Source organism: Frankia sp. CeD (assembly GCF_000732115.1).
GTDB classification, from domain to species: domain Bacteria; phylum Actinomycetota; class Actinomycetes; order Frankiales; family Frankiaceae; genus Frankia; species Frankia casuarinae.
Map to the genome: position 1 here is coordinate 1 of NZ_JPGU01000018.1, position 57,671 is coordinate 57,671.

Annotated in this window: 43 protein-coding genes, 2 tRNA genes, 2 rRNA genes and 2 pseudogenes (1 of these 49 running past the window's edge); 36 read left to right on the forward strand and 13 right to left on the reverse strand. The window is 70.0% G+C overall.

Features of this window, described 5'->3' with window-relative positions; translation table 11 throughout:
* The 8 genes from CED_RS11770 to ligA all read left to right on the forward strand — a co-directional run.
* Positions 1-287, forward strand: a 23S ribosomal RNA gene (locus tag CED_RS11770); the annotation flags it as partial.
* Positions 288-357: 70 nt separating this feature from the next.
* Positions 358-474, forward strand: a 5S ribosomal RNA gene (rrf, locus tag CED_RS11775).
* 193 nt (positions 475-667) lie between these two features.
* Positions 668-3,985 carry a fused isobutyryl-CoA mutase/GTPase IcmF gene (gene icmF, locus CED_RS11780; protein WP_035910513.1) on the forward strand — a complete coding sequence of 1,106 codons (3,318 nt, stop codon included), beginning with the start codon at positions 668-670 and terminating at the stop codon, positions 3,983-3,985.
* 202 nt (positions 3,986-4,187) lie between these two features.
* Positions 4,188-4,694, forward strand: a complete 507-nt coding sequence (locus CED_RS11785; protein WP_035910515.1) for a MarR family winged helix-turn-helix transcriptional regulator — start codon at positions 4,188-4,190, stop codon at positions 4,692-4,694.
* Positions 4,695-4,735: 41 nt separating this feature from the next.
* Positions 4,736-5,986, forward strand: a complete 1,251-nt coding sequence (locus CED_RS11790) for a cysteine desulfurase family protein (RefSeq protein WP_035910518.1) — start codon at positions 4,736-4,738, stop codon at positions 5,984-5,986.
* Between the two features lie 79 nt (positions 5,987-6,065).
* Positions 6,066-7,124 carry a tRNA 2-thiouridine(34) synthase MnmA gene (mnmA, locus tag CED_RS11795; protein WP_011438025.1) on the forward strand — a complete coding sequence of 353 codons (1,059 nt, stop codon included), beginning with the start codon at positions 6,066-6,068 and terminating at the stop codon, positions 7,122-7,124.
* Positions 7,125-7,214: 90 nt separating this feature from the next.
* On the forward strand, positions 7,215-8,381 hold the full coding sequence (locus CED_RS11800) for a methionine synthase (protein WP_035910521.1): 1,167 nt from the start codon (positions 7,215-7,217) through the stop codon (positions 8,379-8,381).
* Positions 8,378-10,498, forward strand: coding sequence for an NAD-dependent DNA ligase LigA (ligA, locus tag CED_RS11805; RefSeq protein WP_035910523.1), 2,121 nt, complete (start codon positions 8,378-8,380; stop codon positions 10,496-10,498). The genes CED_RS11800 and ligA overlap by 4 nt, the downstream gene beginning before the upstream one ends.
* Positions 10,499-10,518: 20 nt before the next feature.
* On the opposite strand, the gene CED_RS11810 is transcribed toward ligA, so the two are convergent.
* A complete protein-coding gene (locus tag CED_RS11810) occupies positions 10,519-11,229 on the reverse strand; it encodes an ACT domain-containing protein (RefSeq protein ID WP_011438022.1) in 711 nt (236 codons plus the stop codon).
* Between the two features lie 353 nt (positions 11,230-11,582).
* Here CED_RS11810 and gatC point away from each other — a divergent pair, with 353 nt between their 5' ends.
* The 11 genes and pseudogenes from gatC to leuA all read left to right on the forward strand — a co-directional run bounded on the left by gatC (position 11,583) and on the right by leuA (position 25,963).
* A complete protein-coding gene (gatC, locus tag CED_RS11815; protein WP_011438021.1) occupies positions 11,583-11,879 on the forward strand; it encodes an Asp-tRNA(Asn)/Glu-tRNA(Gln) amidotransferase subunit GatC in 297 nt (98 codons plus the stop codon).
* 13 nt (positions 11,880-11,892) lie between these two features.
* Positions 11,893-13,419, forward strand: coding sequence for an Asp-tRNA(Asn)/Glu-tRNA(Gln) amidotransferase subunit GatA (gene gatA, locus CED_RS11820; RefSeq protein WP_011438020.1), 1,527 nt, complete (start codon positions 11,893-11,895; stop codon positions 13,417-13,419).
* A gap of 94 nt (positions 13,420-13,513) precedes the next feature.
* Positions 13,514-13,708 carry a hypothetical protein gene (locus tag CED_RS11825; protein WP_011438019.1) on the forward strand — a complete coding sequence of 65 codons (195 nt, stop codon included), beginning with the start codon at positions 13,514-13,516 and terminating at the stop codon, positions 13,706-13,708.
* A gap of 12 nt (positions 13,709-13,720) precedes the next feature.
* Positions 13,721-15,238 carry an Asp-tRNA(Asn)/Glu-tRNA(Gln) amidotransferase subunit GatB gene (gene gatB, locus CED_RS11830; RefSeq protein WP_035910527.1) on the forward strand — a complete coding sequence of 506 codons (1,518 nt, stop codon included), beginning with the start codon at positions 13,721-13,723 and terminating at the stop codon, positions 15,236-15,238.
* Positions 15,239-15,544: 306 nt separating this feature from the next.
* Positions 15,545-17,236 (forward strand): penicillin-binding transpeptidase domain-containing protein, encoded by a 1,692-nt coding sequence (locus CED_RS11835; RefSeq protein ID WP_035910529.1) that lies wholly within the window; start codon positions 15,545-15,547, stop codon positions 17,234-17,236.
* Positions 17,237-17,561: 325 nt separating this feature from the next.
* Complete coding sequence (locus tag CED_RS11840; protein WP_011438016.1) at positions 17,562-19,388, forward strand: acetolactate synthase large subunit; 1,827 nt, start codon at positions 17,562-17,564, stop codon at positions 19,386-19,388.
* A complete protein-coding gene (ilvN, locus tag CED_RS11845) occupies positions 19,388-19,912 on the forward strand; it encodes an acetolactate synthase small subunit (protein WP_035910532.1) in 525 nt (174 codons plus the stop codon). The genes CED_RS11840 and ilvN overlap by 1 nt, the downstream gene beginning before the upstream one ends.
* Before the next feature lie 53 nt (positions 19,913-19,965).
* Positions 19,966-20,955, forward strand: a pseudogene (gene ilvC, locus CED_RS11850) (ketol-acid reductoisomerase).
* 300 nt (positions 20,956-21,255) lie between these two features.
* Positions 21,256-22,845 (forward strand): phosphoglycerate dehydrogenase, encoded by a 1,590-nt coding sequence (gene serA / locus CED_RS11855; RefSeq protein WP_011438013.1) that lies wholly within the window; start codon positions 21,256-21,258, stop codon positions 22,843-22,845.
* A 517-nt stretch (positions 22,846-23,362) separates the two neighbouring features.
* Positions 23,363-23,980, forward strand: a complete 618-nt coding sequence (locus CED_RS11860) for a septum formation family protein (RefSeq protein WP_235187038.1) — start codon at positions 23,363-23,365, stop codon at positions 23,978-23,980.
* 249 nt (positions 23,981-24,229) lie between these two features.
* On the forward strand, positions 24,230-25,963 hold the full coding sequence (gene leuA, locus CED_RS11865; protein WP_011438011.1) for a 2-isopropylmalate synthase: 1,734 nt from the start codon (positions 24,230-24,232) through the stop codon (positions 25,961-25,963).
* Here the strand turns inward: leuA and CED_RS11870 are convergent.
* Positions 25,960-26,154 (reverse strand): DUF1059 domain-containing protein, encoded by a 195-nt coding sequence (locus CED_RS11870; RefSeq protein ID WP_035731278.1) that lies wholly within the window; start codon positions 26,152-26,154, stop codon positions 25,960-25,962. The two genes, leuA and CED_RS11870, sit on opposite strands and share 4 nt — an antisense overlap.
* A 98-nt stretch (positions 26,155-26,252) precedes the next feature.
* Complete coding sequence (locus CED_RS11875; protein ID WP_011438009.1) at positions 26,253-27,614, reverse strand: EAL domain-containing protein; 1,362 nt, start codon at positions 27,612-27,614, stop codon at positions 26,253-26,255.
* Positions 27,615-28,235: 621 nt separating this feature from the next.
* Between CED_RS11875 and CED_RS11880 the strand changes: the two genes are divergently transcribed.
* The 5 genes from CED_RS11880 (at position 28,236) to cimA (ending at position 33,639) form a co-directional block, all read left to right on the forward strand.
* Complete coding sequence (locus CED_RS11880) at positions 28,236-29,264, forward strand: 3-isopropylmalate dehydrogenase (RefSeq protein WP_035910581.1); 1,029 nt, start codon at positions 28,236-28,238, stop codon at positions 29,262-29,264.
* A 242-nt stretch (positions 29,265-29,506) separates the two neighbouring features.
* A complete protein-coding gene (ilvE, locus tag CED_RS11885; protein ID WP_011438007.1) occupies positions 29,507-30,433 on the forward strand; it encodes a branched-chain-amino-acid transaminase in 927 nt (308 codons plus the stop codon).
* Positions 30,434-30,624: 191 nt separating this feature from the next.
* Positions 30,625-31,011, forward strand: coding sequence for a cyclic nucleotide-binding/CBS domain-containing protein (locus CED_RS11890; protein ID WP_035910583.1), 387 nt, complete (start codon positions 30,625-30,627; stop codon positions 31,009-31,011).
* Positions 31,012-31,121: 110 nt separating this feature from the next.
* Complete coding sequence (locus tag CED_RS11895; RefSeq protein ID WP_035731281.1) at positions 31,122-31,799, forward strand: Crp/Fnr family transcriptional regulator; 678 nt, start codon at positions 31,122-31,124, stop codon at positions 31,797-31,799.
* 235 nt (positions 31,800-32,034) lie between these two features.
* Positions 32,035-33,639, forward strand: coding sequence for a citramalate synthase (cimA, locus tag CED_RS11900; protein ID WP_035910540.1), 1,605 nt, complete (start codon positions 32,035-32,037; stop codon positions 33,637-33,639).
* Positions 33,640-33,741: 102 nt separating this feature from the next.
* Here the strand turns inward: cimA and CED_RS11905 are convergent, their stop codons facing one another.
* Positions 33,742-34,005 (reverse strand): hypothetical protein, encoded by a 264-nt coding sequence (locus tag CED_RS11905; RefSeq protein ID WP_011438003.1) that lies wholly within the window; start codon positions 34,003-34,005, stop codon positions 33,742-33,744.
* Positions 34,006-34,313: 308 nt separating this feature from the next.
* Between CED_RS11905 and CED_RS11910 the strand changes: the two genes are divergently transcribed.
* The 3 genes from CED_RS11910 to CED_RS11920 all read left to right on the forward strand — a co-directional run bounded on the left by CED_RS11910 (position 34,314) and on the right by CED_RS11920 (position 35,519).
* Positions 34,314-35,099 carry a fumarylacetoacetate hydrolase family protein gene (locus CED_RS11910; protein WP_051868773.1) on the forward strand — a complete coding sequence of 262 codons (786 nt, stop codon included), beginning with the start codon at positions 34,314-34,316 and terminating at the stop codon, positions 35,097-35,099.
* 168 nt (positions 35,100-35,267) lie between these two features.
* Positions 35,268-35,339 (forward strand) — tRNA-Gln (locus CED_RS11915).
* 107 nt (positions 35,340-35,446) lie between these two features.
* Positions 35,447-35,519, forward strand: a tRNA-Glu gene (locus CED_RS11920).
* 119 nt (positions 35,520-35,638) lie between these two features.
* On the opposite strand, the gene CED_RS11925 is transcribed toward CED_RS11920, so the two are convergent.
* Positions 35,639-35,914: a hypothetical protein gene (locus tag CED_RS11925; protein WP_023840241.1), complete on the reverse strand. Its 276-nt coding sequence runs from the start codon at positions 35,912-35,914 to the stop codon at positions 35,639-35,641.
* Between the two features lie 201 nt (positions 35,915-36,115).
* On the opposite strand from CED_RS11925, the gene CED_RS11930 reads away from it, so the two are divergent.
* Positions 36,116-37,690: an ATP-binding protein gene (locus tag CED_RS11930; RefSeq protein ID WP_035910541.1), complete on the forward strand. Its 1,575-nt coding sequence runs from the start codon at positions 36,116-36,118 to the stop codon at positions 37,688-37,690.
* 109 nt (positions 37,691-37,799) lie between these two features.
* On the opposite strand, the gene CED_RS11935 is transcribed toward CED_RS11930, so the two are convergent.
* Entirely contained in the window at positions 37,800-39,947 is a 2,148-nt protein-coding gene (locus tag CED_RS11935; protein WP_035910544.1) for a serine/threonine-protein kinase, read from the reverse strand.
* Between the two features lie 489 nt (positions 39,948-40,436).
* The gene (locus CED_RS11940; protein ID WP_011437998.1) at positions 40,437-41,144 is read right to left on the reverse strand and encodes an IclR family transcriptional regulator; all 708 of its coding nucleotides are present in this window, start codon (positions 41,142-41,144) and stop codon (positions 40,437-40,439) included.
* 91 nt (positions 41,145-41,235) lie between these two features.
* Between CED_RS11940 and leuC the strand changes: the two genes are divergently transcribed.
* From leuC to CED_RS11955, 3 genes are all read left to right on the forward strand, one after another.
* Complete coding sequence (gene leuC / locus CED_RS11945; protein ID WP_035910547.1) at positions 41,236-42,633, forward strand: 3-isopropylmalate dehydratase large subunit; 1,398 nt, start codon at positions 41,236-41,238, stop codon at positions 42,631-42,633.
* 83 nt (positions 42,634-42,716) lie between these two features.
* The gene (gene leuD, locus CED_RS11950) at positions 42,717-43,304 is read left to right on the forward strand and encodes a 3-isopropylmalate dehydratase small subunit (RefSeq protein ID WP_011437996.1); all 588 of its coding nucleotides are present in this window, start codon (positions 42,717-42,719) and stop codon (positions 43,302-43,304) included.
* 517 nt (positions 43,305-43,821) lie between these two features.
* A complete protein-coding gene (locus CED_RS11955) occupies positions 43,822-44,106 on the forward strand; it encodes an HU family DNA-binding protein (protein ID WP_011437995.1) in 285 nt (94 codons plus the stop codon).
* 21 nt (positions 44,107-44,127) lie between these two features.
* Here CED_RS11955 and CED_RS11960 read toward each other — a convergent pair whose 3' ends face one another.
* A complete protein-coding gene (locus CED_RS11960) occupies positions 44,128-46,329 on the reverse strand; it encodes an RNA degradosome polyphosphate kinase (RefSeq protein ID WP_035910550.1) in 2,202 nt (733 codons plus the stop codon).
* 1,046 nt (positions 46,330-47,375) lie between these two features.
* Here CED_RS11960 and CED_RS26175 point away from each other — a divergent pair.
* A pseudogene (locus CED_RS26175) lies at positions 47,376-48,920 on the forward strand (putative bifunctional diguanylate cyclase/phosphodiesterase); the annotation flags it as partial.
* Between the two features lie 35 nt (positions 48,921-48,955).
* Here CED_RS26175 and cofC read toward each other — a convergent pair.
* Positions 48,956-49,834: a 2-phospho-L-lactate guanylyltransferase gene (cofC, locus tag CED_RS22545; RefSeq protein ID WP_011437992.1), complete on the reverse strand. Its 879-nt coding sequence runs from the start codon at positions 49,832-49,834 to the stop codon at positions 48,956-48,958.
* A gap of 329 nt (positions 49,835-50,163) precedes the next feature.
* Between cofC and CED_RS11975 the strand changes: the two genes are divergently transcribed.
* Positions 50,164-51,174 (forward strand): NAD(P)H-dependent glycerol-3-phosphate dehydrogenase, encoded by a 1,011-nt coding sequence (locus tag CED_RS11975; RefSeq protein WP_200875401.1) that lies wholly within the window; start codon positions 50,164-50,166, stop codon positions 51,172-51,174.
* Between the two features lie 57 nt (positions 51,175-51,231).
* Here the strand turns inward: CED_RS11975 and murA are convergent, their stop codons facing one another.
* Complete coding sequence (murA, locus tag CED_RS11980; RefSeq protein WP_011437989.1) at positions 51,232-52,653, reverse strand: UDP-N-acetylglucosamine 1-carboxyvinyltransferase; 1,422 nt, start codon at positions 52,651-52,653, stop codon at positions 51,232-51,234.
* 109 nt (positions 52,654-52,762) lie between these two features.
* Positions 52,763-53,596 carry a bifunctional hydroxymethylpyrimidine kinase/phosphomethylpyrimidine kinase gene (gene thiD / locus CED_RS11985; RefSeq protein WP_051868774.1) on the reverse strand — a complete coding sequence of 278 codons (834 nt, stop codon included), beginning with the start codon at positions 53,594-53,596 and terminating at the stop codon, positions 52,763-52,765.
* Positions 53,597-53,843: 247 nt separating this feature from the next.
* Here thiD and CED_RS11990 point away from each other — a divergent pair, with 247 nt between their 5' ends.
* Both CED_RS11990 and CED_RS11995 read left to right on the forward strand, forming a co-directional pair.
* On the forward strand, positions 53,844-54,077 hold the full coding sequence (locus CED_RS11990) for an Lrp/AsnC family transcriptional regulator (RefSeq protein WP_011437987.1): 234 nt from the start codon (positions 53,844-53,846) through the stop codon (positions 54,075-54,077).
* Positions 54,078-54,143: 66 nt separating this feature from the next.
* Positions 54,144-54,758 (forward strand): DUF3515 family protein, encoded by a 615-nt coding sequence (locus CED_RS11995; protein ID WP_235187040.1) that lies wholly within the window; start codon positions 54,144-54,146, stop codon positions 54,756-54,758.
* A 77-nt stretch (positions 54,759-54,835) separates the two neighbouring features.
* On the opposite strand, the gene CED_RS12000 is transcribed toward CED_RS11995, so the two are convergent.
* Positions 54,836-55,987 (reverse strand): D-alanine--D-alanine ligase family protein, encoded by a 1,152-nt coding sequence (locus CED_RS12000; protein WP_035910558.1) that lies wholly within the window; start codon positions 55,985-55,987, stop codon positions 54,836-54,838.
* 138 nt (positions 55,988-56,125) lie between these two features.
* Positions 56,126-56,314, reverse strand: coding sequence for a 50S ribosomal protein L28 (rpmB, locus tag CED_RS22550; RefSeq protein ID WP_011437984.1), 189 nt, complete (start codon positions 56,312-56,314; stop codon positions 56,126-56,128).
* 252 nt (positions 56,315-56,566) lie between these two features.
* Between rpmB and recG the strand changes: the two genes are divergently transcribed.
* Positions 56,567-57,671, forward strand: partial view of an ATP-dependent DNA helicase RecG gene (gene recG / locus CED_RS12005; RefSeq protein ID WP_035910561.1) — the 5' portion only. It continues 1,091 nt past the right edge of the window; only the first 1,105 of its 2,196 coding nucleotides appear in the window; the start codon lies at positions 56,567-56,569; its stop codon lies off the right edge, out of view.

The following is a 57,671-nucleotide window of genomic DNA, read 5'->3' on the forward strand; positions in this document are numbered from 1 at the left end:
ATCCGCCGCGCGCGCAGGAGACTTGAGAAGGGCTGTCCCTAGTACGAGAGGACCGGGACGGACGAACCTCTGGTGTGCCAGTTGTTCTGCCAAGGGCATGGCTGGTTGGCTACGTTCGGAAGGGATAACCGCTGAAAGCATCTAAGCGGGAAGCCTGCTTCGAGATGAGGTCTCCCACAGGGTAGCCTGGTAAGGCCCCCGACTAGATGATCGGGTTGATAGGCCGGAGGTGGAAGTGCGGTGACGCATGGAGCTGACCGGTACTAATAGGCNGAGGGCTTGTCTTCGAAGGTGCTACGCGTCCACTGTGCGGTTCTCGGGTGTACGGCCGGTTCGGCTGGTATATCTGGATAGTGTTTCGGTGGTTTTGGCGAAGGGGAAACGCCCGGTCTCATTCCGAACCCGGAAGCTAAGCTCTTCAGCGCCGATGGTACTGCATGGGGGACTGTGTGGGAGAGTAGGACGCCGCCGGACGTATACGAGTGTGGGGCTGTCTCCCTAGGGAGACAGCCCCACACTCGTATACGCGTATTTTCCGACTACTGGCTGGCAGCACCCGCTTCAGCACCTTGGCCGTGGTGGCATCTATTACATGGATGTCCTACTATCGGGAAGCCAAGTGTTCTAGGTATCTCCGCCCGCCACATCGTCCCCGGGAGCCGCTTCGATGTCCTCCGACGCGATGTCCTCCGACAACCGGCACGAGCCGGCCGCCACGCTGCACACACCAGCTCATCCGGTCCGGATCGTGACGGCGGCCTCACTCTTCGATGGGCATGACGCGGCGATCAACATCATGCGTCGCCTGTTGCAGGCGCAGGGCGCCGAAGTGATCCATCTCGGGCATGACCGCAGCGTCGAGGAGGTCGTCACCGCCGCGATCCAGGAGGACGCCCAGGGGATCGCCCTGTCGTCCTATCAGGGCGGGCATGTCGAGTACTTCAGCTACCTCATCGAGCGCCTCCGTGCGCGCGGAGCCGGCAACGTCCGGGTCTACGGCGGCGGCGGCGGGGTGATCCTGCCGGCGGAGATCGACCTGCTGCACGCGCGCGGGGTCGCGCGCATCTTCTCCCCGCAGGACGGGCAGCGGCTCGGTCTCGCAAAGATGATCAATATGATCATCGAGGCCTGTGACGTCGATCTGACGGAGGACGGGCCGAAGCTCGATGCGGTGGCGGCTGGTGAGCACGGCGCGCTCGCCCGGGCGATCACCGTGCTCGAGGCGGGCCGGGACCCGCGGCTCGCGGCGGCGCTGCAGGACGAGGCCGCCCGCCACCCGCGGGTTCCGGTCCTCGGTATCACCGGCACGGGTGGTTCGGGAAAGTCCTCGCTCACCGACGAGCTGATCCGGCGCTTCCGCCTCGACCAGGGCGACAGCCTGCGGATCGCGGTGCTCGCCATCGACCCCAGCCGTCGGCGGGGCGGCGGTGCACTGCTCGGTGACCGCATCCGGATGAACTCCCTGGGTGATGGCACGGCAGGGAACGTGTTCTTCCGGTCCCTGGCGACGCGCACGGGGGGCAGTGAGGTTCCGGCTCCCCTGGCGGATGTGATCAAAGCCTGCCAGGCGGCCGGTTTCGATCTGGTGATCGTCGAGACGCCGGGCATCGGGCAGGGTGACGCGGCGATCGTTCCGTTCTGCGATGTTTCGCTGTACGTGATGACACCCGAGTACGGTGCGGCCTCACAGCTTGAGAAGATCGACATGCTGGACTTCGCCGACGTGGTGGCGGTGAACAAGTTCGAGCGGCGCGGCGCCGAGGATGCCCGGCGTGACGTCGCCCGGCAACTGGTGCGCAACCGGCAGGCGTTCGACCAGTCCTGGGAGGATATGCCCGTCTTCGGCACCTCGGCCGCCCGGTTCCACGACGACGGGGTGACCGCCCTGTATCAGCACCTCGTCGGGCTGCTACGCAAACACGATCTGCACACCGTGTCCGGCTCGTTGCACCTGGTGCGCGGGCGGACCTCTACCGGTCTGACCACGGTCATTCCGTCCGCCCGGATACGCTATCTGGCCGAGATCACCGAGACGGTGCGGGGCTATCACGCCGAGACCGAGCGTCAGGCGCTGCTGGCCCGCCGTCGTGAGCATCTGACGACGGCCCTTGCGGCACTGGCCGGCGCCAACCCCAGCGCGGGCCCGGCGCCGGCGGAACCCACCACCCTCGCCGTGCTGCGCGACGAGGCCGAAGCCGCCCTGGCCCCCTGGACGAGGGAGCTCCTGGCGCAATGGCCGGCGATCGTCGAGGAACGTCAGGGCGAGAAGATGACCTATCTCGTCCGGGGAACCGAGATCCACACCCCGCTGGTGCGCACCACACTCAGCGGGACTCTGATCCGGCGGGTGGCGGTACCCGCCATCGACGACGACGCTCGCCTGATCCGCTTCCTGCGGCGTGAGAACCTGCCAGGGTACTTCCCCTTCACCGCCGGCGTCTTTCCGTTCAAACGCGCCGGGGAGGCCCCGGCGCGAATGTTCGCCGGTGAAGGTGACCCCTTCCGGACCAACCGCCGGTTCCACTTCCTCTCCGCCGGCTCGCCTGCGACCCGGCTGTCCACCGCCTTCGACTCGGTGACCCTCTACGGCCGCGATCCCGCGTCTCAGCCTGACATCTATGGCAAGATCGGCACGTCGGGCGNGTCGATAGCGACGTTGGACGACATGAAGGTCCTGTTCGCCGGGTTCGATCTGTGTGATCCGTCGACCAGCGTCTCGATGACCATCAACGGCCCGGCGCCGACGATCCTGGCGATGTTCCTGAACGCCGCGATCGACCAGCGCTTGGACGCTTTCCGCGCCGAGCACGGCCGGGAGCCGAGCACGGACGAGGCCGCCGAGGTCCGGGCCCGCACGCTGGCCACGGTCCGTGGCACCGTGCAGGCGGACATCCTCAAGGAGGACCAGGGGCAGAACACCTGCATCTTCTCCACCGAGTTCGCGTTGCGGGCGATGGCGGACGTGCAGGAGTGGTTCATCGAACACGCGGTCCGGAACTTCTACTCGGTATCGATCTCCGGCTATCACATCGCCGAGGCCGGCGCCAATCCCATCAGTCAGCTCGCGTTCACCCTGGCCAACGGCTTCACCTACGTCGAGGCCTATCTGGCCAGAGGGATGCGCATCGACGATTTCGCCCCGAACCTGTCGTTCTTCTTCTCCAACGGGATGGATGCGGAGTACACCGTCATCGGGCGGGTGGCCCGCCGGATCTGGGCGGTGGCCATGCGGGAGCGCTACGGTGCCGCCCCCCGGTCGCAGATGCTGAAGTATCACGTACAGACCTCGGGTCGGTCGCTGCACGCACAGGAGATGGCCTACAACGACATCCGGACCACGTTGCAGGCGCTGTGCGCGATCTACGACAACTGCAACAGCCTGCACACCAATGCGTACGACGAGGCTGTGACGACTCCTACGGAGAACTCCGTCCGCCGCGCGTTGGCCATTCAGATGATCATAGATCAGGAATGGGGACTCGCCGCCAACGAGAATCCCCTGCAGGGATCGTTCATCGTCGATGAACTGACCGACCTGGTCGAGGAGGCGGTGCTCGCCGAGTTCGAGCGGATCAGCGACCGCGGCGGTGTACTCGGCGCGATGGAGACCGGCTATCAGCGGGGACGCATCCAGGACGAGTCGATGCTGTACGAGCGGCGCAAGCACGACGGCACCCTGCCGATCATCGGGGTGAACACGTTCCTGCGGCCGGAGTCGGCCGGCACCGATCCCGACGCCGAGGGAGGCCCGATGGAGCTCGCGCGGGCCACGGAGGAGGAGAAGCAATCTCAGCTCACTCGGCTGGAGGAGTTCCACCGCCGGCACGGCGCCGAGGCGGGCGCCGCCCTGGAACATCTGCGGGAGGTCGCCAGGAGCGGGGGGAACACGTTCGCGGCGCTGATGGAGGCGGTCCGCGTCTGCTCCCTCGGGCAGATCTCCCAGGCATTCTTCGACGNGGGNGGGCAGTATCGACGTAACGTNTGATTATNCCCNGGGNGGCGCCCGCCGTTACGTCGATCGGCGTTACGCTGGTCGGTACGCTGGGCGCCGCGGCAATCTCCGGGTACGCATGAATCTTTGCCAGCGCGTCCGTCCTGGGGTGCAATGGACGCTGCCCGCCGCGACGGTCCCCGGCTGCCAGGTTGGGCGGGAACCGTCCCATGAAGTGCAGGAGCGTCGACAAGTCGTGGCCACCCCGAAACCGTTGCCAACCGACCCCATAGCGGAGGCCCATCGGCACTGGACCGCCCACGGCTGGGGGGCGGCAGCGGACGGCATGGCAGCGGTCACCTCCCTGATGCGGGCGCAGCAGATCGTCCTCGCCCGGGTTGACGAGGTCCTGCGCCCCCTCGATCTGACCTTCGCGCGCTATGAGCTGCTGATGCTGTTGATGTTCAGTCGGTCCGGAGCGCTGCCCCTCAACAAGATCGGAAGTCGGCTGCAGGTCNATCCGACCAGCGTCACCAGCGCGGTCGACCGGTTGGAGGCGAGGGGGCAGGTGCGGCGTACCCCGCATCCTACGGACCGGCGGGCGATTCTCGCGAAGATCACCGAGGAGGGNCGGGNCACTGCCATGGCCGCGACCGAGAAGCTCAACGACACCGTCTTCGCCGATCCCGGGCTGGGTGACGGCGGGGTGCGCAGACTCATCGACCTGCTGACCGATCTGCGCCGGGCCGCCGGCGACTTCTGATCGCGCGGTGTTCGGCCCGTCCGCGACTACCCTCTAGAGCTGTGACCTACCTCGACCACGGGGCGACGACGCCGATGCGACCGGAAGCGCTCGCCGCGTACACCGCGGTGCTCGCCGATNCCGGCAATGCCTCGTCGCTGCATGCCAGTGGCCGCCGTGCCCGCCGCATCGTCGAGGAGTCCCGCGAGACACTCGCCGGAGTGCTGGGCGCCCGTCCGTCCGACGTGGTGTTCACCGGAGGCGGTACCGAAAGTGACAACCTCGCCCTGAAGGGTCTGTACTGGTCACGCCGCCGGGCCGAACCGGGCCGGCGGCGGGTGCTGGTCAGCGCCGTCGAGCACCGGGCGGTCCTGGACACCGTCGACTGGCTCGGCCGGGCGCAGGATGCCGAGGTCGAGCTGCTCGCGGTCGATGCCGCGGGAACCGTGCGGCCGGACACCCTCGCCGCCGCCCTCGAACGGGATCCGGACTCGGTGGCCGTCGTGTCGGTGATGTGGGCGAACAACGAGGTCGGCACCGTTCAGCCGATCGCCGAGCTCGCGACGATCGCGCACCGTCACGGCGTGCCCTTCCACACCGATGCGGTGCAGGCGTTCGGCCAGATCCCGATCGCCGTCACCGACGAGGGCCCCGACGCCATCACGGTCAGCGCGCACAAGATCGGGGGGCCGATCGGTGTCGGTGCCCTGGTGGTGCGCCGGGGATTGGCGATGGAGCCGCTGACCCACGGCGGCGGTCAGGAGCGCGACATCCGGTCCGGAACGTTGAACACGGCCGGGGTGGCGGCGTTCGCGGCGGCCGCGGCGAGGGCATGCGCCGAGGCGCCGCAGGAGAGCGTCCGGCTGGCGGCCCTGCGTGACGACTTGGTGCGCCGGGTCCGGGCGGAGGTCCCGGAGGCGGTGCTCAACGGTGCCCCGCTGCTCGGGGACGGCGGCGGTGGGGACGGCGGCGGTGGGGACGGCGGCGGTCCGGGACCGCACCGGCTGCCGGGAAACGCCCATCTGACCTTCCCCGGCTGCGAGGGAGACTCGCTGCTGATGCTGCTCGATGCCCGGGGGATCGAGTGTTCCACCGGCTCGGCCTGCTCCGCTGGAGTGGCGAGGCCGTCGCACGTGTTGCTCGCGATGGGAGTGGATGAGGCACACGCCCGCGGATCGCTGCGGTTCTCCCTCGGGCACACCTCACGGGCCTGCGACATCGACGCGCTGGTCGCGGCGATCGGGCCGGTCGTCGAGCGGGCGAGCCGCGCGGGGGCGCTGGCCGGCACGAGCGGCAGCATGAGCGGCACCTGAGAGGCGATGCCCATGATGCCTTGCTCCCGTCCACGTGGTTCCCTGAGGTTCGGCGGAGATTCGGGGAGGTGATGGTCTGATGCGGGTGCTCGCCGCGATGTCCGGCGGGGTCGACTCCGCCGTCGCCGCCGCCCGGGCGGTTGACGCCGGTCACGACGTCACCGGGGTGCATCTGGCGTTGTCGCGCTCGCCGGAGTCGGACCGGACCGGAGCCCGCGGCTGCTGCACCATCGAGGACGCCCGGGACGCCCGGCGGGCCGCCGATATCCTCGGCATCCCGTTCTACGTCTGGGATCTCGCGGACCGGTTCGAGACCGACGTCATCGAGGAGTTCGTCGAGTCCTACGCGGCCGGTCGCACGCCCAACCCCTGCGTGCGCTGCAACGAGCGCATCAAGTTCGCGGCCGTACTCGACAAGGCCCTCGCGCTCGGCTTCGAGGCCGTCGTCACCGGGCACCACGCCCGGCTCGATCCGGACGGCACCCTGCGCCGCTCGGTGGATCCGGACAAGGACCAGTCCTACGTCCTGGGAACGCTGCGTCCCGAGCAGCTCGCCGCCGCGCGGTTCCCGCTCGGGGATTCCACCAAGGCCCAGGTGCGGGTAGAGGCGGCCGAGCGTCGCCTTGCCGTTGCGGACAAGCCGGACAGCCACGACATCTGTTTCATCTCGCACGGGGACACCGGTGGCTGGTTGCGCGAGCGGCTCGGCCCGCGGCCGGGTCCGGTCATCGATGCGACGACCGGGCAGACGCTCGGGCACCATGACGGCGCCTACGCCTTCACCGTGGGTCAGCGTCGCGGGCTGAAGCTCGGGCGGCCGGCCGCGGACGGCCGGCCGCGCTATGTGCTGGACATCTCCCCGGTGACGTCGACGGTCACCGTCGGACCGGCCGAGGCGCTCGACGTGCGCCGGCTCGTGGCGGACCGGGCCGTCTGGCCGCACGAGGGGGCCGTGTCATGCCTGGCCCAGGTGCGGGCGCACGGCGGGGTGGTACCGGCGGTGGCGCAGGCGCGCGACGAGGAGCTCGTCGTGACGCTGACGACGCCGGTCCGCGGCACGGCCGCAGGCCAGGCAGTGGTGCTGTACGACGGTGACCGGGTGCTTGGCGGAGGGCACATCCGCACCACCGGTGGTTAGCTGGGCGCCCGGTCGGCGGGCCGTTGACGGAGCGGGCGTGGAGCGGGCGTGGCCGGGGATCTCCCGCGGACTCCCGGAGGATGTCAAGACATGAGTACTGACGCTGCACGGATGTGGCCGCCCGGCGCGGCCACCGGGGTGGGCTCGCTGCCGGGAACGGATGCGGCCCAGGCCGTCAAGCTGGTCTTCGACGAGCTGCCGGACCTGCCGCATCTGCCAGAACTGCCGGCCAGGGGAGCCGGGGGTGCGATGGTCGGGCGGGCGGCGGCGATCCTCGTCGACATGCCGGTGGACCTTCAGCCGGCTGGCTGGCGGCTGGTTCCCCGACCCGGCCTGGACCTGCGCCGGTCACGGGATCTGCTCGAACGCGACCTGGACGCGCTGACGGAGGTCGCCGCCGACTACGCGGGATCCTTCAAGATTGCCGTGACCGGCCCGTGGACGCTGGCTGCCGAGCTGGAGCTTCCCCGCGGGCACAAGGCGTTGTCGGATACCGGCGCCACCCGTGACATCGCCGACGCACTGACCGCGGGGCTCGTCGAACAGGTCGAACAGATCGCCCAGCGGGTCCCGGGGGCGCGGATCCTGGTCCAGCTCGACGAGCCGTCGCTGCCGGCGGTGCTCGCGGGCCGGATCCGCACTCCGAGTGGGTTCTCGGTGCTGCCCGCCGTCGAGGAGGGCTTGGTTGTGGAGCGGCTGCGGATCCTGCTCGGTGGCCTGCGGGCGCTGCCGGCGACCGTCGGAGTCGGGGTGCACTGCTGCGCTCCCGCGGTGCCGCTGGCGGCGTTGCGCGCGGCGGGTGTGGACTTCGTCGGTCTCGACGTCACCGCGCTTACCCGGGCCGAGGACGACGCCGTCGGCGAGATCGTGGAGGCCGGAGTGCGGCTGATGGCGGGCCTCGTCCCCACCAGGCCGATTTCACCGGCCGCGCCGATTTCACCGACAGGACCGACAGGACCGACAGGACCGACTGGACCGACCGCACCTGCTGGTGCAGCCGGACGGGCTGGTGCAGCCGGACGGGCTGGTGCAGCCGGACGGGCTGTCTTGGCCGCACCGAAGTTGTCGGATGTCCGCCGCACGGTCGAACCCGTCATCGCACTGTGGCGCCGGTTGGGATTCCGGCCCGAGCAGCTCGGAGAGGTGGTCGCCGTGACGCCGACATGTGGCCTGGCGGGCCTGGGAACGGACGATGCCAGGACGGTGATGCGCCACTGCCGGAAGGCGGGGCGGGTCCTGGTCGACGCACCGTCGTGAGCGCGACGGCCGGTACGGCCGACGAATCCGGCGTGGCTTCGGCGGCGGCTTCGGCGGNCGAGCGGGCCCGCGCCGCCAGCCTCGCCCGCGAGCTCGACGAGCACGCGTACCGCTACTACGTGCTCGATTCCCCGACGATCTCCGATGCCGAGTACGACCGGTTGATGGCGGAGCTCGCCGCGCTGGAGGAGCGGCATCCCGACCTGCGCACACCGGACTCGCCGACGCAGAAGGTGGCCGGCTCCTACTCGACCCTGTTCACCCCGGTCGAGCATCTCGAACGGATGCTGTCCCTGGAAAACGTCTTCGACGACGACGAGTTCCACCAGTGGGCGGCGCGCGTGGCCCGGGAAAGCGAGGTCGACGCCTGGCTCTGCGAGCTGAAGATCGACGGGCTTGCCGTGGACCTCGTCTACGAGGATGGTTACCTGGTGCGTGCCGCGACGCGCGGCGACGGCCGGACGGGGGAGGACATCACCCCCAACATCCGCACCCTGGCGAGCGTGCCGGTACGGCTGCGCGGGCCGCGGGTGCCCGGGCTGCTGGAGGTGCGGGGCGAGGTCTTCTTCCCGACCGCGAAGTTCGCCGAGCTCAACGCCGGGCTGGTGGCCGTGGGGGGCAAACCGTTCGCGAACCCGCGTAACGCCGCGGCCGGATCCCTGCGGCAGAAGGATCCCCGGGTCACCGCCACCCGGCCGCTGGAGATGATTGTCCATGGCCTGGGCGCGCAGCGCGGCTTCGAGGTCACGTCCCAGTCGGCGGCCTATGCCCGCTTCGCGGAGCTCGGGCTGCCCGTCGCCACCCACTTCGAGGTCCTGGCGACGGTGCCCGGCGTGCTCGACTACGTGCACCGGTGGGGCGACGCGCGCCACGACGTGGTGCACGAGATCGACGGAGTGGTCGTCAAGGTCGACTCGTTCGCCCTGCAACGCCGGTTGGGCTCCACCTCGAAGTCCCCCCGCTGGGCGGTGGCCTACAAGTATCCGCCGGAGGAGGTCACGACCAAGCTGCGCGATATCCGGGTGAACGTGGGCCGCACCGGCCGGGTGACCCCCTTCGGGGAGCTGGAGCCGGTCCTGGTCGCCGGGTCCACGGTGGGCCTCGCGACCCTGCACAACATCGACGAGGTCGGTCGCAAGGGGGTGCTCATCGGGGACACGGTCGTCCTGCGCAAGGCCGGGGACGTCATCCCGGAGATCGTCGGCCCGGTCGTCGACCTGCGAGAGGGTTCCGAGCGGGCCTTCGTGATGCCCACGCGCTGCCCGGAGTGCGGCACCGAGTTGGTGCGGCCCGAGGGCGAGGTCGACATCCGTTGCCCGAACACCGTCTCCTGTCCCGCGCAGTTGCGGGAGTCGATCTTCCATTTCGCATCCCGGGGGGCGATGGACATCGACGGGCTCGGGTACGAGACGGCGACCGCCCTGCTCGAGGCGGGCCGGGTGCGTGACATCGGCGACATCTTCCACCTGACGCCCGAGTCCTTCGAGGGGCTGCGCGGGTTCGCGCAGAAGAAAATCGACCAGATTCTGCGGGGGGTCGAGGCCGCGCGGCACCGGCCGCTTTGGCGGCTGCTGGTCGGCCTGTCGATCCGCCACGTCGGGCCCACGGCGGCGCGGGCGCTGGCCCGGGAACTGCGGTCGCTGGAAGCGATCGCCGCCACGTCGGCCGAGGACCTCGCCGCGGTCGAAGGGGTCGGTCCGAAGATCGCCGGCGCGGTGCTCGACTGGTTCGCCGATGAACGGCACCGCGACATCCTCGCCAGGATCGCCGCCGGCGGGGCACGGCTCGCCGACGTCGGCGCGGAGGAGGGCCCACGTCCCCTCGACGGCGTCACCGTCGTCATCACCGGCACGCTCACCGACTGGAGCCGCGACTCGGCCAAGGAGGCGGTCGAGGCGCGCGGCGGCAAGGTCACCGGCTCGGTGAGCAGGAAGACCACCGCCGTCGTCGTCGGCGCGGATCCGGGGGCCTCGAAGTACGACAAGGCGCGCAGTCTCAGGATCCCCATGCTGGACGAGGCCGGATTCGCCGTTCTGCTGGCGCAGGGGGTCGACGCGGCCAGCAAGCTCGCCGTTCCCGCCGACGGTCCCGAGAAGGCCGAGACCCCGGTGGAATAACCCGGGGGAGGATCCCCCGCTCAGAAACGGTCCGTCCTGGTCAGGCTCGCGGCGATGCCCGCCAGATGGGCCAGTCGGTCGATCTCGGAGGAGCGGAACCGGGGGCCGCCGGGCCGCCCGACCAGGATCACCAACCGGTCGCCGCCGACCGGGGCCGCGGCGAGTTCCATGCTGACCGCCCGCCAGCGAGGCGGGAAGGCGCCATCCTCGGCCCCGATCCGCCGCGCCCGTTCCAGCGGCAGCCAGGGCAGGGGTAACCGGACCCGTTCGGGGACACCGAGATCGTCCCCGCCGAGGGCCGGAGCGCCCACCGAGGTCTCCCGGACCCGGACGTCGTCCGGCCCGACGTGCTCCAGCAGCATCGCCCAGTCGGCGTGGAAGACGCCGGGCGCGAGGTCCGTCAGGGTCGCCACGGCGTCGTGCGGCCGATCGGTCATGGCGTCCACCAGGTCGAGGTCGTTGCCGATACCGCCCCCGTCGGCGAGAAACGGCCGAAGCGACTCGACGATCACGCCTGGAACCGAATGAGCGGCGGTGAGGACGCGATCGGCGAGGCCGCCCGGTGGCAGAAGCACGAGCAGATCGTCCACGGCTCCGTCGGCGGTGCGCTCGATGACGGTGATGCTGACGATGTCGATGCTCGCCCTGCCCAGGGCCGTGGCCACCGCGCCGAGCGCTCCCGGGCGGTCCGGCAGCACGAGGCGAAGCAGATACGACATGTAGCTGAGCATGCGCAAAGAGCATGTCGGCGGGATGGCCGGCCGGTCACGCGAAGATAACGTCCCCGCCCGGCCGGCGGCTCCCCCAGGACCACAGCACAGGAACCTCGCCGCAGGTGAGGTGACGGAAACCCCGAAGGGCAGCCTGGGCCAGGAGAGCAGCGGGGGGCGGCGTCCGCGGGGGTCCCGCCGCGGCCCGTACGATGACATCACGTCGACGCGGCGATGCGTCCGGTCCGGGACCGTCCGCCCGGGGCGCCCCAGGGGTGCATCCGGCCTCTCCCGGTTCCGGTTCCCGCATCCGTCGCGGCGCCCAGGACCAGTCACGGGCCCCGCGCCCACCGCCCACGAAGGGGCCACACGCCATGGCGATCACTCGGGACGAGGTGGCTCACCTCGCCCGCTTGGCGCGGATGTCGGTGACCGACGACGAGCTCGACGCGCTGGCACCGCAGCTCGAGGCGATCCTGTCCGCGGTCGCCCGGGTCTCCGAGATCGCCGCCGGGGACATCCCGCCGACCAGCCACGCCGTGCCGTTGACCAACGTCTTCCGGCCGGACACCATCTGCCCGTCGCTGCCCGTCACCGAGGCCCTGGCCGGTGCCCCCGCCACCGAGGACGGGCGGTTCCGGGTGCCCCGCATCCTCGATCCGGACGAATGAGGTCGCCGCCCGCATGACGGAGAACATGACGGAGAACCCGACACCTCCCGGCACGACTGACGTCGTGCGCCTGTCCGCCGCCGCGACGGCGGCCGCGATCGCCGTCGGCAGGCTGAGTGCCGTCGAGGCGACCCGGGCGGCGTTGGACCGCATCGCCAAGGTTGACGAGACCGTCCACGCCTTCCTGCACGTGGACGCCGACGGCGCGCTCGCCGCGGCCCGGTCGGTCGACGACCGGCGCGCGGCCGGGGAGCGCCTCGGGCCGCTCGCCGGGGTGCCGTTGGCGCTCAAGGACGTCTTCACCACCCGAGGGATGCCCACCACCTGCGGCAGCCGCATCCTCGAGGGCTGGCACCCCCCGTACGACGCCACGGTGGTGAGCCGGCTGCGGGCCGCGGACGTCGTCCTGCTGGGTAAGGCCAACATGGACGAGTTCGCCATGGGCTCGTCGACCGAGAACTCGGCGTTCGGGCCGACCCGCAACCCCTGGGACGTCACCCGCATCCCCGGCGGCAGCAGCGGCGGCAGCGCCGCGGCCGTCGCCGCCTTCGAGGCGCCGCTTGCCCTCGGCACCGACACGGGCGGTTCCATCCGTCAGCCGGCCGCCCTCTGCGGTCTGGTCGGGGTCAAGCCCACCTACGGCGGGGTCAGCCGCTACGGGCTGGTCGCCTTCTCCAGCTCGCTGGACCAGGCCGGCCCGCTGGCCCGCACGGTGACCGACGCGGCGTTGCTGCACGCCGCGATCGCCGGCCACGATCCCCTGGACTCCACGAGCGTCGACGCGCCGGTTCCCGCGGTCGTGGCGGCGGCACGGCAGCGCGACATCCGCGGTATGCGGGTCGGTGTGGTCCGCGAGTTCGCCGGCGACGGATACGACCCGGGGGTCGAGGCCGCCTTCGCCGCCGCGGTCGAGGCGCTGACGGGCCTGGGCGCCCAGGTCGTCGAGGTGAGCTGCCCGCACTTCAGCTACGCGCTGCCCGCCTATTACCTGATCGCGCCCAGCGAGTGCTCGTCGAACCTGGCTCGCTTCGACGCGATGCGCTTCGGGCTGCGGATCGGCGACGACGGTCGGGCCGGGGCCGAGGAGGTCATGAGCCGCACCCGCGAAGCCGGCTTCGGCCCGGAGGTGAAGCGGCGGATCATCCTGGGCACCTATGCCCTGTCCTCGGGGTACTACGACGCCTACTATGGCCAGGCGCAGAAGGTCCGTACGCTGATCAGCCGCGACTTCACCGCCGCGTTCGAGCAGGTCGACGTCCTGGTCTCGCCCACCACCCCGACACCGGCCTTCCCGCTGGGCGCGAAGGTCGACGATCCGGTGGCCATGTACCTGTCGGACCTGTGCACGATCCCGTCCAACCTCGCGGGCGGCCCGGCGATGAGCCTGCCGTCCGGGCTCGTGGACGGGCTGCCGGTGGGTATCCAGATCATGGCGCCGCCGTTCGCCGATGACCGGCTCTACCGGGTCGGCGGGGCGCTGGAGGAGGCGTTGGACGTCGGACGCGGCCATCCGCTGCTCGACGAGGTCCCGGCGCTGTGAGCGGGCGCCCGGCGCTCTCGCGGGTCATCCGTGTTCCGGGTGTGGCGGCCGCGGTGACGGGCCGCCGACCGCGAGGGNAGGGAAGGAAACGGCGATGGTGAGTCTGCGCAGCGGCCGGCAGGACCGGTTCCTGGTGGGCGTGGTGTGGCTGCTCACCGTGCTGGTGCTGGGTCTCGGCATCGCCACGCTCAACCCGGTCCTGCTCGTCTGGGGAGTGCTCGGCCTACCGGCCGCGGTGTTCCTCACCTACGTGCACGTCCGCGACACCCGCCCACCCAGCGACCCATGAGGAGTTCATCCGGTGAGCACAGTGGCTCCCGCCGGCGCGCTGCCGTCCTACTCCGACGTTCTGGCCCGCTACGAGCCGGTGATCGGATTGGAGACGCACGTCGAACTCGGCACCGCTTCCAAGATGTTCTGCGGCTGCGCGACGGCCTTCGGTGCCGAGCCCAACACGCAGGTCTGCCCGGTGTGCCTCGGGCTGCCGGGTTCCCTGCCGGTGGTGAACGAGGCGGCGGTGCGCTTCGCGGTCATGATCGGACTCGCGTTGCACTGTGAGATCGCGTCGTGGTGCCGGTTCGCGCGCAAGAACTACTTCTATCCCGACATGCCGAAGAACTTCCAGATCAGCCAGTACGACGAGCCGCTGTGCACGAACGGCTGGCTCGACGTGGAGGTCGAGGGCGAGGTGCACCGGGTGGGCATCACCCGGGTGCACATGGAGGAGGACACCGGCAAGTCGCTGCACGTCGGCGGCGCCACCGGCCGCATCCACGGCGCCACCCACTCGCTGGTCGACTACAACCGGGCCGGCATCCCGCTCGTGGAGATCGTGACTGAACCGGACGTGCGTTCCCCCGAGGTGGCCCGGGCCTACGTGGACGAGTTGCGGGAGCTGATCCGGGCGCTCGGGGTCTCCGACGTCCGGATGGAGCAGGGATCGCTGCGCTGCGACGCCAACGTCTCGCTGCGCCCGCGGCCGGCGCCCGGCGACCCGGACGCTCCCTTCGGCACCCGCAGCGAGACGAAGAACCTCAACTCGCTGCGGTCGGTGGAACGCGCGGTGCGTTACGAGACCACCCGGCAGGCCGCGTTGCTCGACGACGGCCAGCGCATCANCCAGGAGNCCCGCCACTTCGACGAGGCGTCGGGCCGCACCTCGTCGGGTCGCTCCAAGGAGGAGGCCACCGACTACCGGTACTTCCCGGAGCCTGACCTCACCCCGTTGGCCCTGCCCGCGGAATACGTCGAGCGGCTGCGGGCCGGCCTGCCGGAGTTGCCCGCGGCGCGCCGGGCCCGGCTGATCGCCGAGCACGGCTACACCGCGCGGGACCTGCAGGACCTGCGCAATGCCGCGGTCCTCGACCTGGTCGAGGAGACCATCGCCGCCGGCGCGGCCCCGGCGACCGCCCGCAAGTGGTGGCTCAACGAGCTGGCCAGGCGCGCCTCGGACGCCGGTCTCCAGCCTCGCGATCTTAAGATCACCCCGACCGACGTCGCCCGGATCACCGCGCTGGTGGCCGCGGGCGAGCTCACCGACGCGCTGGCCCGCAAGGTCATCGACGGGGTGCTCGCCGGTGAGGGCACGCCCGACGAGGTGATCGCCGGCCGTGGGCTGGCGATCGTCGCGGACGACAGCGCGCTCACCGCGGCCGTCGACGCGGCGCTCCTCGGTGCCCCCGACATCGCCGAGAAGGTCCGCGGTGGCAAGGTGAACGCCGTCGGTCCGCTGGTGGGCGCGGTGATGAAGGCGATGAAGGGCNAGGCGGACGCGGCGGCCGTGCGGCGACTGCTGCTGGAGCGCCTCGGCGTCTCCTGACATCGCTTCCCGGCCTTCGGCTTCCCGGCCTTCGGTTTCCCGGCCGATCCCCGATTTGTCGTATTCAAGATGATTCGCAGATTTTAGCGCCATTCGTTCAAGAAACGTCCGACCGGTCGCCGCCGTCCCCCGCGCCGTGGGTTGCCTCTCCGTGATCCGAGCTCGGGAGGACCACGTTCTCCCGCCGTGTCGGACCCGCGTGTCGGGTTGCCGACGTCGTACGGCGCGTCGGATGCGAAGGGCCGGAGGCCTCCATAGGGTGGGTCTCCCATCGGGGTGTCACGATCGAGGGGAGAGCGTGCCGCCGTGCCCCTTACACCTTCCGGCTTCACCGCGTCAACCTCCCGCCGTCGGGGTCGGGGCCGCCGGACGGCGATCATCGTCGCGGTCGTCGTCGTCCTGCTGGCCGTCGCCGGCGGCGTCGGCTACGTCCTGAACAACCGCGCCGCCGACCGCGCCGCCGACCGGAAGGTCCAGGCTGCGGCCGACTCCTACCTGGCCGGCTGGCGGACGCTGACGACTTCCGGTGGGACGGCGACCCCCGGCTCCGCGGCTGTCGCCGCCGTCTCCACGCCCGGGAGCATCGACGTCGCGCGCCTGGTGGGCACGATGGCCGAGGTGCGTGACCGCCTGCTCGTCACAGCGGCTACGTTTACCCCGGGCGCGATCAGCCGCAGCGGCGAGACGGCGACCGTGCCGTACCTGGCCAGGCTCACGCTCTCTGGTCTGCCGACGCCGCTGGAGTACACCGGGGCGCTGCATCTCGTCTCGACCGGCGGCGGGTGGCGGGTGAAGGCTGATCCGGTCTCGGTGCATCCGGCCCTGCGCCCAGGGCTGCACCTGGACCGGACCGCCTCCACCGGTAAGCGGGGGGACCTGCTCGACGTGGCGGGCCAGCCCCTACGGGACTCCTCCGACCTGGCGGGCAACCTCGTCGGTCGGACGGCGCCGCTGTCCGGGTTGCAGCNGGNGTACGACGACCGGCTGCGGGCGCAGGGCGGCGCGGTCGTCGTGCGGGATGCGAAGAACGCGACCGTGCAGACGCTGCACACCTATCCGATGACCGACGGCGAGGCGATCCGTACCACGATCGACCTGCGGGTCCAGCAGGCCGCCGAGGCGGCCCTGGCCACCGCGGCCCGCCCGACCGGGGCGATGGTCGCGATCGACACTCGTACCGGCGCCATCCTGGCCCTGGCCAACCATCCGCCCAGCGGGTCGAGCCGGGCTGTCCGGGGCAAGTACCCACCGGGTTCCACCTTCAAGATCGTGACGGCCACCGCCGCGCTGATGAACGGCAAGGCGCCGGACATGCCCCTGGACTGCACCCAGACGGTCAGCGTCGGCGGTCGGACCTTCCAGAACGCCGAGTCCGAGCAGTTCGGCCCCATCCCGCTGCGGACCGCGTTCGCCAGGAGCTGCAACACCGCGTTCATCCGGCTGGAGGAGTCACTCCCGGACGGCGCGCTGGAGAAGGCCGCCCAGCTTTACGGCTTCGACGGCCGACCACCGCTGGATATCGCCAGCGTCGGGGGGACCTTCCCGACCCCGCGTGACGCGGTCGAGTCGGCGTCGGCGTCGATCGGCCAGGCCCGCATCGAGGTCTCCCCGCTGCAGATGGCGAGCGTCGCCGCGGCGGTCGCGAGCGGTACCTGGCACCAGCCGTTCGTCGTCGGCCAGTCGGCGCGCAGCAACCCCATCCCGCCCGTGGTGCTGCCCCCGCTGCGGGACTTCATGCGGGCGGTCGTCACCGAGGGCACCGCCGCGAAGGTCCCGATGCCCGGCGAGGTCTTCGGGAAGACCGGCACCGCCGAGTACAAGGACGGCAACCCGCCGCCGACCCATGCGTGGTTCGTCGGCTACCGGGGCGACGTGGCCTTCGCGGTGGTCGTCGAGGACGGCGGCTTCGGCNCGGAGACGGCCGCGCCGGTCGCGGCCAGGTTCCTCACCGCGTTGGACGGTGGCCAGATCGGTGCGCCCGGCTCCGGCGGGCAATGACCTGGCTGGACCCGGTGCCCGGCTGGACCCGGTGCCCGGCGATGCTTGACGTGGGGCTGGAACTCCGGCAGGGTAGAACCGTGCATCTCGGGATTCTCGTACGCTCAGAGCGTGCATAGTCGACGACGTCGACCTGTGCGCCGCCCCTCAGTGCCTCGGCACGAGGGGCTTTTTCGTGCAGTGAGCACTGCCTCGTGCCAAGCCTGCGTGGTCGTGCTCAGCTGGCAGAGCCGTGCCCGGNGGGCCNGGTCCCGCCGGTCCCGCAGTGCCAGCCGAGATTGCCACGTGCCACGTACATCCCCGGCCTGTCAAGGAAGACGACCAGATGACACGAGAGATCACCGGAGCCCAGTCGCTCGTCCACTCCCTTGAAGCGGTCGGAGCCGATGTGGTCTTCGGCATCCCCGGCGGCGCGATCCTGCCCGCATATGATCCACTGTTCGACTCCACCCGGGTGCGACATGTCCTTGTCCGGCACGAGCAGGGCGCGGGTCATGCGGCCGAGGGGTACGCGCAGGCCACCGGGCGGGTCGGGGTGTGCATGGCGACGTCGGGGCCGGGGGCGACCAACCTGGTGACTCCGATCGCCGACGCCTACATGGACTCGGTGCCGATCGTGGCCGTCACCGGGCAGGTCCCCAGTCCCTCGATCGGGACCGACGCCTTCCAGGAGGCGGACATCTGCGGCATCACCCTGCCGATCACCAAGCACAACTTCCTGGTCCAGTCCGCCGACGACATCCCGCGGATCATCGCGGAGGCGTTCCACCTGGCGGCGACGGGCCGGCCCGGACCGGTGCTCGTCGACCTGCCCAAGGACATCCTGCAGTCGGCCACCTCCGTGCTGCCGCACGATGTCTGGCCGCCGGCTCTCGACCTGCCCGGTTATCGTCCGGTCACCCGCCCGCACGGCAAGCAGGTGCGGGAGGCGGCGAAGATGATCAGTGCTGCCCGGCGTCCGGTGCTCTATATCGGTGGGGGAGTGCTCAGGGCCCGCGCTGCCGCGGAGCTGCGGACACTGGCGGAGCTCACCGGCATCCCGGTGGTCACCACCCTCATGGCCCGCGGCGCCTTCCCCGACTCCCATCCCCAGCACCTGGGCATGCCCGGCATGCACGGGTCGGTCGCCGCGGTGACCGCGTTGCAGAAGGCGGATCTGCTGATCACTCTCGGGGCCCGCTTCGATGACCGGGTGACCGGCAGGCTGTCCTCCTTCGCGCCCGGTGCCGCGGTCATTCACGCCGACATCGACCCGGCCGAGATCGGCAAGAACCGGACCGCGGACGTACCGATCGTCGGTGACTGCCGTGATGTGATCAACGAGCTCGTCGCCGCGCTCGTCCTGGAGGAGCGGCCGGACCTCGCCGCCTGGTGGCGGACGCTGGACGGCTGGCGCCGGACCTACCCGCTGGGCTACGACCAGCCGGCTGACGGCTCGCTGGCCCCGCAGTACGTCATCGAGCGGCTCGGGAAGATCGCGGGACCGGAGACCATCTTCGCCGCCGGCGTCGGGCAGCACCAGATGTGGGCCGCGCAGTTCATCTCCTACGAGAACCCCTACACCTGGCTGAACTCCGGCGGCGCCGGCACGATGGGCTACGCCGTGCCGGCCGCGATGGGCGCCAGGGTCGGCCGCCCCGACGCCACGGTGTGGGCCGTCGACGGTGACGGCTGCTTCCAGATGACCAACCAGGAGCTTGCGACCTGCGCGCTGGAGGGAATCCCGATCAAGGTTGCCGTCATCAACAACGGGTCGCTCGGCATGGTCCGCCAGTGGCAGACCCTCTTCTACGACAAGCGGTACTCCAACACGGAGCTCGGGACGCACCCGGACTCCCCGCGGACCGGCGGCGCAGGGGCGTCTGGGCGGGGCTCAGGGGCGTCCAGGAGGGTGCGGGTGCCCGACTTCGTCCGGCTGGCCGAGGCGTTGGGCTGCGTCGGGCTGCGCTGCGAGACGGCGGCGGATGTCGACGCGACGATCGAGAAGGCGATGGCGATCGACGACGCCCCNGTCGTGGTGGACTTCGTCGTGCATCCCGACGCCATGGTGTGGCCGATGGTCGCCGCCGGCGCCAGCAACGACGACATCCGCATCGCGCGCGACACCGCGCCGGACTTCGACTACTCCGGCGACGCCGAGGTGAACATCTGATGACCCGCCATACCCTGTCCGTGCTGGTGGAGAACAAGCCCGGGGTGCTGGCCCGGGTCTCGGGCCTGTTCTCCCGGCGCGGGTTCAACATCGAGTCACTCGCGGTCGGGCCGACCGAGCAGCTTGACATCTCCCGGATGACGATCGTCGTCGTCGTGGAGGACCTGCCGCTGGAACAGGTGACCAAGCAGCTCAACAAGCTGATCAATGTTTTGAAGATCGTCGAGATGGACACCTCCGCCTCGGTGCAACGTGAGCTGATGCTCGTGAAGGTGCGCGCCGACCTGTCGGTGCGATCCCAGGTCCTCGAGACGGTCGCCCTGTTCCGTGCCAAGGTGGTCGACGTCGCCCAGGACGCCGTCACCATCGAGGCGACGGGAACCCGCGACAAGCTGGACGCCCTCATCCGCATGCTGGAGCCGTTCGGAATCCGGGAACTGGTCCAGTCCGGCCTGGTGGCACTCGGCCGCGGATCGCGTTCGNTCACCGATCGCAGCCTGCGAGCAGTCGACCGTCCGGCCTGACCGGGACCGTCGCGCGTCTTTTTCCCATCCACTCAACGAGGAGATTCCCCACGATGGTCGAGATCTACTACGACGACGACGCCTCGCTGGACGTCCTGGCCGACCGTAAGGTCGCCGTCATCGGCTACGGCAGCCAGGGCCACGCGCACGCGCTGAACCTGCGCGACAGTGGCGTCGACGTGCGGGTCGGCCTGCCGGCGGACAGCCGCAGCCGGGCCAGGGCCGAGGAAGAGGGCCTGCGGGTCCTCACTCCGGCGGAGGCGTCCGCCGAGGCCGACATCATCATGCTGCTCACTCCGGACACCACCCATCGCACGATCTACGCGGAGTCCATCGCCCCGCACCTCACCGCGGGCAAGGCGCTGGCGTTCGGGCACGGTTTCAACATCCGCTACGGGCTCATCGAGCCGCCGGCCGGCGTCGACGTGTTCATGGTCGCTCCGAAGGGGCCGGGTCACCTGGTGCGGCGGGNGTTNGNGGNGGGNAAGGGNGNTNCCGTCCTCGTCGCGGNGGNGGNCGACGCGAGCGGCAACGCGCTGGCCGTCGCGCTGGCCTACGCCAAGGGCATCGGTGGCACCCGGGCCGGTGCGCTGAGGACCACCTTCACCGAGGAGACCGAGACCGACCTGTTCGGCGAGCAGGCCGTGCTCTGCGGCGGCGCCAGCGCGCTCGTGCAGGCCGGCTTCGAGACCCTCGTCGAGGCGGGCTACACCCCGGAGGTCGCCTACTTCGAGTGCCTGCACGAGCTCAAGCTCATCGTCGACCTGATGTACGAGGGCGGCATCTCCCAGATGCGGTACTCGATCTCGGACACCGCGGAGTACGGCGATGTCACGCGTGGCCCGCGCGTCATCNCCCCCGCCGTGAAGGCCGAGATGCGCAAGATCCTCGACGAGATCCGTGACGGCGCGTTCGCTCGCGAGTGGGTGGCCGAAGACGACAACGGTCGGCCGAATTTCACCAAGCTCGTGGCGGAGGGCAAGCAGCACCCGATCGAGCAGGTCGGCGCGAAGCTCCGGCCGATGATGTCTTGGATCGCCTGATTTCTGGATCGCCAGGTAGGTCCCGCGGGTCGTCGGGCGGATCGTGCCCTCTCGGGGGCGGCCGTGGTGCGCTGCCGCCGTCCCCGGGTGCGGGCCGTCCCCGTCCGGGTGCCGGGCACGCCGTCGCCGTCGGTCGGCGGAAAGGGCTCGGAGTCCACGGCGGGCGTCGGTAGGCTGGGCCCGCCGCCTCGTGCGGTGTCCGCAGTATCCACGTTCATCATCGCCAGGCCGAAGGCCACGTGATCACGCCTCGTTCCGCGTCGCCTCCCGGTCTGACCCGAGGTCGCTAGGAGAGGTCCAGTGCCTGTCGTACTCGTTGCCGAGGAGCTCTCACCGGCCGGGCTGGAGGTGCTGTCCGGGGACTTCGAGGTTCGTCACGTTGACGGTGCCGACCGGTCCGCGTTGCTGCCCGCCATCGCCGACGTCGATGCCGTGATCGTCCGGTCGGCCACCAAGATCGACGCCGAGGTGCTCGCCACCGCGGGAAAGCTCAAGGTCGTCGCCCGGGCCGGCATCGGGCTGGACAACGTCGACGTCGCCGCCGCCACCCAGCGCGGTGTCATGGTGGTCAACGCGCCGCAGTCGAACATCGTCAGTGCGGCCGAGCATGCGATCGCGCTGCTGCTCGCCGTCGCCCGGCGGGTTCCCGCGGCCAGCGAGGCACTGCGCGGCGGCGAGTGGAAGCGCTCGAAGTACGTCGGTGTCGAACTCGTGGAGAAGACGGCCGGCGTCGTCGGCCTCGGGCGGATCGGCGTGCTCGTGGCGCAGCGGCTCGCCGGCTTCGGGATGAAGGTCATCGCCTACGACCCGTACGTGTCGGTGGCCCGTGCCGCGCAGCACGGCGTGACCCTCGTCGACCTCGACGAGCTGCTTCGGCAGAGTGACGTGATCACGATCCATCTGCCCAAGACGCCGGAGACGCTCGGTCTGATCGGCACCGACGAGCTGGCCCGGACCAGGCCCGGTGTCATCATCGTCAACGCGGCGCGCGGCGGCCTCGTTGACGAGGCGGCGCTCGCCGAGGCGGTCCGCTCCGGTCAGGTCGGCGGTGCGGGCATCGACGTCTTCGCCAAGGAGCCCACGACGGCCTCCCCGCTGTTCGGGCTCGACAACGTCGTCGTCACCCCCCACCTTGGCGCGTCCACCCAGGAGGCGCAGGACAAGGCCGGGCTCGCCGTCGCCCGCTCGGTGCGGCTGGCGCTGCAGGGCGAGTTCGTGCCCGACGCGGTCAACGTGCAGGCCGGTGGCGTCGTGGCCGAGGACCTCCGGCCGGGTCTTCCGCTCGCGGAGAAACTCGGGCAGCTCTTCTCCGGCCTCGCGGGCAGCCTGGCCGCCGCGATCACTGTCGAGGTGCGTGGCGAGATCGCCGTGCACGACGTCTCGGTGTTGCAGCTCGCGGTGCTCAAGGGTGTGTTCACCGACGTGACCGAGGAGCAGGTCACCTACGTCAACGCGCCGCTGCTGGCCAAGGAGCGCGGGGTCGACGTGGCCTTGGAGACCGCCGAGGACAGCCCCGACTATCACAACCTCGTGACTGTGCGAGGAGTCCTCGCCGACGGCACGCCCGTGTCGGTGAGCGGCACGCTTGTCGGCTCGCGGCAGGTCGAGAAGATCACCGCGATCGACGGGTTCGAGGTCGACATCCGGCCCGAGGCGCATCTGGCGTTCTTCCGCTACGAGGACCGGCCGGGGATCGTCGGCGCGGTCGGTGCCCTGCTCGGCGAGGCGCACATCAACATCGCCAGTGCGCAGGTCAGCCGCCTGCAGGCCGGCGGCGAGGCGTTGATGTCGCTGTCGCTCGACGACGCGGTCGCCCCCGACATCCTGGCCGAGATCGCGAAGATCATCGGCGCTTCCTACGCCAGGGCCGTAAGCATCAGCAGCGACTGACCCCTTCCCCACACGGTGGCTTCGCCACCGTGTGGGGTCTCCGCAAAGGCACCTTCGGCGATTTTGCGGGGGGAGTCGTGGGGGCCTTCGGTGGTCCGGGGTGTTCCTCGGGTTGCCGTGGATTACCTGGGCTGGATGGGGTTTACCAGGGGTAGCTGCGGGCGATCTCAACGGTAGGCGATCGATTGGGTACGGGTAGCGGTGGCGTGGGGACGTGATCCAGGTGATCTTTCCGTGGAACGCGCGCCGTAGTCGTGGTGCCGGGTTTACCGTGGCTAGCATGGCGTCGCGGCATCAGGACCCGTTCGAGGGGCTTCGCCTGGATGAGCGATTCGTCCGCGGAGCCCGGTTTCTCGAACCGTCCGCGGCCGAGCGCAGCCGGCAGCACGGCCGGCCGGCTTCCAGTCGCTGTCAGGTCGTCCCAGCTTCCCGGGGTCTGCCCGGCTTTTTCCATCGGCTGGTGGCGCCGCCCAGACCACCGGGCCGCCCCCGCCAGATCGCGCGAATGGTCACGTTCATGGCCATCATCGTCGGGATGATCACCATCACCGTCGTCGCCCTGCGGCAGACGGCGAACCGGACCAGCCCGNCCGCCGCACGGCTGGTGCCGACCACGTCGTCGGGGTCCTCCGCGGCCACCAAGCAGACCGCCGTACCGGCTGCCACCGGCACGCTGACCGGTCCCCCCGCCGGCTTTGGGATCAGGCCGGACCTGCTCGCGGCCCTGCGGCCGGGTGACTGCCTGAACTGGACCCCGTATCCGGCGGGCTCGCCCGCCTCGGTCGATCCGGTGGTGCCCGTCCGGGTGAGCTGCCGGGAGCCCCATATCGACGAGGTCACCCGGATGGTCGACCTGGCGGTGCTCTTCCATCGCTGGCCTGGCGCGTCGGTGGTCGCCGAGGTGACGGACGAGCGCTGTGCCGGAGCACTGCGCGAGTTCCCCGGAACCGTCGACAGCACTCCGCACCGCACCGTTGGCACGATCTACCCGTCCGAACCCAGCTGGCAGCTCGGTGCGCACGCGGCCGTGTGCACCGTGCGCACCGACGACCTGCGGCCCCGCAGCGGTCAGTTCCGTGTCCCCGGCGCCGTCGCGGCACCGGAGTTTCCTCGCGGTCGGCCGAACATCCGGTAATGTTGGTGCGCGATGCGTGCGCTGCTTCTCCTTAGCCGCCGCGGCGGGGCCTGATACCTGAGCTGGCTTCCCCGTCGCGGTGTTTTCGTGTGTCAGCGTCGGGATCCTCGCCATCCGGCGGTCCAGCGTCCAGGTGCGACCTGACGCTCCTCTGCTGATTCTCCGCGGATCCTCCGGCATCCAGTCACCCACGTCGCGAACCGTGTGATCACGGTCGCGGGGGACTCCTTCGAGGAAGCAGGAGCAGGAATGACCACGCAGCAGCCGTCCGGCATGCCGGTCGAGAAGTACCGTCCGTTCGTCCCCGTCTCACTTCCCGACCGGGCCTGGCCCGAGCGGACGATCACTCGCGCCCCGCAATGGTGCAGTGTCGATCTGCGCGACGGTAACCAGGCACTGATCGACCCGATGACCCCCGCCCGCAAGATGCAGATGTTCGAGCTGCTGGTGGCGATGGGGTACAAGGAGATCGAGGTCGGGTTCCCGGCGGCCAGCCAGACCGACTTCGACTTCATCCGGCAGCTGATCGAATCAGATCGCATCCCGGACGACGTCGTCATCCAGGTCCTGACGCAGGCGCGGGAGGACCTGATCGAGCGCACGGCCGCGTCGCTGGTCGGCGCGGACCGGGCGCTGATCCACCTGTACAACTCGACATCCACGTTGCAGCGGCGGGTGGTGTTCGGTCTTGATCGGGCGGGGGTGACCGAGATCGCGGTGCAGGGCGCTCGGTGGTGTGCCCAGTACGCCGAGAAACTACTGGACGGCACCGATGTGCGCTGGCAGTACAGCCCGGAGTCGTTCACCGGCACCGAACTCGACTACGCGGTGGAGGTGTGCGAGGCAGTCATGGACGTGTGGGCGCCGACCCCGCAGCGTCCGGTCGTGCTGAACCTGCCGGCGACGGTCGAGATGTCGACCCCGAACGTCTACGCCGACCAGATCGAATGGGTCGGGCGGAACCTGACCCGCCGGGATGCCGTCGTGCTGTCCCTGCACCCGCACAACGACCGGGGCTGCGCGGTCGCCGCGGCGGAACTGGGTGTGCTGGCCGGCGCCGACCGGGTCGAGGGCTGCCTGTTCGGCAATGGGGAACGGACCGGAAACGTCTGCCTGGTCACGCTGGGGATGAACCTGTTCTCGCAGGGGATCGACCCGATGATCGATTTCTCGGACATCGACGGGATCCGACGCGCGGTGGAGTACTGCAACCAACTGCCCGTCCATCCCCGTCATCCCTACGGCGGCGACCTCGTCTACACCGCCTTCTCCGGCTCCCATCAGGACGCCATCAAGAAGGGTTTCGAGGCCATGGAGCGCACCGGCCAGACCCGCTGGGAGGTGCCCTACCTGCCGATCGACCCGAAGGACGTCGGCCGCTCCTACGAGGCGGTGATCCGGGTGAACAGTCAGTCCGGCAAGGGAGGGGTGGCATACCTGCTGAAGTCCGAGCACTCCCTGGACCTGCCGCGCCGGCTGCAGATCGAGTTCTCCGGTGTCGTACAGCGCCACACCGACTCCGCGGGCGGCGAGGTGACGGCCGAGGAACTCTGGACGATTTTCCGCAGCGAGTACTTCCTGGACGGCGCGGAGGGGTCCGGCCCGCTCGAACTGCTGGGCTCCCGGACGACGGCGGCGTCGGGCGATCGGGACGAGGTCTCCGTCTCGGTCCGTTTCCAGGGGGCCGACACGGTGATCACGGGAACCGGCAACGGCCCCATTGACGCATTCGTCACGGCGCTCGCCAGCCGCGATCTGACCGTGCGGATTCTGGACTACAACGAGCACGCCCTGGGCTCGGGAGCGGATGCGCGAGCGGCCGCGTACCTCGAGGTGGCCGTCGACGACCGGATCTTCTGGGGAGTCGGGATCGACGCCAACATCGTGACGGCGTCCCTGCGGGCCGTGGTGAGTGCCGTGAACCGGGCTGCCCGGGACCGTTCGGTGCCCGCGCGGGCTGGTCGTGGTGGTGGCGCTGGTTAGTCGTGGTGGTCCGCCGGTTCCACGTCGTGGATATTCTGGCGGACCTCGTCCAGCATCGACTCCGGGATATCCGTCATACCATGATCAACTCTCGCGTGGGTGTCGACGGAACGGAGAAGATCGTCTTCGGTGGGGGCGATCATGCGCGTCTCGCAGTCGTGCATGATCGCACCACAGTAGAATTGCTTCATGCTCGGGTGCCGGACGATGATCTCTGCCGACGCGGAATGGCTCCTGGCCGCTGGGCTCGGCGACATGAGCGCCTGCGNGGTCCAATAGCGGTTTCGCCTCATGTGGACATTTCCGCGAGCCGTAGCATCAGACGCTCCATCCGTACCAGGCCGAGTGGGCGCCCCATCTCGGTCACGATTATCACGGGATCGAATCGGCTGGCCCGGGCCCGCGTCATGGCGCGACGCGCGACCTCGGTCACCGGCTCCTCGGGCCGCGCGAAGAGCGTCGTGGGAACACGGCGCGGTTCCGTGCCGCCGCCCGGGCCGCCGGACAGATGCAGGGCGACCGGTCGGCATCGGTTGGAGACGATGACGGTCGCTCGAGGCGTCCGGTCACCGTCCGGTCCGGCCGGATCATCGCCGGCCGCGAGACCGTCCCGGTTCCGGGCGGCGCTCATGGGACAGGACGGACAGTCCGCGGACATGGCGCACCGACCGGAGTCACCTATGCTGATCGTGACCTGTTCCATCAGGCTCTCGATGCTCGCGGCGTGGTTGCTGCGTTCCGAGAACTGGCGGATACGCCTAGCCACGGTTGGGTCGAGCTGCTGCCAGGCCCGGGAGGGACGCCCGAGCAGGAATCCCTGGCCGAGCGGAACCCCCAGCGCGACCAGCATTCCGAGCTCGTCGAACCGCTCGACCCCCTCCGCGATGACCCAGGCGTTGAGCCGGCTGGCGAAGGTGCCGACCAGCTCGGTGAGGGCGATCTTGACCTGGTCGTCGTCCACGTTGACTACGAGCGAGCGGTCCAGCTTGACGAAGTCGGGGCGGATCCGCGCCAGCTGCCGCAACCCGGCATAGCCCGAGCCGACGTCGTCCATCGCCACGAACGCACCGAGGTTGCGCAGTGCGCCCGCGGTGGTCGTCAGGCCGGTGGTGGCGTCGAGGTCGACTGCCTCGTTGAGTTCTAGGACCAGGCGCCGCAGGTCCGCGCGCTGCCAGATTGCCGTGACTTCTGGTGCGGTGAGCAGATGGGGCAGGACGTTGACCGCGAGGAAGCAGCGGTCGGGAAGCCGGTCACGCGCCTCCAGCGCGGCGGCGAGGACACGGGCCTCCAACTGGGCCGCGAGCCCGAGCCGGTCCGCCTCGGCGAAGACGAGGTCGGGCGGGTGGGCCGGGTGGCTGTGGAAGCGGGCGAGCGCCTCATACCCCGCGATGACCCCCCGTTGCAGATCCACGATCGGCTGGAAGAACAGCATGGGTTCGTCGGGGTCGGCGAGAATTCGGCGCAGGTCGGGCCGGTCGTCGCCACGCGTCCCACCGCCGTCGCCGTTCTTCAACCGGCCGAGGGGACCCGCCCCATCGGCCGCGGGCAGCGTCCTGCCCTCGGCCACGCCACCGGACGAAACAGCCGCGTCGCCGACATCGGGGCGGTCGCTGGACGGAGGTCCCGCGGGAGTCCGCTGCCGAGTAATCATGCGCCGTGCACCCCCTCGCATCGAAGCACGTCGCACCTGTCCTGTAAGTGAGTTTCTTACCATCCGGCCGCGATGCCGGGTGCGAGTACCGTCCGGAGTTGTGAATTCTGCGCTCTTTTGTGTGACCGGCGGGNAGCGGNCAGATTGCCGTTCATCGTCCTTCCCGTGTCCCCGACGCAAGATCGGCGATTTCTGGGCGCCGGAGGCGTCGTTCATCGTTGATCCGTTGCCAAAACGGTCATTGCTCGCCAGGATTTTCGGGTGCCGACGCGAGGCGTGCGAGTAGTCCGAGTCGGCCGATGGAAATCAATCCAGCGACAACGAGGGTGAACTTTATTTGGCGAGGTGGTGCACTACGATTACTCAAGGTGATCGAATGCGGAGGTGTGAGGCGCCGTTCCGGCGCTGAGGTTGGACTGAGGTAATGGAATGGCTACTGTTAGCAGCCATTCGGGGGTGGTTCGCGGCCGTTCGGGAGCACGATGACGGCCGTCGGGGCGGCGGCCCGTCGTGAGCGGCCCCGTGCGGCCCCGTGCGGCCCCGTGCCGGATCGGCGCCGGTCGGGTGGGCCAGGCCGGGTGGGACCGCTGCGGGGCCGCGGTCGGCCGCTACAGTCGGCCTATGAGGCTTGCGGTGATTGGCGGTGACGGGATCGGCCCCGAGGNGGNGGCGGAGGGGTTGCGGGTGCTGCGCGCGGTACATCCCAAGGTCGACACGACCGAATACGACCTGGGTGCCCGGCGCTGGCACGAGACCGGGGAGACGCTGCCCGACTCGGTGCTGGAGGAACTGCGCGGTCACGACGCGATCCTGCTCGGGGCGGTCGGTGATCCCGGCGTGCCCAGCGGTGTCCTCGAGCGTGGCCTGCTGCTGCGGCTGCGGTTCGAGTTCGACCATCACGTCAATCTCCGGCCGGTGCGGCTCTATCCGGGAGTCCGCTCGCCGCTGGCCGGAGATCCGGCCATCGACATGATCGTGGTGCGGGAGGGCACGGAGGGGCCGTACGCGGGCGCGGGGGGTGTGCTCCGGAAGGGGACGCCCCATGAGGTGGCGACCGAGGAGAGCCTCAACACCCGGTACGGCGTCGAGCGCGTCGTGCGCGACGCGTTCCGGCGGGCCGATCGACGCGAGCGTCGCCACCTGACTCTCGTGCACAAGAACAACGTGCTGACCAAGGCCGGCGACCTGTGGTCGCGCACCGTGGCCGAGGTGGCGCCCGAGTTCCCCGACGTGCGCGTCGACTACCAGCACGTGGACGCGGCCTCGATGTTCTTCGTGACCGATCCGGGTCGGTTCGACGTCGTCGTGACGGACAACATGTTCGGTGACATCCTCACCGACATCGGCGCGGCCATCACCGGCGGGATCGGCCTGGCCGCCAGTGGCAACCTCGATCCCTCCGGTGTCCACCCGAGCATGTTCGAGCCCGTGCACGGCAGCGCCCCGGATATCGCCGGCAGGCAACTCGCCGACCCGACGGCCACCGTCGCCTCGGTGGCGATGCTACTCGATCATCTCGGCCACGCCGAGGAGGCGGCGAAGGTCGAGGCCGCCGTCGCCTCCTCCCTGGCGGATCGTGCCGCCGCGGGAGCGGCCCAGCCGTCGACCCGGGAACGTGGCGAGGACCTTGCCGCGCGGGCTGCGGGCTGAGTTCTCGTCACGCCGGTCTTCTCGTCNCCCCGCCACGCCGGTCTTCTCGTCNCCCCGCCACGCCGCCGGTGGAGGCCGGATGGTTGATCGCCGCGGGGCCCTTCCGGTCCAGGTGCGTCGTGGTTATTCTCTACGGGAGCCGTAGATCCGGTAAGACGGCAGCCGACAGGGCCCCACCACGGCGAAGATCGGCGGATTCGTCATCTCCTGTTCGCTTCGTCGCACTTTGGCCTGGAGTCGCCGTGCCTATCACCCCAACCTCGAAGATCTGGATGAGTGGAGAGTTCGTCGACTGGGACGACGCCCGCATCCACGTGCTCAACCCGACCCTGCACTACGGGTGGGGTGTGTTCGAAGGCATCCGCTGCTACGAGACGGCCCAGGGGCCCGCCGTGTTCCGGCTGACGGACCACATCGCCCGTCTCTACCGCAGTGCCAAGATTTATGTGATGGAGCCGTCCTTCACGCCGGAGCAGGTCGTCGCGGCGACGAAGGAGACCATCGCGGTGAACGACATCGCCTCCTGCTACATCCGGCCGCTGATCCACCTCGGTTACGGTGAGATGGGGCTCAATCCGTTGCCCTCTCCTGTCGAGGTCATGATCGCGGTGTGGCCGTGGGGTGCCTACCTTGGCGAGGAGGCGGAGGAGAACGGCGTCCGCGCGATGATCTCCTCCTGGAAGCGGAACGACCCGAACATCACGCCGCCGGCGGCCAAGGCGTCCGGGCAGTACCTCAACTCGTCCCTGGCGAAGGTCGCGGCGGTCAAGGCCGGTTACGACGAGGCAATTCTGACCAGCCCCAACGGCCACATCGCCGACGGCACCGGGGAAAACGTCTTCATCGTCTCCGGACGCAAGGTCATCACTCCGCTCCTCACGGACGGTCCGCTCGGTGGCATCACCCGCGCCTCGATCATGAGGATCGCCGCCGACCAGGGGTACGAGGTGATCGAGCAGCACATCGTGCGCACCGACCTCTATCTGGCTGACGAGGCGTTCTTCACCGGCACGGCGGCCGAGATCGTGCCGATCGTCGAGGTGGACGACCGGCAGGTCGGGAGCGGGAAGCCGGGCCCCGTCACCCGGGAGCTGCTGGAGATCTTCCACCGCGCGACCCGAGGGGAACTGGACCGATACCAGGAGTGGAACGAGTTCGTCCAGCAATAACGCCGTGGCCGGCGTCGTCGCGGGCGTTCCACGTTGCCCCGCGTCCCGGCCAGGGCCGTGAGCCCGGCCCCGCGTGGCCGGGCTCACATAATGCCCATGCCGAAGCATCGTGTGCTCTGGTCAACACGGCAGGCAGGGCCTACCGTCGCGAGTAGCAGTTTTCACGAATGCACAAGCGTCGGGAGGGCGTCGTGCGGGTTTCGGAGGGTATGAGTTCCCTTGTTCTCATGATCNGCCCGGGGCACACGCTTCGCCAGGCGGCGAGGCTGATGGCGGCGCGCAAGGTCGGTGCCGCGGTCGTCCACGATGCGGACAGCGAGGGCTACGGGATCCTGACCGAACGGGACGTTCTGCGGTCGATCGCCGCGGCTCAGGATCCGGATGTCGAGATCGCGGGTGACCATCTCACCCGCGATGTCGTCTTCGCGGATCCGGAGTGGTCCTTGGACGAGGCGGCTGCCGCGATGCTGCGAGGTGGTTTTCGGCACCTTATCGTTACCTCGGGTGGTGGCGTAGCCGGAATCCTCTCCATGCGCGACGTGGTACGTTGCTGGAGTAGTCATCATGTTACGGTATGATGTCGACTGTGTCGTACGCCGGGAATGCTTGCGGTCTGCCGCCGCATCCGATCCCGTCGTCCGGGGTAGTTGGGGAACATGAGGCAGGCGGACGGCGCTACGGTCACCGCATGCACGACAACGAGGCGGTCGCCCTGCTCCGAGCGACCACGCTGCTGAAGGAACTGCAGGAGGAGGACCTGTTGCGGCTCGCCACACGAGCCGTCACGCGACGTTTCCGGCGTGGACAGGTTGTCTTCACGGAAGGCGAACCCGCCGACACCCTTCTGGTGGTCGCCTCCGGACGGTTGAAGGTGCTCACGAAGGCCGATGACGGCCGTGATCACGTTTTGAACATTGTCGGGCCACGGGAAACCCTGGGAGAACTCAACATCGTCGAAGGGGGGACCCGGTCCGCCGGCGTCGAGGCGCTCGAACCGAGTACCGCGCTGGTTCTCGACCGCACCGCGGTGTGGGAACTCGTGCGGGAACGACCGGCCGTCGCCGAGCAGCTCATCCGAGCACTGGTGGCGCACGTGCGACGCCTCACCGGAGCGAATGCCGACCTCGTCTTCCTCGATCTGCCGCGACGCGTGGCCAAGTTGCTCCTGCTGCGGATGCGGGAGGCAGGGCGTCCAGTGATCGAACTCGGCCTCACACAGACCGAGATCGCCTCGCTGCTCGGCGGTTCCCGCCAGTCGGTGAACCAGGCGTTGCGCGAGTTCGAGCGGAGGACCTGGATCCTCTCGGAAGGTCAGACCATCACGATCCTGCAGGTCGACCGGCTACGTCGGTTCGCGGGGGACTGAGATCCTCCGCTATGGCGCACGCCACACCCGTCACATGTCGGGCCTGTTACATCGTAGGCTTGTCACCCGGCGGCGAACCCGTCTCCGTCGCGCGCTTCGGTCGCTGACCCCTGGGACCGGGCGCGTGGCGGCCCCAGGTTCCCGAACTCTGCTCGGTTCGGCGTGCCGGAGGTTGTCCGGACCGCTCGGCTTGGCCGGGGCGGAACGACCCAAGATCCTTGCGGAGGGGCGCCCCGTGCGGCCATACGATCCCGATTCCCTGCACGTCTATGACACGACATTGCGGGACGGTACCCAGCAGGAGGGGCTGTCGCTCTCGGTCGGCGACAAACTCGCGGTGGCCCGTCACCTGGACGATCTCGGCGTCGGTTTCATCGAGGGCGGCTGGCCGGGATCGAACCCGAAGGACGCGGAGTTCTTCACCCGGGCGCGCGGCGAACTGAACCTGACGACCGCCGTGCTGACCGCCTTCGGGGCCACCCGGCGGGCGGGCCGCGCCGCCGCGGACGACCCCCAGGTGGCGGCGCTTCGGGACGCGGGGACCTCGGTGGTCTGCCTGGTCGCCAAGTCGGATCTGCGCCATGTCGAACGTGCCCTGCGCACCACCCCGGCCGAGAACCTCGCGATGATCCGGGACACCGTCGCGCATCTGCGCGCGGAGGGAAAGCGGGTGTTCGTTGACGCCGAGCACTTCTTCGACGGCCATCGGGTGTATCCCGACTACGCTCTTGAGGTCGTCTCCGTTGCGGCCGAGGCCGGTGCCGAGGTCGTCGTGCTGTGCGACACGAACGGTGGCATGCTCCCGACGCGGATCGGCGCGGTCGTCGCCGATGTCCTCGCCGCAACCGGCGCCCGGCTCGGTATCCACTGCCACGACGACGCCGACTGCGCGGTCGCGAACACCCTGGTGGCGGTGGAGGCCGGCGTCACCCACGTGCAGGGCACCGCAAACGGCTACGGCGAGCGGTGCGGGAACGCCAACCTGCTGAGCGTCATCGCGGGCCTGGAGACCAAGTTGGACCGGGCCGTGCTGCCGCCCGGGCGGCTGCGTGAGCTCGTCCGGGTCTCTCACGCGATCGACGAGGTCACCAACTCCGTGCCCGACCCGCACCGGCCGTACGTCGGGGCCAGCGCCTTCGCGCACAAGGCCGGCCTGCACGCCAGTGCCGTCAAGGTCGATCCGGACCTGTACCAGCACATCGACCCGGCGGTCGTGGGCAGTGACATGAGGATGCTGGTCTCGGAACTCGCCNGTCGGGCGACCATCGAACTGAAGGGCCGTGAGCTCGGCCTCGACCTGTCGAACCAGCGTGAGGCGCTCGGACGGGTGGTGGACCTGGTCAAGGAGCGGGAGGCAGCCGGATACGTCTACGAGGCCGCGGAGGCCTCCTTCGAACTCCTGCTGCGCGACGAGGTGACCGGCCGGCAGCGGTTCTACACCCTCGAATCCTGGCGCGTCATCGTCGAGCAGCGTCCGGGCGGCGAGGTGGCCAGCGAGGCGACGGTGAAGCTCACCTCGCACGGCGAACGCCACGTCGNGACGGCGGAGGGGAACGGACCGGTCAACGCTCTCGACACGGCACTGCGCAACGCGCTGGAGAAGGCGTATCCGGGGTTGGCCGATCTGGACCTGGTGGACTACAAGGTTCGGATCCTCGACGGCAAGCAGGGGACCGGCGCGGTGACCCGGGTCCTGCTGGGAACCAGCGACGGCCGCGAGCGCTGGGACACGATCGGCGTGGACGAGAACATCATCGCAGCCTCCTGGGCGGCCCTGGAGGACGCTGTCGACTACGGACTGCGGCGGCAGGGGGAGAGCCCGGACCCGGTCGCGCCCTGACGCCGGGCCCCACCCCCGGGCGGGCCGCGCCCGGGGGTGGGGCCCGGCGTATCGCCCGCGGAGCAGCCCGCCGCCGCGGGCCGGTCCGCCGGCTACGTGCGGTCAGTCCTGCGGGATCTCCTCCCACCACTGGCACCACCAGTCGCCGCCGACCAGAACGCGCAGCTTCGGGTGCCAGCAGTAGGCGATGTCCTTGTCGGTGTCCAGGTAGTACAGGCAGTTGTCGCACCGCTCGTCGCCGTTGGGTTTACCCCGCAGGATCGCGTCTTCGGCCAGGTGGCCCAGTTTGACGCTCAGCTCCTCGTCGATCGGCTTCGGCTCGGGTGCGCCGACGTCGTAGACGGGGGTGGTGTCGGTCTCGCTCACCGTCTTCCTTTCCTTTCTTCTGCCGGTCCTCTGCCGGGTAGCTTGCCGGGTAGCTCCGCGGTGATGTCGGCCGTCCGCGTCGGCTCTGGTCAGTACAGGACAGCGGGACCGGGTGGCCGCCATCCGCTGGTGGACCAGGCGGTGGACCAGGCGCGGATTCTGGCCTGATTCTCGGTCACTCGTCACCGTTCTGGCGAACCTGATCAGGCCCCGGCCGTGGTCATGTCGGTCATACAAGTCATACCCGCGGCGTGGCGGGGCCGCCCNCCGGCCGGTCGTGTCAGCGCCTTCCGCGGGCTCGGTACGGTTTGGGGGNGCGTATCGCGAGGTTTACCGATGGTTCGGAGCCTGGGTTCGGGGTCGTGGAGGGGTCGATCGAGGCGGGNACGGCCGNGNTCCGCGGCATCACCCCNCNTCCGTTCGGTCCGTTCTCCTTCACCGGCGTCCGCCGGGGGCTCGGCGACGTGCGGCTGCTCGCTCCCGTGCTGCCGAGCAAGGTGCTCTGCGTGGGCAAGAACTATGCCGACCATGTCCAGGAGATGGGCGGTGACNCCCCGCCGCAGCGTCCGATCCTCTTCCTCAAGCCCTCCACCAGTGTCGCCGGCCCGGGCGATCCGATCATCCTTCCGTCGGACAGCGAGCGGGTCGACTTCGAGGGCGAGCTGGCGATCGTCATCGGCCGGCTGTGCCGTGACGTCCCGGTGGAACGGGCCTTCGAGGTGGTGCTCGGCTACACCTGCGCCAATGNCGTGACCGCTCGCGATCAGCAGAAGGCGGACGGCCAGTGGACCCGGGCCAAGGGCCATGACGCCTTCTGCCCCCTCGGTCCCTGGATCGAGACGGATCTCGACCCGGCGGATCTGCCCATCCGCACCACCCTGGACGGCGAACTGCGCCAGAGCTCCCGAACCGGCCTGCTGCTGCGCGACGTCCCCTCGTTGATCGCCTACCTGTCGTCGGCCATGACGCTGCTACCCGGCGACGTGCTGCTGACCGGAACGCCCGCGGGCGTGGGGCCGATGTCACCGGGGCAGACGGTGGCGGTGACAGTCGAGGGCATCGGGACGCTCACCAACCCGGTGACGGCTCGCTAGCGCCCGCGGTGCGATCCTCCGCCGGGTGGCCGTGGATCGGGTGGCTGCCGGTCGTTCCCGATGCCCCAGCCACGGGACGTGACGGGGATGACCGGCGTACATCGGCACCCCGGCGCGCTGATCTGCCCTCTGCATGAGGTACAGTAGGCAGCGCCCGGACAGGGCCCATGGGGTATGGGGTAATTGGCAGCCCAACGGATTCTGGCTCCGTTAGTCTAGGTTCGAGTCCTGGTACCCCAGCTGCACCAGATCTACCGCTCGGTTGAAACTGGCCGCTATGCTGTATAGTGTGACACGGCTGTATGGTGTGATACGCGCGTAAGCGCGTAAGTAAGAACCAGAGTCTTGGCCCCGTCGTCTAGCGGCCCAGGACGCCGCCCTCTCAAGGCGGTAGCGCCGGTTCGAATCCGGTCGGGGCTACACAGTGATTTTATCTTTGATTCTTCGCAGAGGGTGAGAGATGCGCCCTCGCACCAAGACCATCGATGGCCCCCGGATTCCTCTCCGGGGGCCATCGTCATGTCGGGCGCGATCCGGGCCTACCGCACAACCTCGAACCGCAGCATGGCCGCGGGGTGGCGGGCCATCGTGCACGCGCGGCAGCCGCAGGACGCCGGGCCTCCGCGGCCGTGGACCACTTCGATCTCGGTGTCCGGGGTCGAGGCCACCAGGCGCAGCTGGGGGCGCGCGGCTCGGGCCATGACGGCGGTCAGCGCGGGATCGTCGGTGGCACCCGGCTGCGGCGGGCCGATCCGACCCGCGGTCGACGGGGCGATCGCGGAAGCGGTCGAGGCTGTCAGGGCCACTGAGGGCACGGTGTCCTCCTCCATGGGGGGCCGTCTCGGGGCCACCCCGCGGACCACAGCCTGGCGGGGAGAGCGAGGTCCGCGCCATGCTCCGTTGAGCCCGGTACCAGGTGGTGCAGATGGCCTAGTCAAACCTGGGCACTGTCGCCATGCGACACCACCCTTGACAACCATGGTGCTCCAGCACCGGATCGGTACAAACTNGCGCGGATGTCCACCGTCAGTCCATCGACACCCGAACGCGCACGGCGTCGGCATGGTAGTGCGCATGTGGGGCGCGCCGCCCGCCATGCTGGTCGGCTGCGTCCGCCGGGATCGGCACCGGAGCAGGTGGACGTCCTGCCGGGAGTTGCCCGGCGCATCNCCTCGCTGCTNCCCCAGGGCCGCGGTCTGCCCATCGAGGACTGGACAGCCCGTCACACGTTGATGTGCCTGGTGCTGGCGATGCACCCGCCGGTCATCGTCTGTTACGCGATCTGGCGCGACCTGAGCCTCGTGCACGGCTTTCTGGCGGCCAGTCTGCCGGCGCTGCTGTTCGCCTCCGCGGTGGTGCCCGGCCGCCGTCGGGTCCGTGCCCTGGCCGCCAGCCTCGGGCTGTTGTGCTGTTCGGTCGTCCTCGTCCATCTCTCGGGCGGCCTCACCCCGATGTACTTTCACTTCTTCGTGGTCGTCGCATTGATCGCGCTCTACGAGGAGTGGACCGTCTACCTGCTGGCGATCGCCTTCGTGTTCGTCGCCAATCTGGCGATCGGCAACATCATCTCGGCCGACGGGGAGTTGCTGGACAACGCCTGGCTGGTGGCCGGCCTGCACGCCGGCTTCATCTTCGCCCTTGCCTGCGCACAGATGGTCTTCTGGCACTACAACGAGCAGTCCCGCCGCCGGGTGGAGCACTACCGGCAGCAGCTCTACGAGGGTCAGCAGAGCCTGATGGCCCGGTTGGAGGAGACCGACAGGATCCGCAGCGACCTGGTTGCGACGGTGTCGCACGAGTTCCGCACGCCACTGACCGGTATCCGCGGAAACCTGCTGACCATCAAGCGCCGTCGCGACCGGCTCTCGGACGCCCAGCTCGACGATCTGCTCGATGCGGCGGTGAACTACTCCGATCGCCTCTCCCGCCTGCTGGAGAACATGCTCACGGCCGCCACGGCCACCGGCACGGACGAGACCACCATCGCCGATCTGCCGGAGGTCGTCCGGCACGTGCTCGCCACGCTCTCGTACGCCGGGTCGCCAAGCAGCGTGACGGTGGATCTTCCGCCAGAGCTGCCGGTGCGGATGGCCCGGCAGGCCCTCATCCAGGTGGTCGCGAACCTCGTCGACAACGCGCTGGTGCACTCCTGGCCGGGAGCGCCGGTACGGCTCATCGCCGGCCGGGTGGGCGACGAGGTCGTCCTGCGCGTCCGCAATCCCGGGCCCGATCTCGACCCCGACACCATCCGCCAGCTCTTCGAACCGTTCACCCAGCGGGACAGCACGGCGACCCGCCCCACGGACGGGGCCGGCATGGGGCTCTATGTCGTGCGACGCCTCGTCGAGGTACACGGGGGACGGCTGCGGATGTCCTCGGAGAACGGCGAGATCATCGTCGAGGTGGACCTGTGGGCGGCGACCAGCCTGGCGGCGCTCGCGCCGGAGCCTGAGGCGGAACTACCGGTTCCGATGCCCCTGCCGCGCAGTATCCGGGTTGACGAGGAGCCGGGTAAGCCACGGCTTACCGGCGGGCCACTCGCTGGTTCCCGGGACGACATCCGCTCGTTGCCCATGGACCGTTTCGGCTGAGCGGGGCGGGAAGACCGTTCCCCGCGCCGGGCTGATCCCCGTGCGGGGCTGATCCCCGTGCCGGGAAGGCGCCGGGACCTGCCCCGCCGGCGGCCCGATGGTCAGGCGTTCAGGTCCTGGCCGTCGATGTCGATGTCGATGTGGGGGTCGGGGCCGGGGCGGACGCTGGGGGCTTGGTGCAGGCCAGGGTCAACGTCACCGTCGTGGAATGGCGTGGACGCTGTCCGGTGGGGGAGTACGCCGACACCTTGCTGGTCTCGCTGTTGCTGCATGACCCGTTGACCGCGGTGGAGGTGAAACCGGCGAGGGTGAGCTGCCACTTGGCGTCCGACTCGGTCATTCCGATGACGCCGGGTACCTGCGCGCAATCCTCAACCTGCAGGTTAATCGTGGCTGTTTTGGCAATCTTCCCCGACTTCGGGGACTGGTGCGCGACGGTGTCGACCGCACCGGCGCCGTAGCACCCGAAGGCCTTACTGAGGTTCGTGAAGCCCGCCGATTTCAGGGTGTTCTCCGCCGTGGTGAACGAGCTGCCCTCGGTGTTGGGAACGGTCGCCGTGCCGTCGTCGGTGGGTGACGGGGACGGGCTGCTCCGCGCCGTCGGGCTGTTCGTCGGCGTGGCCCCCGTGGGGCTGGCCGCAGGCGCCGTGCCGGCGCCGGGAGAGGGAGATCCCTTCGCGCTGGGCCGCGGGGTCGCCCCGCCCCCGGAGAGGCTCGTCGGGTTGACCCCAACGGCCACGCCCGGAGCGGCTCCGCTGGTTCCGAAGCCGGAACCGCCCGAGGCCGCCGCGGCGGACACCCCGCCGGGACCGTCCGCGCTCAGTTCCGCGCCGGTGCCCCCGCTGGAGGCGAGCGCCCAGCCGCCGGCACCGGCGACGAGGGCGACGACAAGGCCCGCACCCGCCGCGATCCGGCTACGCCGCCGCCGGTCGGCAGCCGCCCGCGAGGCGGCCGCGGCCCCACCGATCGGGGGGCCGGGTTGGTGGTTCGCCGGGATCGCCGACATGACTGTGTTCGTGTCCGCGGCCGGGGCGTCGGAGCGGGCCGGGACCCGCAGCGCCGGCTGCATGCCGGTCGGGGCGTCACCGTCCCACCCTCCCCGGCCGCCGGTGGCCGGGGCCATCCGGGTGCGCTCGACGCCGCCCTCCCGTCCACCGGCCTGCGTGCCACCGGCCTTCGTGGCGGTGGTCAGCGGACTGCCCGCGATCTGCGTGTGCTCCAGGTCGGACCAGGCGGCTGCGCCGACCGCGTCGCCCGCCCCGACCACGCATCCCGCGCCCCCCGCCGCGGCCACGGCGGCGGAGCGCACCACGCGCTGCGTTCCCGTGGCGGGGGAATGATCCGCGCTTCGGGCCGCGGACGCGCCGGCGAGTGCGGAGAGCTGGATTCGGTTGTCATGCTCGGCATGGCTGCCTGGCCTGGACGCGTAGCCGCCCCCCCAACGGCTGGCCTCGAGCGCCTCGACCAGGTCCTCGGCCGCGTCGGCGGCGCTCACGGGCCGCCCCCTCGGGGACTTGGCGAGCATTCCGGCCAGCACACCCCACACCGGCGCCGGCACACCCTGGATGGGCTGGGGCTGTTTTTCGCNGTGCGCCTGCAGGAGCTCGGCCGGGTTGGGGGAGTCGAACGGCGGCGAACCCGCGAGAAGCTCGTACAGCACGACTCCCGCCGAGTACACGTCCGCTGCCGGGGTGGGTGGCGCGCCCGTGCTCAGCTCGGGAGCCATGTAGAGCGGGGTCCCGATCGGCCCGGTGACGCTGGTCCGGGACGAACCATTGATCATCTGGGCGATCCCGAAGTCGGTCAGGCGCACGATCGGATGAGCCGGATCGGAAGTGTCGATGAGTATGTTCTCGGGTTTGACGTCCCGGTGGACGACGCCGGCGGCGTGCACGCTGTCGAGCGCCCACAGGGTGCCGACGACGAGCCGGACCGCCTCCTCCACCGGTCGAGGCCCGAACTCGCGCAGATGGGTCCGCAGGTCGGGACCGTCAACCAGATCCATGACTATGGCGAGCACGTCGGGTTCGTTCACCAGATCGCGTACGGCGACGAGATCCGGGCTGTCGAGGTCGATCAGAAGGTCCCATTCACGCAGGAAGCGCTCCACGATCTCGGGATCGTCGGCGAGCTCGGGGCGCAGCACCTTGATGGCCACGGGAGCACCGTCCGAGACGGCGGCGCCCCGCCAGACCTGGCCGGTCGTACCCTGCCCGAGTATCTCGTGCAGCACGTACCGCGAACCCAGTTTGCGCACCGCGCGTTGTCCCCTTCTTTGGCGCCGCCCGGGGCGGCCGAACCTACGACGGCGCCGCTGCGGGCGGCGGCGGCCCGTGGGCGGAGCCCGCAGCGTCATCCGGACGAGCGCACCAGTGCGCGGGCGAGCTGTATCGCTTGCACTAGATGCCAATACCCGCATGGGTCATCCGGCCTACTGTTCCGATCATCCGAGACGGACGACTCGAACAGGCTACGACGTAGGGCGGCGAAGCCGCGCGGCGGGGGATACCCCTGCGCGGTGGAGCCGCCGCCCGCCACCGGCAGATGTAGCCCGGGCAGTCGCGGGCGTGGGGTCCGAATGGGGGATTCAAAATGGCGAATGGCAAGAACGGCCGACGAAAAGGTCCGGTCGCGTGTTTTGTGGCCGGGGAAAAGTTGCGGTGGTCCACCGGTTGGTGGCCGACGTCCGGTGGCCGGCGGTTGGTGGCGGGTGGATGCAGGCGAGTGGATATAGACGAGTGGTGTGTCAGCCGACGGCCGGTGTCGAGAGCCGGGCCGCCGCGGCGAGGACCGCCGCGCGGTGCCGGCGCCCCGGCGACCGGGTGAGCCGCTCCACCGGTCCCGACAGGGACACTGCCGCGATCACCGTTCCCGTGCCATCGTGCACCGGGGCGGACACGGACGCCAACCCCCTCTCGCGTTCCCCGATGCTCTCCGCCCAGCCACGATCGCGCACCCGGCGGAGGACAGCTTCGTCGAACAGGGCTCCGGCGAGCAGTTCCGGCTCGGGATGCGCCGCGAAGGCGAGGAGGACCTGAGCACCGGACCCCGCGGTCATCGGGAGTGCGGCGCCGACGGGCACGGTGTCGCGCAGGCCGCTGGCGCGTTCGGAGGCGGCGACGCAGTGGCGCAGGGCCCCGCGCCGCACATAGAGCTGGGCACTTTCTCCGGTCACCTCACGAAGCTCGGCGAGAACCCGGCCGGCCCGATCCAGCAGGTCCCACGGCAAGGGGGTCGGGGTCCCCGCGGCGAGCCGCGGCCCGGAGACGAAGCGGCCGTCGGCGGTCCGGCCGAGCAGGCGGTGGACCTCGAGAGCCTGTGCCAGCCGATGCGCCGTCGCGCGGGTGAGCCCGGTTCGGGCCACCAGATCAGCCAGTGACGCCGGTCCCGCCTCGACGGCGGTCAGCACGAGGGCTGCTTTGTCCAGGACTCCGACTCCGCTAAGCTGTTTCACACATTGATACTGTCATCCCACATCATGAGACAACAAGCTGTGGGAGAGGGAAACTCATCACCACGCCAGAAGAGGGGAGAATGGGTTGCCCATGGGGCGCACACTTGCGGAAAAGGTCTGGGACGCCCACGTGGTGCGGCGCGCCGACGGTGAACCGGATCTGCTGTACATCGATCTGCACCTGGTTCACGAGGTCACCTCGCCGCAGGCGTTCGAGGCCCTGCGGCTGGCCGGGCGGCCCGTGCGGCGTCCGGAGCTGACCCTCGCTACCGAGGATCACAACGTCCCCACCACCGACACGCTGGCGCCGATCGCCGATCCGATCTCGGCGGCCCAGGTGGAGGCGCTGCGGAAGAACTGCGCCGAGTTCGGCGTGCGGCTGTACCCGATGAACGACCCGGGCCAGGGCATCGTGCACGTCGTCGGCCCCCAGCTCGGGCTGTCCCAGCCCGGCATGACGATCGTCTGCGGTGACAGCCACACCTCCACCCATGGCGCGTTCGGGGCGCTGGCCTTCGGGATCGGCACCAGCCAGGTCGAGCACGTCCTCGCGACCCAGACGCTGCCGCAGCGCAGGCCGAAGACGATGGCGATCACCGTGGCGGGCGACCTGCCCGTCGGGGTCAGCGCGAAGGATCTCATCCTGGCGATCATTGCGCGGATCGGTACCGGCGGTGGTGCCGGCCACGTCATCGAGTACCGCGGTGCGGCGATCCGGGCCCTGTCGATGGAGGGCCGGATGACGGTCTGCAACATGTCCATCGAGGCCGGCGCGCGCGCCGGGATGATTGCGCCCGACGACGTCACGTTCGAGTATCTCGCCGGGCGGCCGCGTGTCGCCACCGGTGCTGCCTGGGAGGAAGCGGTGGCCTACTGGCGCACCCTCGCCTCCGACTCCGACGCGGTCTTCGACCGGGAGGTCGTGATCGATGCCGCGAGCCTCACGCCCTACGTCACCTGGGGAACCAACCCGGGCCAGGCCGCACCGCTCGGATCGCTGGTTCCCGCGCCCGCCGACTACCCGGACGCGGCCGCGCGGGCCTCGGTCGAACGAGCGCTGACCTACATGGGCCTCACCCCCGGCACCCCGTTGTCCGACGTCACCGTCGACACGGTGTTCATCGGATCGTGCACCAACGGGCGCCTGAGTGACCTGCGCGCCGCCGCCGACGTGCTGCGCGGCCGGCGGGTGAGCGAGGGGGTCCGGGTCCTGATCGTTCCCGGCTCCATGGCGGTGAAGGCGCAGGCCGAGGCGGAGGGGCTCGACGAGGTCTTCCGAGCGGCGGGNGCGCAGTGGCGCAGCGCCGGCTGTTCGATGTGCCTCGGCATGAACCCCGACACGCTTCGGCCCGGCGAGCGCAGTGCCTCGACGTCGAACCGCAACTTCGAGGGCCGGCNGGGGCNGGGTGGGCGCNCCCATCTCGTCTCGCCCGCGGTCGCCGCGGCCACCGCCGTGACCGGTCGGCTGACCGCTCCGGCGGATCTGTAGCGCGCCCGGCGTGGATCGTCGGTCCACGCACGACGGCGACCGTCGTTCATCCACGACTTCTTTGAGAGGGGAGCGTTTCCGCGATGGAGGCGTTCACGATTCACACCGGGCGCGCGGTGCCGCTGCGCCGCAGCGACGTCGACACCGATCAGATCATTCCAAGTGAGTGGCTCAAGCGGATCGAGCGGACGGGATTTGGCGCCGGCCTGTTCGCGCAGTGGCGCGCCGACGACGGCTTCGTGCTGAACGAACCAGCGTACGCCGCGGCGTCGATCCTGCTGGCCGGCTCGGACTTCGGCACCGGTTCCTCGCGGGAGCACGCCGTCTGGGCGCTGCAGGACTACGGGTTCCGTGCCGTGCTCTCGCCCCGGTTCGCGGACATCTTCCGCGGCAACGCCCTCGGCAACGGCCTGTTGCCGGTGCAGCTGTCGGCTGAGACGGTCGAGGCACTCACGTCCGCGGTCGAGGCCGATCCCACGATCGAGATCACTGTCGATCTCGTCGCGCGCGAGGTCCGGGGCGCGGGGCTGGTGGCCACCTTCGACCTCGACGACTTCACCCGCTGGCGGTTGATGGAGGGGCTCGACGACGTCGGGCTGACCCTTCGCCACGAAGATATGATCACCTCTTTCGAGGCCGGTCGGCCCGCCTGGTCGCCGACCACCGCCTAACGCCCGGGGCTGTCACCCGGCCACCGGCGTCCGGATGCGCCGGTTCCCGAGCACCGCACCATCCGCGGGGACGGAGTCGGATCCGGTCTCGGTCGGGGGTTCACGGTGGTGCGTGTCGGATCTCACATTCAGGAAGGTGGGATGGGTGGCGGGTGCGCCGGGGGGGCGTTCCCCATCTCTGTGGGGATGAAGCGACTGTCGCGGCCGGCTTCCGGGTAGCTACCCATCGGAGTGGCATCAGCGATGTCGGGGGCATCCGGCTACCAAAGGGTGACATTGCGCCCAAACCAGAAGGCAATTCTCGCTACTGAACGTAATTAATCTGCCGAACGGGCTATGTCGCCCGGACCCTACGCATCCCGTCGCCCACCGGAGCGAACCCGTTGACGTGCGGGTTTGTGTGACGCGACACGCTCACGGGAATTGCCCTCGACAGTGGAGATGCCTACGGTGCAGCGCAGTGTGATGCCCGATCTGCTCCCCACCCCGCGCCCGCGGGGGGCGTCCGGAGGTTGTTGTGAACAAGTCCCAGTTGGTTGACCGCATCGCCCAGCAGATCGAGGGCGGGCGGTCGAACGCCACCAAGGCCGTCGACGCGGTGTTCGACGCCATTCAGGAGGCCGTCGCGAGCGGAGAGAAGGTGACCATCACCGGCTTCGGCGTGTTCGAGCGGGTGGAACGGGCCGCCCGCACAGGTCGTAACCCGGCGACGGGTGAGCCCGTGCACGTCGCTGCCTCGGTCGTGCCGAAGTTCCGGCCCGGCTCCGAGTTCAAGTCGAGCGTCTCGGCGAGCAACGACTGACCATCGGTGCGGGCGCCGGGCTTACCGGTGCCCGCGCCGCATGGCGTCGGCCATCAGGTCGTGCTGGTAGTCCGACAGGCGAACGTCGTCCGGCCCGGTCGTGCGTCGTTCCCAGCGGCCGTCGGACTGCAGCACCCAGGCGGACACCTCGTCGGAGAACGCATGGTCGAGCATCTGCCGCAGGGTGTCTCGCCGGTCCGGGTGCGGGACGCGCACGAGTGCCTCGATACGGCGGTCGAGATTGCGGTGCATCATGTCCGCGCTGCCGATCCAGAACTCGCCAGACGAGGNGAACTCGAGGACCCGGCTGTGCTCCAGGAACCGCCCCAGGATCGAGCGCACGTGGACCGTCTCCGACAGGCCCGGCACTCCGGGACGTAGGGCGCAGATCCCGCGGACCAGGCAGTGCACGGGTACCCCGGCGATGGAGGCGTGATACAGCGCGTCGATCACCTGTTCGTCGACAAGGCTGTTGACCTTGATGCGGATCCCGGACTCCCCGCCCCCCCGGGCAGCCTGGGCCTCGGCTTCGATCCGCTGCAGGATGCCGTCCCGCATGTGCTGCGGGGCGACCAACAGCGAGCGGTACTCCGTCTGTCGGCTGTAGCCGGTGAGGACGTTGAACAGGTCGGTGAGATCCGCGCCCACGCCCGGGTCGGCGGTCAGCAGCCCGAGGTCCTCGTAGAGCCGAGCGGTCTTGGGGTTGTAGTTGCCGGTACCCACATGGCAGTAGCGGCGCAGGCCGCCGCGTTCCTGGCGTACCACGAGGCAGGTCTTGCAGTGGGTCTTCAGGNCGATGAGACCGTAGACCACGTGGCAGCCGGCCCGTTCCAGCTCGCGGGCCCAGCGGATGTTGGCGCTCTCGTCGAACCGGGCCTTGATCTCGACGAGGACGACGACCTGCTTTCCCGCCTCGGCCGCGCCGATGAGGGCATCCACGATGGGGGAGTCCCCGGACGTGCGATAGAGCGTCTGCTTGATGGCGAGAACATGCGGATCGGCCGCCGCCTGCTCGATGAACCGCTGAACGGACGTGGTGAACGAGTCGTACGGGTGGTGGACGAGGATGTCGCCCTCCCGGAGCACGCTGAAGAAGTCCGGTGTCTCGCCGTCATCGGTCGTCAGCCGCCGATGTGTGATCGGGACCCGCGGCGTATCTTTCAGCTCCGGGCGGTCGAGGTCGTAGAGAGCCCACAGGGTCGACAGGTCGAGCAGGCCGGCGACCCGATGTACCTCGCGCTCGGTGATCTCCAGCTCCCGCATCAGCAGGGTGAGCAGATCATCATCGATGTCGGCGTCCACTTCCAGGCGGACGGCGGGACCGAACCGGCGCCGGGCGAGCTCGCGCTCCAGAGCCTGGAGCAGATCCTCCGCCTCGTCCTCCTCGACTTCGAGGTCGGCGTTGCGGGTGACCCGGAACAGATGGGAGTCGATCACTTCCATGCCCGGGAACAGCTGGGAGAGATGGGCAGCGATCACTTCCTCCAGCGGGACGAAGCATGCGCTCGCCTGGGGGGCCAGACCCCCCGGGACACCGGCCGTGTCGGTAGGCTCCACCGCTACGGGGACCAGCCGAGGAACGTTCTGGGGCACCTTCACCCGGGCGAAGCGGTCGACCTCCCCGCCCGGGTCACGGACCTGGACGGCCAGATTGAGCGACAGCCCGCTGATGTAGGGGAAGGGGTGCGCCGGATCGACGGCGAGGGGAGTGAGCACCGGGAAGATCTGTTCGTGGAAGTAGTGGTGCAGCTGATCACGCTGGGTCTCGGTCAGCTGGGGCCAGAACCGGATGCTGATCCCGGCATGGGCCAGCGACGGCCCCACCTCGTCGGTGAAGCATCGCGAATGCCGCCGGGTGACCTCGGCCGTCATCGTGCTGATGAGATCGAGTTGTTCCCGGGCGGTCAGCCCGTCGGCGGAGCGGACGGCCAGTCCCGTCGCCTCGCGTCGCATCAGCCCCGCGACCCGGACCATGTAGAACTCGTCCAGGTTGCTGGCGAAGATCGCTAGGAACTTCGCGCGCTCCAGCAGGGGCGTGGACACGTCCTCGGCGAGCGCGAGGACCCGGGCGTTGAAGTCGAGCCAGGACGCCTCCCGGTTGATGAAGCGGCCGGCGGGCAGGTCGGACGGCGCCGGCTGACGCGGCGCCTCCAGGGGCTCGAGCAGGCCACTGCGGGCCTTGCGCTGAGGCTGTTCAGGACGGGTCGCCATCAGCTCGCTCATGCCTGTAGATGGTGCCAGTCCCCGATGGACTCGGCAGCNTCGATGTGGCATCTCTGGCAGCGGGGGCCGGGCGGGACCCGCATCGCCGGTCTGACCCCGATCCGGACACTGGCAGAGACCGCGCGGCACGCGAAGTATTCGCCTACTCTTTGTGATATAGCGATCACGCGCTACGGTGCCGAGAAGCGCCGTCGCGCTCGTTTGTACCTTATCGTGATGTAGCGGGCCGTTTCCGTGGTCCGGTCGGATCCCTCTGCCCCAGGCGGCCGACTGCCCCAGGCGGCCAGCACAGGGGGAGGAGGGCGGGACGAGGGATGCTCGTCGACGCCGCCGCGATCGCCGCGGGCCTGACCGCGACACTGAGTTGTGCCCGGGCCGGTCGCCGTCTCGGTCGAGTACGGGGCCGCTGGTTGGTGTGGCTGTCCTTCGCGCTGGCGACCTGGACGGTTGGACAGGCCGGATGGATGCTGCACCGCTGGGACGGGGCATCGGTCGGAGGGCGGACGGCGACGGATGCCGGGTATCTCACCGACGCCGGCCAACTCGCCATGCCGGTCCTCGCACTCGCCGCCTTCGCGGCTGTTCCCGCGGGTCGGGCGCGTCGATCACGACCGCGCGCGGGCGTGCTGGCGCCGGCAGGGATGGCCGGCCTCGCCGGGGGCACCCACCGCTGGCCGCCGAGTTCCTCGCGGCTCACCCGCGTCNCCGGGGCGGGCGGCGAGGGGGTGGCCGCCGCCTACCCGCGCGCCAGTCCGGCCACCGCGTTCGACGAGGTCATACTCGGCAACTCCCTGTTCCTGCTCGCCTGGTCCGGGGTGCTCGCCGGGATCGACGAAGTGGACTCCTCCCGCCCGCCGCAGCCGGTGGAGCATCTCCTCGCGGTTGCGCATCCGATCGTCGTGCTGCTATTGATCATCGCATTCCTGCACGTGGCAGGCTTCCGGCAACCGGTGGACCTGCCCGCCGTCGCGATCGCCGGAACCGGACTGGTGTGCCTCGCGGTCGCCGGCGTGTGGATCGTTCAGCTCGACGGCAGGGATCCCACGATGACGGGTTCCTGCTCGGTCGCCGGTGCCCTGTTGATCGTCCTTGCGGCATCGCGTGCCGGCCGGGGGGACGGCCGGGAGAACGGCCGGGAGAACGGCCGGGAGGACGGCCGCCGGTCTCGCCGGTGGCCCGTTCACGGCGAACTGCTCGGATGGCTGTGGCCGGCGGTCCCCTATGTCGCCGCGGCCGTGGTCGCGGCGCTTCTGCTGGGGCGGGCCCACGGCGGAGTCATTCTCGATCCGGTCGAGATTATCGGGGGTGCGACGCTCGTCCTCACCGTCCTCGTCCGGCAGCTGACGACCCTGCGGGTGAGTCAGCGGTTGGCGAGCCGGGTCGGCGAGGCCGAGCACGAGGTGCGGCACTGGACATCCCATGACCCGTTGACCGAGCTGGCCAACCGCACCCTGTTCCACCAGCGGCTCACCGACGCCCTCGCCGCGAGCCGCCACGACGGCCGTGACGTGGCCGTCCTGTACTGCGACCTCGACGACTTCCGGGTCGTCAACGACAGCCTCGGGCACGCCGCAGGTGATCATCTGCTGCGCGCGGTCGGGCAACGGCTACGACACTGCGTAGGCACGTCGGACACCGTGGCGAGGCTCGGCTCCGACGAGTTCGCCGTGCTGTTGGACGGTGGGCGGGAACTGCCCGAGACCGTCGCCGAACGGGTCCTGGCCGCGCTGCGCCAGCCGGCGCAGGCCGCCGGTCACCTCTGGCCGGTCCGCGGGAGTGTGGGGCTGGTCGTCGCGTGCCGGACCCAGGAGACCACCGAGGCGCTGCTCCGGCGGGCCGACACGGCCGTCCACACGGCAAAACGAACGGGAAAGAACCGTCTGGTGGTCTACCGGCCCGGACTGTGCCCGCCCAGCGCCGGCACGCACCTCGCCGACGCCTTGGCCACCGCCCTGCGCAGGGGAGGACGGTCGGCCGGCTTCGACGTGCACTACCAGCCCATCGTGCGGCTGCGCGATCGCAGTCCGGTCGCCCTGGAGGCCCTCGCCCGATGGACGGAGCCGGGGCGTGGACCGGTGCCACCGGGCACCTTTGTCGCGGCCGCGGNGGACGGCGGCATCGTCGGCGCCCTCGACGACATGGTCCTCACCCAGGCCTGCGCGGAGGTCGCCGTGGCGTACCCGGCCTCGGCACTGCGGCTGCACGTGAACGTCTCAGCCAGCAGGATCGCCGACACCACGCTGCTCGACAGCGTCGCCCAGGCGCTGGCGGCCAGTCGGTTCGACCCGGGCAGGCTGGTGGTCGAGATCACCGAAACGAGCCGGATTGACGATCTGCGCGGCGCACGCGAGGTGTTGAACGAGGTTCGTGCGCTGGGGGTGGCGGTCGCGCTCGACGATGTCGGTGCCGGCCACAGCACATTGGCCGCCCTCCATCAACTGCCGGTGGACGTCGTGAAGCTCGATCGGACGCTGCTCGAACCACCGCCCAGGGACGGACACCGGGTGGCGACGATGCGTCGATCGATGATCAGTCTCGCGCACGCCCTCGGTGCCGTCGTCGTGGCCGAGGGCATCGAGCGGGAAGGACAGATCGCCGAGCTCGAGGAGCTGGGTTGCGAGCTGGGTCAGGGATACTTCTTCGCCCGACCTGGTCCGCTCGCGTCGCTCACGATCCGGCGCTGGGTTCCGCCTACGATCCCCGGTGGTACGGACAGCCCTGACTCCGCCGAGGTGCCCGATTCGCCGCCGGATCCGCCGGAGTCCTCCGCCACGAGCGGGGAGTGATACCCGGCGGTCAGCGCCGCCCTGGTGGCCCGGCCTACCCCCAGGTCCCGGGCCTGCGCCAGATCCGCCAGCGTGTCGACGTCACGTCGCAGTCCCGGTACCGAGCCACCGAGGGTTCCCGTCAGATCCACCGCTCCGGAGCGACGGTGCGTGGCGTGACTGTGTGGTCCGAATGCGGGCTGCAGGGTGGCGCCGGCCGACGCGGTCAGCAGAACGGTTCCCGTTCCGGTCGCGTCGGCGAGAACCGCTCGACGGTGCTGGCTCGCCTCGGACAGCGCCTGATGCAGCTCGGGGGGGCGCAGCGCGGGAAGGTCGGCGGAGAGGGCAGCCACCGCACGGGTGGGCCAGCGGGCCGAGGCCAGCGCGGCGCCGTGCACCAGAGCGGGATTGAGACCTCGGTCGGGTTCGTCCGGAATCACGACGAGCCGAGCACTCCTCGCAGCCGGGGAAAGATTCGGTTGATCTGCGCCAATATAGTGGGAATTGAGGAGAGTCGACAGGGCGTGGTCGGCCGTCCGATCGTTCGTTACGATCATCACGGCGCCGACCAGATCGGTCTCGGACTCAAGTACCGCCATCACCGTGTCCAAGGCCATCGCAAGGGCCAGCCGGCTCCGGTCGGGGCGGTCCAGCCGGGTCTTCGCCCGGGTGAGGTTCTTCAGCGGCAGCACGACCGTCCAGGACACTCCGTTTCGTGGGAGCCACACGAAGGCGACCATAGGCCATGCCGACCCCGCGGTGCGCCGGGTCCTGCGTGCGCGGGCTGAACGCCGGAGCCGTGGCGCGTCCCCGGCATGCGGCGCATCCTGCGTGGTACCCGCCAGATCGGCGTCTACGGTCAGAGTGAGGACGCGGCGGACGCGGCGCGATGCGAGGTGTCCAGCCGGCCGGGCGTCGATACCAGGCACGCGATCCANCNGGAGGGCANAATTATTGTCGATTCCCGCCACAAGGTAGAAAACGCCTCGATCGGTGGCGCCTTCCTCGTACCCATCGTCGGGGTCGCGATCACTCCCCCCGCTCGGCCGGACGTTTCCTGGGGAACCAGGTGAGACGGGCCGCGGTGCTTACGGCCGGGTCCTGGGGAAGTGTGTTCGCGAAGGTCCTCGCGGATGCCGGAGCACGGGTCAACCTGGTCGCCCGTGACCCTGAGATCGTCCGGGCGGTCAACACCCGCCAGGTCAATCCGCGCTATCTGCCGGCGATCCAGCTGCCGGACCGGGTGCGCGCGATGTCCGACGCGGGGGAGGCGCTGGCCGGCGCGGAGTTCGTGGTGCTGGCCGTACCGTCTCAGGCGCTGCGCTCCGTCCTCGCCGGATGGGCGCCCCTGATTGGGCCCGACGCCGTCTACGTCAGCCTGATGAAGGGGGTGGAGGTGGGCAGCCAGTTGCGGATGAGCGAGGTCATCACGCAGGTCACAGGCGTGTCGCCGGACCGGATCGCGGTGGTGAGCGGTCCGAATCTGGCGCCCGAGATCGCCGCCGAGCAGCCGGCGGCGACTGTGGTCGCCAGTACCTCGACGAGCACGGCGGAGGCCGTCCAGGCGGCGTGCTGGACGCCCTATTTCCGCCCCTACACCAACACCGACGTGATCGGCTGCGAGCTGGGCGGAGCGATCAAGAACGTCATCGCACTGGCTGCCGGCATGCTGGAGGGAATGGGCTTCGGCACCAACAGCCTCGCCTCGTTGATGACGCGCGGCCTGGCCGAGACCCTCCGACTCGGGGTCGCGCTGGGTGCCGATCCGATGACATTCGCGGGACTGGCGGGACTGGGGGNTCTCGTGGNGACCTGCGGCTCCCCNCTCTCGCGCAACCGCACCTTCGGCGAGAAACTCGGGCGTGGCCTCACGCTCGCGCAGGTGGAGGCCGAACAGCAGCAGGTCGCCGAGGGGGTGCGCTCCTGCCGCCCCCTGCTCGCCATGGCCGATGACCTGGGCGTCGCCATGCCGATCACCCGCCAGGTCGAACGGGTCCTCTATGAGGGTCTTCCCCCGATGGAGGCCGTCAAGGATCTGATGAGTCGGGAGCCGGGCCCGGAGTACCGGCTCCGTCTCTGACCTGCGTGTCCCTGACCTGCGTGACCCTGACCTGCATGCGCCTGGCCTGCACGCGCCTCACCTGCATGCGCCTGGCCCGGCAGCACCGTCGTTCCGGTCAGGTCGGGGCGTGGTCGGTGCCGGGGGCGAACCCACGGCCTGCGTGTCAATGAACGCTCCGATCGAGCGCAGCTTACCCACCGGGTCCTCGTAACCGCGTTCGAGGAAACGGGTCCCGCGGATGATGCTGGTGCCGTCGGCCACCAGCGCGGCCAGCACGTAGGCAAAGCCGGCGCGCAGGTCGGGGATCGCCAGATCACCGCCGGTGAGGGAGGTCGGCCCGCTCACGACCGCCGAATGCTCGAAGTCCCGGGACGCGAACCGGCAGGCCTTCCCACCGAGGCACAGGGTCGACAGGGCGATGTCGGCGCCCATCTCGGCCAGTTGTCTGGTGTATCCGAACCGGTCCTCGTAGATCGTCTCGTGGATCACGGAGGCACCCTTGGCCTGGGTGAGCAGGACGACCAGGGGCTGCTGCCAGTCGGTCATGAACCCGGGGTGTACGTCGGTCTGCACATGTGACGCGGTCAACGGCTGGGCCCGGAAGAAGGTCATGCCCCGCGGGGTGACCTCGAACTCGCCNCCGAGCCGGCGGAGGTGGTTGAGGAAGGTCGCCAGATGTTCCTGGCGGGCACCGACCACCTCCACCCTGCCGTTGGTGGCCACCGCGGCCGAGGCGAAGGACGCGGCTTCGATGCGGTCGTGGATCGGGGCATGGGTGGCTCCCCGCAGTGCGTCGACCCCCTGCACCACGATCGTGCGGTCGACTTCCACGTCGACGAGGGCGCCCATCTGCTGCAGGAACATGATGAGGTCGATGACCTCCGGTTCCACCGCCGCATTCGAGATGACGGTCGTACCCTGCGCCCGGACCGCGGCCAGGAGCAGGTTCTCGGTCGCGCCGACACTCGGGAACGGCAGCGCGACATGGGTGCCGTGCAGACCCAGCGTCTTGACCTGGACGGAACGCAGCTGCTCGACGATCTCCGCACCCATGGCACGCAGGCCGGCGAGGTGGAAGTCGACGGGACGCTTGCCGATCCGGCAACCGCCGGGCAGCGGGATCACGGCTTCGCCGACGCGGTGCAGGAGCGGGCCCATCATCAGGATCGGTATCCGGTTGACCCCGGAGTAGGCCTCGGACAGCGACGCGTCGATGATCTTTTCGGTGGCGAGTCGCACAGTGTGCTCGTCCAGCCACTCCACCTGGGTGCCGAGTTCGGCGAGCATGCCCAGGACCACGTCGACCTCGGCGATCCGAGGCACCCGGGTCAGGGTGCACGGCTCTGGCGTGAGGAGGGTGGCGACGAGCAGCTTGGTGACCGAGTTCTTGGCCCCGGACGCTTCGACCGAGCCGGTGAGCGGAGCGCCGCCGACGATGCGATACCACCGTCGGTCCGTGCTGGTGGATGGTACCACTCCCGAGCTGTGCGCCCCCACGGGCTACCTCCACGGTGATGATGCGGATGCGTGACGTGCGTCAGGTCACGTGCGGCGGGGCGATTGAACCAGACGCCGCCGGCGCGGCCCGAGCCCGGCTCTCAGGCTGCTACCTACGGTGACGATAGCCGTGGTCTACCGGGCCGATCCCCGCGCCGAGCGGAAAGCCGCTGGCCAGGGCGCCACTGACGTAGGCCTTGGCGGCCTGTGCGGCCTCGACGTGACCACGCCCCTGCGCCAGGTGCGCGNCGATCGCGGAGGCCAGCGTGCATCCGGTGCCATGGGTGTGCCGCCGGTCCAGGCGGGGGCTTCGGAGGACGACCTCGGTGGTCCCGTCGGTGAGCAGGTCGACCGCGTCGCCGGGAAGATGCCCGCCCTTCACCAGCACCCAGCGCGGGCCCAGGGCGAGCATCGCCTCGGCGGCTCTGGGCAGGTCGGCGACGTCCAGCACCTCCACCCCGGTCAGCAGACGTACCTCGTCGAGGTTCGGTGTGGCGATGGTGGCGCGGGGCATGAGCTCCGTACGGACCACCTCGACCGCCTCCGGGGACAGCAGGGGGTCGCCGTGCTTGGAGACGCTGACCGGATCGACCACGACGGGTACGTCGAGCCGCGAGAGTTCGGCGGCGACCAGCGAGACCAGAGCCGCGGAGGAGAGCATCCCCGTCTTCACCGCGTCGACCCCGATGTCCGCCACGACCGCTCTGATCTGGGCTCGGACCGCTTCCGGAGGGAGATCCCACACACCATGGACGCCCAGGGAATTCTGTGCCGTCACCGCGACGATCGCACTCATGCCGTGGACGCCGAGGGCGAGCATCGTCTTGAGATCTGCCTGAATGCCCGCGCCGCCGCCAGAATCCGATCCGGCGATCGTCAGTACGCGGGGCGGGGCGGAGCTCGGTTCCGGCGGCGGCTCGCTCCGGATGCTCCGAGCGTTCACGTGTCTCCTATTCTTCGCTCTGGGTAGCTGCGTCGTGGTTGCCATCACAACCGGGTACCGAGCCGGCCAGCTGACCCCCACGATTGGGGTTCCGGATGAGGCCGGGCGACCCCTCGGTCGGTCCCTGTCGGCCGATCTGAGCAAATTCCTCGACCTCGGAGGCTCTCATCCGGGCCGTTTGCCTGTTACCTTCTGTCGGCCCGTAGTTCTGCTCGACGGGCTGTCGACGTCCGACGAGGGAGCGTCTGTGGTCCACGCGTACATCCTTATCCAGACCGAGGTCGGCAAGTCCTCCTCGGTTGCCAAGGAGATCGAGCAGATCCCCGGGGTCACCCAGGCCGAGGACGTCACCGGCCCCTATGACGTCATCGTCCGGGCGGAGGCGGCCACCGTCGATGACCTCGGGAAGATGGTCATGGCGAGAGTGCAGTCGGTCGACGGCATCACCCGCACGCTGACCTGCCCGGTCGTTCACTTCTGAGCTTCTCCGCCGCTGAAGCTCCTCCGTCCCGACGTGGGTCAGGTCGGCTCCGGGACGGGGGACCCGGTGGGCGCTCCCGGCTCCCGGCTCGCGCCCACCGCCGGGGCCGGGCCACCGGTGACGTCGGTGGCGCGCCAGAATCGGGACATGGCCACCGGTGGTGAGCAAGCCGAGCGGGGCCGACGCCCGGCACGGGGCGGGCGCCGGCCGGGGCGGTCATGTCGGTATCCGGTGTTCGTCGCCTCGTGGGTCCTGCTCGCGCTGGTCGGATGCGGCGGTCCCGGATCGATTCGGCTGACCAACGTGCCGATTCCCGCGGAGTCGGTCCGTTCGTCGTGCGTGGACCTGGTCCACGATCTTCCCCCGTCGCTCGGGGACGACCTCGACCGCCGGACACTGGACCCCCCACAGGCCACGGCGGCGGCCTACGGCGCGGCGCCGGTGGTGCTCACCTGCGGCGCGCCCGGTCTTCCGGCAAGCTACCGTCCCGATGCGATGCTGTCCGTCGTGGACGATGTGGGGTGGTTCGCCGAGAACCTGGGCGGCACGACGGTGCGCTATTCCACCCCCACGCGGCAGCCCCAGGTGGTTCTCNCCCTGCCCGCCGACGTGCAGGCGTTCGAGGTACTCGTCTCGGTCGCCCCCGCCGTGCGGGCGCACAGCAGGTCGACGACATCCTGAGACGAGCTCCCGGCCATTCCCGCCCGGCGGAACGCCTCCACGCCGTCACGGGCCCGGGTGGCGCAGGTGCCGGGCGGTCAGCGCAGCCCCGCTCCGTCGCGCAGGGCCAGCCTGACGAGCCGGTCCACCAACTGCGGATAGGTGACCCCGCTCGCCTCCCACATCCGCGGGAACATCGAGGTAGGGGTGAAACCGGGCATCGTGTTGACCTCGTTGATGATCACATGGTCGTCGGCCGTGACAAACATGTCAACCCGCGCGAGCCCGGCGCAGTCCAGGGCCTCGAACGCCGCGATCGCCACTCCCCGGACCTCCTCCCGTACCGCGTGGGACAGGTTGGCCGGGACGTCGAAGTGGGTGGCGTCGGACATGTACTTGGCCTCGAAGTCGTAGNAGCCGGCCGAAGACGTGACGGTGATCTCGGCGGGCACACTCGCCTCGGCACCGGGGCCGTCTAGAATTCCGAGGACCCCGCACTCGATCTCGCGGCCGACGATCGCCGACTCCACCAGGACCTTGGGGTCGCTGGCGCGGGCTGCCTTGATCGCGGTGTCCAGGTCCGCCCAGGCCTCGACCCGGCTGATCCCGATACTCGACCCGCCGCGCGCGGGCTTCACGAAGACGGGCAGCCCCAGCCGTTCCTGGTCGGCCCCGGTGAGTGTGTCACCGGCTCGCAGGACGGCGTAGGAGCCGACGGGAAGGCCGGCGGCCCGCAGCAGTGCCTTCATGTGTTGCTTGTCCATGGCGGCCGCGCTGGCGAACACCCCGGAGCCGACGTAGGGCAGGCCGGCCATCTCCAGGAGACCCTGGACCGTCCCATCCTCCCCAAAGGGGCCGTGGAGCAGCGGGAAGACCACATCGATGTCCCCGGGAATGNCGCTGCTCCCGAGAGCGTCGCTGCTCCCGAGGGTGTTCCTGACAGAGTCGAGGCCGCCGCGGGGGCGGCACGGCAACAGACCGGGCGTCGTCGGATCCGCGGCCAGGACGACGCTCTCACCGTGGGCCGCGACGACGGCGGGCAGTCGGTCTCCCGTCACCGCGAGGGCGGTCGGGTCGTCCGGCAGCACGACCCAGCGGCCATGTGTGTCGATGCCGACGGGGACGACGTCGTAGACGTCACGATCCAGGGCTCGCAGTACACCGCTGGCCGATATACAGGAGATCGCGTGCTCGGTGCTGCGGCCACCGAACAGGAGGGCGAGCCGAATCCGACGCCTGGAGCCTGCCATGCCGGGACACTAACGGATCGGCGTCGGTGACCGGCAGCGTACCCGACGTGGATGTGGCCGCGCTCCGCCTCGACCTCCACGGGAGGCCTGTGTCCGGTGACGCCCCGTCCGGCCGGAGTAACGTCCGGCCCGGAGGGCTCAGGCGCGAGAGACCTTGCCCGCCTTGATGCAGGAAGCGCAGACGTTCAGCCGCTTGGGGGTCCCGCCCACGACCGTGCGCACGGTCTGGATGTTGGGGTTCCACCGACGGCGCGTGCGTCGGTGGGAGTGGGAGACCGACATACCGAAGCCCGGCCCCTTGCCGCAGACGTCACACACCGAAGACACGAGAAACACTCCGTCGAAGTAGTAGCCGAAGTCGAAGTAGTACTGGTCCCGGTAGGCGTGCCCGGGACGTCAGGGGAGTCAGAACCAGAATCGTACGCAACCCGCGACCCTGACGGCGCCGCCGGGGGACGCGCGCAGTGGCGGCCCGCTTGAGGTTACCCCACCTTCTGTGGTCCAGTTCTGTGGTCCAGATGATGCGGCGGGAGCCGGNGGGNCTCGGTACTGTCGGTGCTCCGGTGCACTATCGGTAATGTGGTCGACCTCGACACGCCCCTGAAGGCCCTCGTCGGCGCGCGTGCCGCCGCCCTCCTGGCCGATGGTCTGGAGTTGAGGCTGGTCGGTGATCTGCTGGGGCNCCTGCCCCGCCGGTACCATGAGAGAGGCGAGCTGACGGACCTCGCGGACCTCGTCGTCGGTGAGACGGTTACGGTCCAGGCCCGGGTCGAGAAGACGGAACGCCGCCCGATGCGCGGCACCCGGAAGTCGATGGTGCGCGTGACGGTGACGGACGGCCGGCATTCACTGTCGCTGACCTTCTTCAATCAGAGCTGGCGGGAGCGTGACCTACGTCCCGGGACGACCGCGCTGTTCGCCGGCAAGGTCGACGAGTTCCGCGGGCAGCGTCAGCTGACCAACCCGGAGGTCCAGCTCCTCGAACCCGAGGAGAGCGGGGAAGCCGTCAGCGGTGCGCCGTTCGCGAACGCGCTGGTTCCGATCTACCCCGCCTCCGCCAAGGTGCCGAGCTGGACGCTGGCGAGGTGCGTCCGGCTGGCNTTGGACTCTCTCGATCCCGTCGAGGATCCGTTGCCGGACGATCTCCGCAGCCGGTACCGCCTGCCCGCTCTGGCCGAGGCCTTCCGGCTGGTTCACCAGCCCGCGAACCGTGGTGAGATCGCCTCCGGTCGTCGGCGCCTCACCTGGGATGAGGCTCTGGTGTTGCAGGTGGCGTTGGCCCAGCGGCGTCGTGAGGTGGAGGCGCTGGCGACAACACCCCGGTCGCAGCGTCCGGATGGTCTGCTGGCGGCGTTCGATGCCGATCTGCCCTTCCCCCTCACGACGGGCCAGCGCGAGGTGGGGAAGACGATCGCAGCCGAGATCGGTCGGCCCGTTCCGATGCATCGACTGCTACAGGGAGAGGTGGGTTCGGGCAAGACACTGGTCGCCCTGCGGGCGATGCTCACTGTGGTCGACACGGGCGGCCAGGCGGTACTCCTGGCGCCCACCGAAACTCTTGCCGCTCAGCACAGCCGAAGCCTCCGGGAGATGCTCGGCGATCTGGCCCGGGCAGGGGAACTAGGAGCCGATCATCGGGCCACGCGGGTGACGCTGGTCACCGGATCGATGGGAGGGCGTGCGC

Coding starts and splice junctions, on each gene's coding strand:
- cofC (WP_011437992.1), bottom strand. CDS start 49,834: ATGGTCGCCTTCGTGTGGCTCCCACGAAACGGAGTGTCCTGGACGGTC.
- leuA (WP_011438011.1), top strand. CDS start 24,230: ATGACCACGCAGCAGCCGTCCGGCATGCCGGTCGAGAAGTACCGTCCG.
- CED_RS11810 (WP_011438022.1), bottom strand. CDS start 11,229: ATGCTCAGCTACATGTCGTATCTGCTTCGCCTCGTGCTGCCGGACCGC.
- gatC (WP_011438021.1), top strand. CDS start 11,583: ATGGCGATCACTCGGGACGAGGTGGCTCACCTCGCCCGCTTGGCGCGG.
- gatA (WP_011438020.1), top strand. CDS start 11,893: ATGACGGAGAACATGACGGAGAACCCGACACCTCCCGGCACGACTGAC.
- leuD (WP_011437996.1), top strand. CDS start 42,717: ATGGAGGCGTTCACGATTCACACCGGGCGCGCGGTGCCGCTGCGCCGC.
- CED_RS11870 (WP_035731278.1), bottom strand. CDS start 26,154: ATGAAGCAATTCTACTGTGGTGCGATCATGCACGACTGCGAGACGCGC.
- CED_RS11800 (WP_035910521.1), top strand. CDS start 7,215: ATGAGTACTGACGCTGCACGGATGTGGCCGCCCGGCGCGGCCACCGGG.
- CED_RS11875 (WP_011438009.1), bottom strand. CDS start 27,614: ATGATTACTCGGCAGCGGACTCCCGCGGGACCTCCGTCCAGCGACCGC.
- CED_RS11825 (WP_011438019.1), top strand. CDS start 13,514: ATGGTGAGTCTGCGCAGCGGCCGGCAGGACCGGTTCCTGGTGGGCGTG.
- mnmA (WP_011438025.1), top strand. CDS start 6,066: ATGCGGGTGCTCGCCGCGATGTCCGGCGGGGTCGACTCCGCCGTCGCC.
- CED_RS11895 (WP_035731281.1), top strand. CDS start 31,122: ATGCACGACAACGAGGCGGTCGCCCTGCTCCGAGCGACCACGCTGCTG.